Consider the following 45,772-nt stretch of genomic DNA (forward strand, 5'->3'; position numbering starts at 1 on the left):
GCGGCCTGCTTCTTTCTTATGGCAGGTTTCCCTGTGGCCTTTACCCTTGCGGGCGTTGCCATAGCCTTTGCCCTGATTGGCTATGCCACAGGTGTTTTTGATCTCTCTTTCTTCGGGGCTTTGCCATCACGTATTTATGGTAATGCCATGACCAATGAGATCCTCATTGCCGTCCCGCTCTTTGTCTTTATGGGTGTGATGCTCGAAAAGTCCAAGGTTGCCGAGGAACTGCTCGATACCATGGGGCAGCTCTTTGGCTCTGTCCGCGGTGGCCTGGGGATTTCCGTGACCATCGTCGGGGCCTTGCTTGCGGCCTCAACCGGGATTGTCGGCGCCACGGTTGTTACTATGGGACTGCTGTCCCTGCCGACCATGTTGCGCCGAGGCTATGACCCTTCCCTCGCTTGTGGATCTATCTGTGCGGCGGGAACCCTCGGTCAAATCATTCCACCCTCAATCGTTCTGGTTATCCTTGGGGATCAAATTTCCAATGCCTATTCCGATGCCCAGCGGGCAATCGGTAACTGGTCTCCTGATCCTGTGTCGGTTGGGGATCTCTTTGCGGGTGCTTTGATCCCCGGCTTGATGCTGGTGGGCATGTACATCGCCTATCAGATGATCGTGGCCATTATCCGCCCGGACAGCTCTCCGCCAATTCCACGGGATGAAAACCATATTGAGCCCGGGGCTTTCCTGAACAAGATCCTTCATGCATTGGTGCCACCGGTGGCGTTGATCGTCTCGGTTCTGGGATCAATCCTCAGCGGGATTGCAACTCCTACGGAAGCAGCGGCTGTGGGTGCCATTGGTTCCCTCTTGCTGGCGGGGATGCGTACACAGGAACTCGGGCTATTAGAACATGCTGACCGGACCTCTCCATTTGACTTTATGGATTTTGGCAGCCGTCGTCCGACCATTATCGCAACACTTTGCCTGATCTTTATGCTGGTGCTGATTTCTTTCTTTGACCTGCGGGTTTCCAGAAATGAAATCCCGACAACAGATATGATTGCCATTATTGCTGCGGGCATTGCTTCTATCGGTCTCTTTTGGGGGATTTTGGTATCTCTTGGTCGGGTTTGGCGTACCAACATTCTGCGTCCGATCATGCGCTCGACCATGGAAATTTCTTCGATGGTCTTTGTGATCCTGATCGGGGCCTCCGTTTTCTCTCTGGTCTTCCGTGGGTTGGGGGGGGATGACATGGTGCATGAGTTCCTCAGCCACATGCCGGGGGGAACCTATGGCGCGCTTGTGATTGTCATGCTGGTGATGTTTGTCCTCGGTTTCTTTCTCGACTTTATCGAGATCACCTTTGTGGTGGTTCCCATTGTTGCCCCGATCCTGCTGATGAGTGATATCAGCCCGGTGTGGCTTGGCGTGATGATGGCCATGAACCTGCAGACCTCCTTCCTGACACCACCTTTTGGCTTTGCCCTCTTTTATCTCAGAGGTGTGGCACCAAAGGAAGTCACGACCATGCAGATCTACAAGGGCGTTATTCCCTTTGTGATCATTCAGATTATTGCCCTGCTTATTCTGGCTCTCTTTCCAGAACTGGCAACATGGTTACCGAAAGTCATCTTTGGCTAACACAACAGCCTAAAGACAAAACAAAAAAAGCCGCTGAGGATTAACTTCAGCGGCTTTTTTTAATTTGCATAAAGCGATAAAGTTTCATTTATATATAAAAACTATAAAACGTAATGGCTTAGATGCTTTGCGATACCTTGCTGCAATTGGCGATCAATTTCCGTCATTAGGTCTTCGGTGAGTTTGTACCAAACTCTTTCTCTTTCTCGAAGCTTGATATTTTCCGCAACAGTAACAGAACGTTCAGCCCTTGCAGTAACAGAAGCTTCGTTAAACCCCTGATCATTCAAGATCTGTAGCTCAACCTCAAGCACACCAGAGTAACGTTCAGACTGATCGTAAGTAAATAACCCAGTAAGGCCTTTTTGCTGCTCCAGCTTACTTTCAGTCACAGCGGCGTTTTTAATAACAAAATTCAAGACGTTGTTATTGCCCTGCGGATATAACCGATCCCTTGCCCAGCGTTCAGACGCCTGTGCAGGAGAAATATCAAACAAATGCTCAACGTTCGGTGATTTGGCTGGACTGACATAGGACTGATCAACAACAACATCCCGCACCAGAAGGTTATAGGGTGGTAGATGTGTATAGGTTAGCTCGGCATACTCATAAGTAGAGGGCGCTGTCTTACACCCGGCCAAAGCTGTGCCACCAAGAACTAAACCACTTAGAACAAATGACCGTCGACTTAACATTCTATAATCTCACCTTTGAATAACCCTGACCACTTTTCGTGTATCCCCTATAGAAGAGATTCACGATATCAAATACCCTTGGTAAAGATATAATATGGCATGACAAAGGCCTTGCCCCTTAAAAGCTTAGCCTTGCCCTACTTCTTTTTGAATCTCAGCAATTGCGGCATCATCAAAAACGTAGGAACGACCACAAAATTCACATTTTGCATCAATGACACCATCAACTTTATATGAATCAACTTCTTCAGCAGAAACTGTTTTAATCACATTGGCTAATTTTTCCCGTGAACAGCGACAACCTTCTTTTAACGGACGTTGGTCGTATACGCGTACCTGTTCTTCATGAAACAAGCGATAGAGCAAATCTGTCACGGCAAGATCACGGTCCAGTAGCTCATCTTCCGTACAACTGGACATCAAGATCATAGACCGTTGCCAGTCTTCTTTAATCTCGTCCTCATCCTTATCCGTTTGTTGATTAATACCACCGTCACCAGGCACGTATTGCAATATCATGCCGCCGGCATGCCAATGCCCTTCTGTCTGGGCAACATTAACCAGAACACCCGTATTAATCTGGTCAGATTGTTTAAAGTACCCTTGAATACACTCGGACAGGTTATTGCCTTCCAGCTCGACAATTCCCTGATAACGTTCCATGTGCTCGCCTTGATCTACAGTAAAGGCAATATAGCCTTTACCTGTCAAATCAGTGAGCGAGAGTGCCGAATGGTCCTCGGTTTTATCCAACAACTCTTTGAGAGCAACTTCATCAATGCCGGCACAACCACGCAAAATTCCTTCGGATGTCATATCACTGACAAGCATTTTGACAGGGCCGTCGCTTTTGCTTTGCAAGGTAAAGCACCCGGAAAACTTCATTAAAGAAGAAAGGACACTCGTCAGGGCCAAAACCTCCCCCAACAACTCATTCACAATTTGTGGATAGTTGTGACGTTTGAGGATCTCATCAATAGCTGGTCCCATTCGGACGATACGCCCTCTGATCCCTGTTGATTCAAGCAAGAAGGGCTGAATCACATCATCCCTTAAAAACTCTTGCGCAACATTTTCCCCAACGGTGTCATTCATCTTTCTTCTCCAACGCCTTTAAAGGTTGCTCATACACCAATAAAGGATACCTTTTTGGGCGTGTAATCTATTTTCTGCTTCGTCAAATACAACGGATTGCGGGCCGTCAATAACTTCTGCAACCACTTCTTCGCCGCGATGCGCGGGCAAACAGTGCATAAACAGCGCGTCGCTTTTGGCCATTGCCATAACGCGCTCATCTACTTGATAAGGCTTCAAGAGATTATGGCGGTTCGCCGCATCCTTATCGCCCATGGATACCCATGTGTCAGCGACAATACAATCACTATCCTGCACAGCCTCATCCATTGATCGGGTAACTGAAATTTTTCCCCCCTGAGACTTTGCCCAATCAAGAGCTTTCTGGTCAGGCGCTAGCTCAAATGGTGTCGCCAATTTCAACTCAAAGCCGAAGCGTGTCGCCGCATGTATCCATGATGTCGCGACATTATTGCCATCACCACACCAGGTTACCGTTTTGCCAGCAATGGCACCGCGATGTTCTTCGTAGGTCATAACATCCGCCATCAACTGGCACGGATGGGACTCATCTGTTAGGCCATTAATAACTGGAACTGTCGCATATTCAGCAAGCTCGTGAAGAATTTCTTCCGATGAAGTCCGGATCATAATTGCGTCCACAAAACGTGATAAAACACGCGCCGTATCAGCAATGGTTTCGCCGTGCCCCATTTGCGAACTGCTGGGGTCAAGTAAAACGGCATTACCACCGAGTTGATTGATACCGACTTCAAAAGAAACGCGTGTTCTCGTTGACGGTTTTTCAAAAATCATGGCAAGTGATTTACCTTCCAGAGGTCGACCGGAAATTACCCCAGATTTCAACCGCGCCCCATAGCCCAGTATTTCTCTTAGTTTTGTTGTTTCGAACTGATTTAAATCCAGAAAATGTTTTGTATGGGTCATTGTATTGTACCTTATAGACCCGGTGCCAATTATCAGGCCGCCAGGGTTAATCCTTTACAGACGTCTTCCAATATTGTGATTGCTTCATCAACGTGTGATCGCTCAATGACAAGCGGTGGCAGCAACCGGATAACATTATCCGCTGCGCCGACGCTCAAAAGGCCACCATCACGCATTGATGTGATCACGTCACTATTGGGAACCCGGCATTTCAGACCAAGCATGAGGCCTGCACCTCTTACTTCTTCAAAAATCGCAGGATTATTGGCTATCAAACTTTCCAACTTGGAACGAGTGTAGTCAGAAATCTCGATGACTTTTTCCATGAAGCCATTTTCCAACAACACATCAAGCACAGCATTACCAACGGCCATAGCCAAGGGATTACCGCCGTAAGTACTGCCGTGAGTACCCGGCACCATGCCAGCAGCAGCTTTATCGGTTGCCATAAAGGCACCCATTGGGAAGCCGCCGCCGATACCCTTTGCAGTAGCAAGAACATCTGGTTCAATCCCAGCCCACTCATGAGCAAAAAGCTTACCGGTACGACCGTTTCCACACTGCACCTCATCAAAGATCAAGAGCAAACCAAATTCATCACAAACCGTCCGCAGGCCTTTGAGGAAATCCATGGATGCCGCACGAATGCCGCCTTCCCCCTGGATTGGTTCAACCATAATAGCAGCTGTCTCATCATCGATAGCCGCGCGTAACTCGTTCAGGTTCTCAAAAGCAACGTGGTCAAAACCAGGTGTTTGAGGACCAAACCCATCCAGATGCTTTGAATTCCCTGCGGCAGACAAAGCAGTCATTGTCCGGCCATGGAATGCACTGTCACAGGTAATAATACGATATTTTTGTGGTTGCCCATTATGACTGTGGTACTTGCGGGCAAGTTTAATCGCGCCTTCCAGAGCTTCGGTTCCAGAATTGGTAAAGAAAACCTTATCGGCAAAAGAGTTTGCCACCAGCTTCTCTGCCAACTCTTCGCCGCCAGAGATCCGGTACAGGTTGGACACATGCCATAGTTTGCGCCCCTGCTCTTCCAATGCGGCAACAAGCTTTGGATGACTGTGCCCCAGAGAATTAACGGCAATACCACCAGCAAAATCAAGATATCGTCGGTTTTCAACAGTATATAAATAAGGACCTTCGCCCCGCTCGAATGCGAGGTCGATACGTGCGTAGGTGGGCATTACTGCGTCACTCATGGTATCTCTCTTTTATATCTGCTGAAAAAACAAAGCCCGGGGCGACAGTCAGTCACCCCGGAGCAATGTATTAACCCAATATCAATACCCGCTGTCAACTGGAACAAGAAGGATTCATAAGGTTTTTAGCAGAAAAACTACTTCACTGGCGTAATAGTAAAGCCTTTATCCTGCAGAAGCTTTAAAACGCCCTGCTGCCCGGGCAAATGGATTGCATCAATCACCGTCAAACTGTTGCCTTTGCGAAGTGCCTCCTCCATTCGGGAAACCATTTGGCGATTACGGTTAAAAACAAGACTTTCCATATACTTTGCCTGCGCTTCTGGCGAGAGAACAGATATCTCATCAAGAACTTCCTGGTAAAGAGCACCGGATGATTGAGAGAGAAAGTTGTTAATCCGGGTTTGATAAATGCCCTCTACTGTTTGAATTTCTGCGGGCAACGTATCCAGCAATGCGATTTGATCAGCTTCATTTAAGGCATCTGCAATTTGAAGCTGCTCTTCGATAGTTTGAAGCGGAACAATATCTATTCCCTGTTCATTAGCAATATCCTGAAACGTTTGATTAAGTGTTCTGATCCCTAATGAAATACGCGATGCTTCGGAAGGAGGAGATGAAAACACAACACGTGCAGCCCAAGGCTTGAGAACATTCATCTGCCTGGCCAGATATCCATATTCGTAACCGATAACCTTGATTTTTTCGAACGTTTCTGGCGACACCAGATCTCTTAATCGACGATTATCATTATAAAGCATTACACTAAATAGCTTTTGTTTAATGGCATCATCATCAAGGATATCCACCATGAGATAGTCAGCGTTTCTCAAGAGGGTATGCGCATAAGCCCCCGCATCAACGATCCGGCGATCACTACTATTTAACGTGCCATATATATAGCTTTCCTCTGCACCCTGCCCCTCTATTTTCCACAGCACCGCATCACCATTGATCAATGACTCTGCAAAACTGGTCTGAAGAGGCAATACAATAGCCAAGACAAAAAAAACACTGGCGAAAAAACGCACAAAAATCATATTTTCAACCAATCTTTGAAATTGGCTAATCTGCATCAAAGCCATCTTAATTCCTGAAGGAATGGAATTCATGAACCACGTTGGATATGGTTATTGTTACAGATATTTGTGCAAATTACATGTCTTGATTAGGGCAGTGTTTATTTTTTTCGCCTTCATCACAATCCATGCGTGAAACAGTATAGCCCCGCTTAACTAAAATATTTAATATGCCTTCTTCACCCGGAAGATGAAGCGCACCAACAGCAGTAAAAGAGTTGCCCTTAATCAACCCCTTGGTCATCCCGTTCACCATATTGAGATTTCTTTTATCCAACATGGCAACTTTCTCTATGTCATAGATTTCCTTGGGCTCATCTTTCAGCCGCTCTTCATGCTCGTTATACATTCTTTGCGTATCACGGCTAAGATATCTTTGGATCTGAAGTTCACGGCGTTCTTTAATGTTTTCAATAATATCCGTGTTAGCAAGGGCTCTCTTTATTGCTTCCAGATACATTTCTCTTGGTCGGTCCCAAAGCAATAAAGCTCTTTCTCTTGTTTTTTCCAGTGCCTGTACTTTTACATCATGGTCGAAAGCCATCATACCAAGCTGTGTATCCAAAACAGGTTCATCATCTTCTTCAAAAGGATCTTTGTCTTTACCTCGGTACCACGGCGCTCCATCCAAAATTTCATATACATACCAGAGCTCATAAGCTTTAAAATCTTCTTCCTCTATATCAATCAGTTTGACTGTTTCAACTGCCTTTTTAAAATCGTCCTCGGAAAGGTCCTGATCCAGCGTTCTGTCATCATCACGAAGACGCATGTTGACATATTCGCGATATTCACGGTGAGTATTCGCAATTTCTTTGTAGAGAATTTTCGCCTTCGTCAGATAAGGCTTAACCTCATCCTTCATTTTCAAAACACGTTTATCTGAAACGTGCATCGTTCCCAAAAGATAGCTCGGTTTACGCCCATCTTTTTCAATTCTCCAGAACAAGCCTTTGCCATAGAGAACTTGGTTCTCAGCCCAAGCCAGCGAAGCAGTTAGCAAAAAGCCAGAAAGCAAGACAAAGCGTAAAAACTTATAAAAAAAGAAAGACATTAAAAGCTCTCAAACAGATCCCACAATCATAGTTTGAGAACAACCTAACAATCACTTCCTTATAAAAAGTGAAAAATAGATCAAATGCGGTCTAAAATCCTGGATAAAAAAAGGACATCAAGCCTTGATCTTGTAACCACGCTTAAACAGTAGCCAGCCGCAGAGCATCATGATTAGAACTAAGCACACAAGCGTCATACCCTGCCAGATTAAATCTTCAACAGATCCATAGCCTGTGATGCCATAACGGAAACCACTAATGATCCAGAACATGGGATTAGCTTCGAAAAGCCACTGCCAGCTTTCCGGAATGCGATTGAGTGTAAAAAATGTTCCCGACAACAACCCGAGCGGAAGGACAAGGAAATTATCCACGAGAGAGAACTGATCCCACTTGTCAGACCAGAGACCAACGAGAACACCAATCATAGAAAACAAGAGTGCGGCAGAAATTGCAAAGAAAAGGGTCACGCCAAGGCTATAAAGCATAGGCCCCGTAAAGATTGTCATGGCACTCAGGAGTAAAAGCGCAACAAGAAGTGCATTCGCGATACCAGCCAGGCTATAGCCAAACAGAAGTTCAACTGGTGATAAGGGCGCCATAAGGACATCGGTTATAACCCCTTCCTGCTTGTCAATAATCAGCATGAAGCAGACATTTTGGAAAGCCGTTTGCGACAGCACAAAAACCGCAAGGCCCGGGGCAATAAACTGCAATGCAGAAAGTCCGGGTACCATTTCGCCATCCGGTCCCAAAGCCAGTGCAAATACAGTCATAAACAGCATAGTCGAGACCATTGGCCCCAAAAGGCTCTCGACCCAAAATCTCATAAACCGAATAACGCCACGACGGTAGAACAAAGTCCAGATGCGCAAAAATGCGATAATACGTACGCCTTCACCGGGCACAACTTTGTTGCTTTGGTCTGGTGCCGCATTGCTCATCTCATCAGGCCTTCAAACGATAACCGGTGGCAATCAAACGGTGTGTAACAAACCACAGGATGAGATTAACCACGGGAAGTAGAATAGCCCCAACCATAATATTTCCATCAGCATGGCCGATAAAGCCATAACGAAAGCCATCAATCATATAAAAGAATGGATTGAAATGTGCCACAGCAACCCAGGCATCAGGCAAACGATCAATCGAGTAAAAAGTACCAGAAAGGAAGGAAAGTGGCGTAATAACAAAGTTAGTCACGGCCGCTATATGATCATACTTTTGCGCCCAGATTCCCCCAAGCATTCCCAGAAGAGCCAACATCATACAGGCATTAACCGCAAACCACAGTGCTGATAAGGGGTGCGCCAATGAAATTGGCAGGAATAGCATCATGGCGAAAAATACCGTTAATCCAACCATCAAACCACGAGTAATCCCGCCAGCAACAATCCCCAGAGCCATTTCCCAAGGTGCCAAGGGTGGCATAAGAATATCAACGATATTGCCTTGAACCTTGGCAATGAGAATTGATGAAGATGTATTCGCAAAGGAATTTTGCGTCATGGTCATCATCATCAGACCGGGCGCAAGGAAAGTAATGTAATCAACACCACCCACCGTTCTACCAAGGCCACCAAGAGCCAACGCGAAGACAGCTAAAAACAACAAAGTTGTTATAACAGGGGCCATAAGCGTCTGGGTAAAAACGTTTAAAAAGCGTTTTACTTCACGACTGTAGAGTGTCCAAAGACCAAGGGTGTTCACACGACCTATGGTACGGGGAGCGATTTGGGTGAGTTTTTGATCGATCAAAGCCATGCGACACATTTACGCAACCATCCCGAAGGCTTCAAGGGGAAGATCCTGATTACTTCTTATTTCTGCCATTTTTATTTCCCCGACCTTATGAAATATACAAAAATAACACGGCCTAAGACTTCAAATCTTTCAACAAATTTTTGAGTTCTTGCTTTCTCTCCATAGGAATCAAACGCCAGTCACATCCCTTTATCGCCCCCTCCAAGGCGTAGAGATAGTTAACTGAAAGTCTGTGCTCATCGCAAAAACGAAAGTATAGTCGCCTGAACACTTCTTCTGCCCCCAGTTCAATCAAATGGCTAGACGATGTAATCCCAATATCTGCCAACTGAGCAACGGACTTAGGTCCCAGATTTTTTAAAGCAAGAAGATCTTCTTTTGGATCACGGCTCATTTTGACATAATTTATTCAACAAAAAAATTGGCCTCGGAACATCGCCGTGGCATGTATAAGAACATGATGGAACGGTCAGAAAAAAACAACCGCGAACAGCCCAAACCTAAAGTTCCGCGAAAAGCGACAGCAAAATATCTGGGCAACGTTGCCAGGTTTTATCTGGAACGCTACGCAACGACCGAGGCTGGCTTGCGTCGCTATCTTATGCGCAAAGTGAACCTTTCTGCGAAGGAGCATGGAACAGTCCCTCAGGAAGGGGCAGAGATCATTGAAGATCTGATCTCTAAGTTCCGCGACTTGAATTTTCTGAACGATGCCCGCTACGCCGAAGGCCGAAGCGGCAGTTTACACCGCAAAGGCATGTCACTGCGCGCCATTCGACAGGACCTGTCTCTCAAGGGTGTCCCTGAAGACCTCATCAACAACGCCATAGATCTTATTCGCGAAGAAAGCAGTAATCCTGATCTGGAAGCCGCGATCTCCTATGCCCGAAAACGTCGTCTCGGCCCTTACCGAACAGACGACAAACGTGAAGAATGCCGAGACAAGGATCTCGCCGCACTGGGCCGGAAAGGTTTCTCTTTTGCCATAGCAGAACGCGTCATTCTCGCCGATGATATCGAAGAACTGGAAGATGAAGCGAGACTGTAAATTAAACATAAAAAACGGATAATAATGTGACTTGATGAAAAACTATATATACACTCTAGTGTTTTTACTTTTAACCTTATTAATAATACTCTTTCTCCAGAACCCGATAGTAAGTTTGATTTGCTTCATAATCGGCGCTTTAGTCGCGTTTATTGATTTAGTGCAGTGTATTAGAAACAAAACCCCACTTATCAAATCAATATGGACCTTCATCAAAGACATTTGGAACGCCTTATATATACTAGGCTAAAAGATCGAGTCCCCCCTCAAACCTCAGTTAAGTGATTGACGTTCCATGTGGCTTTCTCGCCACAGCACACCACAATCTATGCGGAATAAACAAGGGGTCATCAGGAAATTCCCGGCGTAGCAAATCGCGATGCTCTTCATCAAAATCAACAACATCTTCAGGGGACAGCGAAGCAGAAACACCGGCTGAAGCCCTGATACGGCCACGCCAGTCTTCATGGCTATAGCGGACCAGTAGATCCTGGCTGAAAGTTTCAATGTTTTCAAAATCACCTGTTGCCAAATCTATCGTCCACTGTGGATAGATGCCCGTTCCTCCTGACATTTCCCACGCCGGATTGTGTTTGGAAATAAGACTTTCTGTTGCTGACACAACGTTTCCAGACAAAGGGAGCCAATCAAAATGACAAATAGCAAGATACCCCCCGGGCTTGAGTATCCGTTGACACTCTGCGGTGGCTTTCTCTGCCTCAAACCAGTGCCAACACTGCCCCGCAGTCACAACATCAAAACAACCGCTATCAAGACCTGTTGCTTCCGAACTGCCTTGTTGAAACGTAGCCCGAACGCCTTCGTTTTGTGCCATTAATCGCGCCTGTTCCAGAATGGCTTCAGCAGGGTCAATTCCGGTAACATTGACATCTCGCGCTGCAAATCCGCGGGCAAGAGTCCCTGTGCCGGTTCCCAGGTCAACAAGTGATTGTCCGGGAACACCTATCCCCCGTTCTTTCAACAAATCAAAAACAAGTGGTGGAAATCCGGCCCTGTGTTTTGCGTAATCTTGGGCGGTTTTACCAAAATCTATTCCGTCAGAATTTACTTTTCCGATTTCTCGCATTTTTTTCTTCTATAAATAATATTATTTGAAAACCCAAACTTACCAGGACGGCAAGTTTGATTGTATTGAGGCTCAATTACGTCATACTATTTTAAGCATAAGAGGGCCTTAACACCTGAAGCAGAAATTTATTCATTATTTCTATGTCAGAATAATGTGATCAAGAGATCATTGAAAACCTGCTTAAAACCTACAATCATTACTATAGGACAACAGAACCCTAAAACCAATGCGATTATATGATTAAGGGGAACAAATTAATGAACATAAAATCACTCACGATTGCACTATCCACAACAGGATTTCTCTTGAGCGCTTCCGGGCCAAGCCTTGCGGCAAGCAGCGGAGGAGATAACAGTTGGGGAAACAATTCGAATTCGGATCTAAAAACCGCAATCAAGTTAATCAAAGACAAAAAATATAGCGACGCTCAGCCTCTTTTACAAAAGACCATCAAAGCTGATCCTGATAACGCTGATGCTTATAACATGCTCGGCTATAGCCAACGGAAGCTCGGGAACAAAGATGTTGCGCTTAGTTATTACAACAAAGCACTTGATTTAAACCCGCGTCATCGTGGAGCCAACGAATACCTCGGACAGCTTTATCTGGAGCTAAACAAACCAGCCAAAGCAAAAGAGCGTCTGGAAGTTCTGGATAAAAGTTGCACCTTTGGGTGCGATGAATACACCTCACTCAAAGAAGCAATCGAAGCTTACGAAAAAGCTCAATAACCCTGTATTCAGACAGCTGGAAGATCCTTCGCACTTTCAAGCGACCAGATATCCATCCCGTCCTGCCGTCCTCTGACTTGAATATGTTGCCGGGGAAAATCATCCAGGTTTACCCCGGCGATATTTGCGAGCGGTTGAGACACAACAAGTTGTGATTTTAAATCTTTGGTCATCCCCTCTAAACGGCTGGCAGTATTCACCGCGTCTCCAATTGCTGTAATAGAGGTCGCCTGTCCCCACCCCAATTCCCCGACGATAACGGGGCCTGTGTGAACACCGATCCCGATACGAAGAGGCTCGGGTAATTCATGGGCAAGATGGGCATTAAGCTCATCCAGCTTTTCGGCCATTCGCCGTGCGGCCCGCAAAGCATTCTTGCATCCCGTTTCCACACCGCGATCAATACCAAACAGTGCCATAACACCGTCGCCGATAAATTTGTCCAGACGCCCGCCAGACTCTTCGACAGCGGTTCCCATCGCTTCAAAGTAGCGGTTCAGAATAAAGACAACATCATAGGGGAGCTTCTTTTCCGACAGGGTTGTAAAACCTCTGATATCGGCAAAAAGAATGGCAATCTCTCGTTCTTGCCCTTGCGAAATCGAACTGTGTTCCCGTCGCGCGGCCTTCAAACCGCTTTTTGCAGGTAACAAAGGCGTCATCTCAACATCTGCAATGGGATAGGTCTGGCACGCCAAACGCATATTATCCGATGCCCCGATCCGGGTAAGAACCTTACGTTCACCGGACTCGCTTTCTGGTAGATGACCCAACCCCTTGCCAACACGAACACGACAGGTAGAACAACGCCCCTTGCCACCGCAAACGGCTGCATGTGGCATGTTATTCAGATGGCTCACATCAAGTAAGCTGGTGCCCTTTATCGCACGAAACGATTTACCGTTGGGATATGTCACTTTAAAGGTTCCCTGCCACCGCTGAATGGCATAGCGAACCCAACGCCCGATAATTACAGTCGAAATCACCCCGGCAAAGACAAATTGAATAACCGTTTCAAGACGGTAGATATCTCGAGCTTCTTCTGCCGTTGGCAGGTTGTAACCACTAAAAAATGACTTTTGCCACTGGGGATCAGCAGCAAGCTTCATAACATCCAAACTTGCAACGTAGTAGCCCGCCATAGATAGAGCGGGAACAACAACAGCAAAGGAAAGAGCCAAAGATTTGTAATATGCATAAGCGGGCTTATATCGCAGCCAATAATGGATACCCACACAGCCATGCACCCACCCCAAGATCATCAATATAGCCTGTCGATACCCTGCATCTATATTATGAACAATCAGGGCATAGAGTACATACACATAGTTATCTTCTACGCCATAGATCTCATGCGCAAACCGCGTCCCTAAAATGTGCAAAATCAACAAAAAGGGAATAAGCAGGCCAGAGAGGAGTTGAGCCATCTCCCAGAACTTCATATGTAGATGCTGACGCTGATAAACACCCCATAAAGAAAGGGCCATGTGAGAGGACAGGGAAAGGTATAAAAGTAGAGTGCCAACAGGATTTCGCCACAAAGCCAAAAAGGCTTTACGTCCTTCATCCATTGCCTCAATAGAATGGAGACCAAGGATATGGTTCAACAAGTGCGTGAGAATATATACAAAAAGTACAAGCCCACCATAGAGACGGATTGTCCGAACCATGTAGTTTTACCCTTCTCTCTATTCCAACATTATTTTGTTGCACCTTGGATGGAGACAAGCTGCAACAAAAAACGTGCACTTTTCCTTAAATATCCGGGTTTATTGTCGTTCTAGTTATAAATTCTTGTCGCGAAAAGAACGAGTAATTAATTAATAGCTGAGTAGGATAATAGGGAATAGGAATGATATCCAGTGCAGGAAACCAATATCGTGACGTCAAGATTATCCCGGGAAGAAAGAACAGCCCGTCGTAAACAACGACGCGAAAAACTTCTTCAGGAACTTGATTCCTCTATCCCGTCACCCTGTACCTCTGTTTGCCAGATGGACGATCTGACTCAACTGTGTATTGGCTGTCATCGAACAATAGATGAGATCAGAGATTGGGTCATCATGACAGGGGATGAAAAACAAGATCTTCTGGAATCAATCAATCAACGACGCACTGGCATGGTCGCTTAATAAGACAACCTGACCGTCATTCAACTTTCTTTACTACTTCGCCTTCTTAAAACTTTACGCCATAAAATTGTTGGCAAGAACCATCAGATCTTCTGCTAGAATTCTGGGATCTGCCCGCAAAGCTTTATTCGTCACGCAATAGCCTTCAAAAAACGGCAAGCGCAGACGCATCATTTTATACTGGTATTAGTTCTTATCCCAATCCAGTAGGACCTGACTTACATATCAGATCCTATGACCTACTCTTTACATGGGCTATGGTTATCATATCTTTATTTCTCTGGGAATTTTGGTTTAACCATGAACAAATTAATTCACTCTAATTGCCCTAGATCAATTATTTTTCCTCAAATCATCGCCATAACCTGGACCAGTTAATACGCAAATACTGGTTTTCCAATGGTCAAGATTGTATCACGCCCTCAAAAATCCGAATTGCTTATGCCTGCCGGATCATTAGAGAAACTTAAAATAGCCGTATTATACGGTGCGGACGCCATTTATTTGGGCACACCGGATATGTCACTCAGGACAAAATCTTCCTTTACTCTGGAAGAAGTTGTCGAGGGTGTTCAATTTGCCCACGCACATGGAAAACGGGTTTACCTGACTCTCAATCTTTTCTCGCATAACAAGGATATCCCCAAGCTTCCGCTGTTTATTGAGACAATCAAGGCTATCAAACCGGATGGCTTTATCATCGCAGATCCCGGTGTTTTTCAATATGTCAAAGACAATGCGCCAGAGCTTGAACTTCATATTTCGACTCAAGCTAATGTCTGTTCCTGGATTTCGGTTGATTTCTGGCAAAAACAAGGGGCAAGTCTTTGCGTTCTTGCCCGCGAAGCCAACTATCAGGAACTGTGCGAAATACGTGAAAAATGTCCGGAAATAAAATTGGAAGCCTTTGTGCACGGCGCAATGTGCATGACATATTCCGGCAGGTGTTTGTTATCCAATTTCATGTCGGAACGTGGTGCCAATCAGGGTAATTGCGCCAACAGTTGCCGATGGCATTACAAAGTGCACATGAAACTCAAAGATGGAACAGTTAAAGAGCTCAATCTGTCAGAAGAGAATCTGGATCTTTTCGAGTTCATGATGGAAGAAGAATGCCGTCAGGGTGAGTTGATGCCCATCGAAGAGGATGAACGCGGGTCCTATATTCTCAACTCCAAAGATCTGTGCCTTATGCCAAAACTTGATGATTATCTCAGGATCGGAGTTGATTCACTCAAGGTAGAAGGCCGGAACAAAAGTGCTTACTACGTTGCCGTAACAGCGAGAGCCTATCGACAAGCCATTGATGACTGGTACCAAGACCCGGACAACTGGTCACCGGATAGCTATATGGAAGAACTTTCAACAGTTCCAAGTCGCGGGTATACCCTTGCGTTCCACAACGGTCGTCTTGAAAACCATGCCCACAACTACGAACATACAAAAACCTTTGCCGATTATGAATACGCCGGATACATCGAGAAAATTACGAATGAAGGACTTCATATCGCTGTCAAAAACCGTTTACAGGCCGGTGATGTTCTAGAGTTACTTCCCCCGGGTACTCTGGAGACAATTTTGATCCGTCTCTACGAGTTTATCGATGCGAAATCCAAACAGACCCATGACGTCATTAATGCAGGACAAAAACCTATCATTCTTATTCCCTGGTCTCTTTTTGATCAGGAAGATATCCCATCCCTACAACAAAAACTTTGCGAACAGACGGTCATCAGAAAAGAAAAATCCCTGACACAGGCAGAGTGGGATCGATTGAAGCTAGACGCAACAGCTCAAAGAATAGAGTTGGGTACAGGTAGCGATACTCTTTACCAAAAACAGCGTGACAAACTCCAAGCTTCGATCTTTGAGGAAAATGGTGAACGCATTCCCAAAACGCCGCGGATTGGCACCGAAGGCTGTTGTGGTCGCGGTTGCAACGGTTGCGCAATTTTTTGGCACGACCCGATCTATGAAAAGGCCAGAACTCTGTTAGCCCAGAAAAAACAGGGCGAAATGTTTGATCGCGATATGAAGGACGCTTAAATTCCCAGCAACAAAGCTTGTAAGCATCACACAGAACCAAAAGGGTCGGTCACATCGGGCTGCTTTGCTCTATACTATAATTGGTTAGTATAGTTAATACTCAGAACTTACCAAGGTTGTTATCCAGCCATTTTTTCAGAGCACCTGCCTTGTCTGTTTTACCCAATAGCTGATAAGCTTTCACCCAATATTCAACCTTGGACAACGGAAGCCCGTCGCGATAGAGATGTGCTTTTGAAGGAATCTCATATCGCTCCCCGTCTTTTTCAATGGCAAAGCCTCCAATGATCTCAACTTTGAAGCCACTCAAGGCGATCTGAATTAAATAACTTGAGTTAAAAGGTGCCTTAGGACCCAAAACCTGGAACTCAAGACCAAGAATAGCCTTTCGAACTGCGTCCAGTGAAGCATCTGTGAGAAGATCCCAATCTCCAACATCGTCCTGAAGTCCAAGAAAATAAAGTAATCCGCTACCACCAATAGAAAAGCTTATATTATTCTTCTCAAGACGTGAGATAACTTTGTAAAGGTGTCGTTCTTGACCATTCATAAGCATATTTCATATATTAATCTATACTGCCGCGACTTGGCTTCTCTATTCAGCCAACAACTTTGCTGATACTTCTTTTGTCAGTTTGGCAGCGACCATTGCTGTCATACCGACAAGATCGCGATGAGGATTTAATTCGACAATGTCGGCCCCGATCAAATCAGCATCAAGACGATGTAGTGCGTTAATCAAATCACGAACAGACATCCCACCGGGTTCATGATGTGAAACACCAGGAGCAAAGGCCGGATCAAGTACATCCAGATCAATTGACACATAAAGCGGGCCATCAAACTCAACCGAAATGTCCGGATGCCAATCTTTCATGGCGATAATCTCCACCCCGAACTTTTCAGCCTGTTCTTGTTGATGTTTGTTCAAAGTCCGAATACCAACCTGAACAAGACGCTTCACGCGACCGGTTTCCATCGCCCGGGCAAAAGGACATGCATGACTGTCTCTGTTTCCCTGCATTTCATCATAAAGATCGGAATGCGCATCAAAGTGCAAAATGTTGAGATCAGGGTAGCGTTTGCTATGTGCTCTTATTAAAGGACCTGATACTGAATGATCGCCACCAATACTTAACAGTTTTGCACCAGTCGCCATAATCTCTTCTGCTTGTTTTTCAATGAACGGGATGGCCGTAGAAGTATCGTGAAAATGTAAATCCCCAAGATCCTTGAGGCGGATATCATTCCCCAGATCATGACCATTTTCACTGGTAAGGTTTGCAGCGCCACAATGCAATGCTTCGCGCATTCTTTGTGGTCCCATCGCAGGCCCGGTCATAAAAGAGGAATTGTGATCAATAGGTAATCCCAGTAAAGCCAAATCACCCTGTTTGATGTCGTGAAGACCCATTATCAGCCCCTGAACTGAATATTGTACGATAGATGTTTACTTAGCTTTTGATCAAGATGTGAAGCATGCAGAGTAGGTATTGTTCCTGAATGCTGAAATTAACAATGAGCAAGAGTTAAGTAACATGATTATAAATGTGTTTTGAAGCCAGCTTATGCTGTTAAAGAAACAGGTCAAGTCCCAGAGGCATCAGAGTGATATCAGTGTTATACCGGAAGATATTGGGCAAATATTAATCGCGTCCATCAAAAGGGTCACGGACAAGAGTTTCTCTGTATTTCAAATAACAAAAAACCGTCGCACTTAAACCGGCCCCTAATATCCAAGGGCTTTGGACGAAGTATCCAGCTGTAATCAATCCAAGAGCCAAGGCCGCAAGAACACACACAGGAGCGTCGGCACGATCTCCACACAAATCTACCCAGAACTTACGCTGCTTTAGCAAAATCGTATTGAGATCTCCGGTGATAATTGATGCGCCGAGGAAAATTAAAAAACCAAAGCCAATCATACCTGCAACTGTAAACGCCTGTTTAAATAAATCTGACATTCATATCTCCCTAGATATGTTTCTGTGGGTATGTCTCCTTGGGAAAAATTACTGTCTTCAATCAAACTCTACGAAAATTACAGTTTACCTCAAAATAATCAATTTATGAAATTCGACACGAAAGTACCTTGCCGGAAACTTTTTACTTTTATGCAAAGGGATGTTTTGGCGTCATTAATATATCGGCCAAAAGGAGTATGCCAATAATGGCAATTACGATACCGCCAAGTAAAGAAACATAGCGCCCGAAGTACCCGACATGCACACCCATTTCATCCATAATCTTCATCAGGGGAAAGCGTATCCCGCGTGCACCAATCGCTAAAAGAGAAACGGTAATACCTGTCCCAAAAGACATCGCAAGTACCGCTGCCAGCCCCCCAGCCCAATGCCCGAGAACAAACGCAAGAATGAGAACAAGTAAAGCCCCCGTGCAAGGCCGGATGCCAACTGCGAGGATGATCGCAATTAAATCACGTCTGGTATGAGGAACATCACCTGATCTTGAATGTTCATGAGCATGGTCCTCATGAGTATGATGATCAGGAGCATGATGTTCACAACAAGTATGATGATGTTCTTGAACCTCACTATGATCATGACCACAACAGTCATGAGAGTTCCCCCTTACTCCTCGCCAAATAAGAACCAACCCCACAATGGCAACAGCACCATAACTTAATGGTTCCATAACATCTTCGATAGCCAGCGATGTACTACGAACACTTGTTTCCAAAAGAAAATAACAGGTTCCGACAATTAAAATCGCTGTCAGCCCCTGAACAAAGGAAGATGCCATTGATAGTAAAATTGCTGGTAAAACCTTGGTATCAGTTGTCAAAGTATAGCTGGCAATAACAGCCTTTCCATGCCCCGGACCAAGGGCGTGGAAAATCCCATACAAGAAACAAATCCAGATCAGGTAGAGAATTGAATCATAGCCAATACCATCACCAAGCCCTCTGACACCTTTCCCTAATAGGGCGGAAAAATTTCTTTGTTGTTGTCTAATTTCACTGAGAGTCAAATCAATAATCGATTGATTTTCTACAGAAAAAATGCTGATTATCCCGGCAATACCAGCAAAGAAAAGTACGACCAAAACAACAGCCAACATAGCACTTGATGATCGCCTGCTCTGGCCTGAAATTTTCAACATTTTATTTCAACCGTCTTGGCAAATATTGATCCTAGATCAGGATTTTCTGCAACCTCTTCATCGCTAAACACTAGGTCGGAAAGACTTGTAGTACTCTCTGCATAGTCGTCAGGATGTGTAACGCTATGAGTACAACCGCTTTGCGTAGATGGTAGATAAGAAACTGTTTTATCATCAATAAAATCAATAGCGATGAAATATGATGGATCATACATCTGAACCTTCACAGAAGTTCCCGCCTTGATCGGGTCCGCAAGCTCAAGCCTGAATCTTAACAAAAGACGATCATTCAAAACGGTGCCATCTGTCATGATTTCTTTTTTGTATTGCAGAACAGACGCGTCTTCCCTCTTAACCTTCAGGAAATAATCCCACTCCTGAAGGTTTCCGACGGCTTCTTTGGCAAAGGTTAGTAACTCGGGCTTCTCGACTTTACCGCTCTGATCCTCATCCAGATCAGATAATACAGAGGCTGTGTAGAGATCATCAAAAATCCATACAGGTTCCAAAGCAGAGACTTCACCCGCATCATTTCGGTGGATAATAAGCGCTGCATCAACCCAGACATGGGGGTGTGATTGCGCATAAGCAGGGTATAACAAAACAAGTAAAAACATTGTACGGGTTGCACACCTCCAACCCTGCTTTATCAGGCGTACACCCACTCGTTTACAAGAAATCACTCTGATCTGTTCCTTTACAATATAATCGTCACTTTTAAATTACATTAAATTATGACAGCAAAACGACAATAGTTATATTATAACATTTCAAAGATACAAGCGATCAGGCTCACAGTATAAATTGCCAGACACGACAAAACGCCAGACAATCTATTCCATAGCTTTGGCACGCATCTCAAGCGCTGCAAGTTCGGATGCCTTTGCATAGCTGTTGGCTTCTTTTCTATACGCCACAAAACTATCAAAGATCTCTTTTGCCAGTGAGCTTGTTTTGCTGATTTCAGTAAGTGTTTCTTCGGACGCTTTATAGAGCGCCTTCATCACATCATCCGGGAAACGACGCAATTCAACACCCTCTTTTGCCAATAAGGGTTCGAAAGACTTCACATTGCCATAAGTAAAGTCAGCATAGCTTTCATTTGCTGATGCCATAACCGCACGCTTAACAATCTCTTTCAAGTCATCAGGCAAAGCATCATAAGCAGCTTTGTTCACGGTCGCTTCCAGCGCGGGGCCAATTTCATGGAAGGCAGGCATGTAGTAATAGTTCGCAACTTTATAAAGACCAAAGGCAATATCGTTCCAGGGGCCAATCCATTCCGCAGCATCGACAGTACCGGACTTCATAGCCGCAAAAATTTCACCTGGTGGCATCAGAACAACATTTACACCCAACTTCCGCATGGCCTCGCCACCCAGACCTGCGATCCGCATTTTGACGCCTTGCAGATCTTCCAGACTATTGATTTCTTTACGAAACCACCCTCCGGCTTGCGGACCGGAAGATCCGGCGTAAAAAGGCAAAACGCCAAAGGGTTCATAAGCCCGTTGCCAAAGGTCCTGACCACCGCCGAAATAAAGCCACCCCATGTATTCGGCAACACTCAAGCCAAAAGGAACACCCGTAAAAAAATGAAAGGCCTTGTCTTTCCCCTGCCAATAATAAGGGGTTGCATGCCCCATCTGGGCGACACCATTTGATACCGCATCAAAAACTTCAAAGGGGGGCACCAGCTCGCCGCCGGCATATATATCAACACGCAGATGACCACCGGACATTGTTGTAATCATCTCGGCCAACCGCTGGGCATTCATCCCCACACCGGGCGAATTGCGTGGCCAACTCATTGCCATTTTCCAGGTTATCGTGTCTTGAGCTTTCACAATTGCAGGGGCAGCAAGAGTCGCTGCGCCGGCTGTAACCAAGGCCCCAAAAGCTTGCCTTCGGTCCAGAACCCTAGACTGCTGATCTTGATTCTCACGAATCCCGGTTGTGATCTTTTTGTCGGTCATAGCGGCCCCCACAGTTTATACGAGAAACCACTTTACCTTCTCCCCTGTCAGACGCAATGCCAGAGAAGATCATCACACAAAAATAACTTCGAACCAGCCTTTGGCCAATTTTGGAGTGAAGATACTCAAGTCAGCGATGAAACAGAGGATTTTTCAGGTTCCAGGAAAAAAACTGTCAAAGTCGCAACAACGAGCATCATGGTCGATGCAAGTAAGCAAGCTTCAAGACCTGCATATTGAAAAATCAGCCCGGAAAGCAGTGTTCCCACTAAACGACCAATCGCATTAGCCATGTAATAGAAGCCAACATTCAGTGCAACTTTGTCTGAATCAGAACAAGCGACAATAAGATAGGAATGCAAAGAAGAATTAACAGCGAAAACAAAACCAAAAACGAGAAGCCCAACCAGAAGAAAGGCGCCAGAAAAAGATAAATCCTGCCATAAAACGACGGCGATCACGGCAGGCAGTATTGCCAAAGCACCCCCCCAGAAGCGCGCAGCCCCAATTCCTGAATGTGGGTCTTTTACTTTTTGTGTGAGCTTTGGTACCAGTGCCTGAACAGTGCCATAACCAATCACCCATAGCGCCATAAAGGCCCCGACTTCATCAAAAGACCAGCCAAGAGTGGAATAGAGAAAAACAGGCAACCCAACCACAAACCACACATCTCTTGCTGCGAAGAGAAAGATTCTCGCAAACGAAAGAACATTTATCGCTCTTGATTTTGAAAAGAGTTCCTTGGTACGGATTTTTTGCTTTGCTTTTCCCAGGTCAACCTTAACCACCAGCGCCGTAGTTCCCAGAACAACTACTAATGACAAAGCCATCAAAAGTAGAGAATTTTCAAACCCGACCCATTCCAACAAAACACCGCCGAGCAAAAAACCAAGGCCTTTGAGAGCATTCTTAGAGCCAGTTAAAATTGCAACCCATCGGAACAGCGTTCCTTTGTCTTCGCCATCATCCTTAACCACAAGCTTTACTGCAGACTTGGAACTCATCTTGGTCAGATCTTTGGCAACACCAGACAGAGCCTGTGCCCCCATGACATAGATGATCGAAAAATCAATCGACCAGTCTGCACGCAACTGAGAGAGTAATCCCAGAGCGACAATTTGAGTGGCAAGGCCTAAAAAAAGTGTCAATCGAAGGCCAAAACGCGCCGCAATCCAGCCTCCAACAAAGTTGGTCACAATGCCCATAGCTTCGTAAAGCAAGAACAGATAAGCCAAATCAAGTGGCGTAAAACCCAGACGGTGGAAGTGTAACAACACCAACATGCGCAAGGCACCATCTGTCAGGGTAAACCCCCAGTAGGCCGCGGTTACAGCACCATAACTCCGTAAATCAGACATTGAATTTACCTGTCAGTTCCTGCGACAAATGCTCAGATCTCTGACGGACCTGACGCGTGCCCTTTTACATCAATGAAGATCACGGCTGACCATAGACAGCAAATCTGCCATACGATTAACGTATCCCCATTCATTATCATACCAAGCATAGATTTTTAGATGACGCTTATCCACAACCATCGTGCTTGGTCCATCAATGATTACAGAACGAGGATCATTGACAAAATCAGTAGAGACAAGTGGCCGGCTTTCAAACCCGAGGATATCCTTTAACTCTCCGTCTGCAGCGGCCTGAAAGAGCTGATTAACCTCCTCTACTGTTGTATCCTGCGCCAATTCAAAGACACAGTCTGTCAAAGAAGCATTCAGAAGGGGAACTCTTACCGCATGGCCGTTCAACTTCCCTTTTAGCTCCGGGTAGATCATTGTAATCGCGGTCGCAGATCCCGTCGTTGTCGGGATCAAAGAATTAAGACCTGATCGTGCCCGTCTCAAGTCTTTATGCGGGGCGTCCACCATGACCTGTGTGTTGGTAACATCATGTATCGTTGTTATGGACCCACGTTCAATACCCAGCGCTTCATGGATTACCTTGATCACAGGGGCAATGCAGTTCGTCGTACAGGATGCCGCCGTCAAAATATGATCTTTGGCCGGGTCATAAAGCGCTTCATTGACCCCATAGACCAGATTGGGCACTCCTTCGGACTTAACAGGCGCAGCCACCAGAATCTTCTTGACCCCTTCATCAAGGTAGGGCGTCAAAACTTCTTTGCTTTTGAACTTTCCCGAACATTCAAGCACCACATCCACACCGCGATCAGCCCACCCGACATGCGAAATATTTTTCTCTTCGGAAAAGCTGATCGCCTGCCCTTCGACAATGATGTTATCTCCGTCAACATCAATGGATTTATCCCAATGGCCATGGACAGTATCAAATTCCAACAAATGTGCAGCACACTCGACACCGCCACTGATTTCATTGATATGGACAATATCGATACCTTCCATGTCCCACGCAGCCCGCAGCACAAGTTTTCCCATACGGCCAAAGCCATTGATACCCACACGTACTGCCACTTTTTTGATCCTTCTATGCTTGAGAATTTCATTCAACATTGCCCTGAGAAGCCTCTCATACCTTTAAGCAACGTCAGTGCAATAAAAACATTATTTCGAATATATTGGAAATAATAAATAACGCACATGAATTTTTCATGACGCCCATCATGAACAACAAAAAAACCTCTATTAGCAGAATGAAAGCATCATAAATAAATCTTGTTGGTGTCTCTCACTTGCTTCTGACATCATCTCGGTAATGAGCTTAAACAAACAAGCCACAAGTACGTCAGCAGATATCTGGAAATCTAACATGCCCTCTCCCAGTACTCTTAATTCCCGGTACGATATCCTTTTTGAGCCGATTAAAATCGGTCCCGTTACAATGAAGAACAGATTTTATCAGGTTCCTCATTGTAATGGATTGGGTTATGCTCGCCCGCAAAGCCTTGCTGCGATGCGTGGCATCAAAGCCGAGGGTGGTTGGGGAGTTGTCTGTACAGAAGAGGTCGAAATTCATCCTTCTTCAGAAATATCACCTTATATCGAAAGGCGGCTCTGGGATAAATTCGACATCCCCGCCCACCAACTGATGACATCAGCTGTCCACGAACATGGCGCACTTGCGGGTATCGAGCTTGTTCACAATGGTTTCCATGCCCCGAACAGAACATCGCGACTGCCCCCTATGGCCCCTTCCGCCATGCCTGTCGATGCCTATGATCCGGTTCATGCCCGTGCGATGGATTTAACCGACATTAAAAATTTCCGAAGGTGGTATCGTCAGGCTGCACTGAATGCACGCGACGCGGGCTATGACATTATCTATGTCTATGCGGGCCACTGTATGACAACCCTTATGCATTTTATGTTGGATCGTTATAACCACCGAAGTGATAGCTATGGCGGCTCCTTGAAAAACCGAGTTCGCCTTACTCGTGAGGTAATTTCGGAAGTGAAAGAGGCTGTTGGTGACCAATGTGCCATAGCTTTCCGTTTTGCCGTTGATGAACTTATGGGCAAACATGGCATGACATCAGAGGGTGAAGCACAGGAAGTCGTCGGGCTCCTCGCCGAGCTACCGGATCTTTGGGATGTGAACATCAGTGGTTGGTCACATGATTCGTCAACCGCACGTTTCGAACCAATCGAAGGTTATCAGGAGAAATATACATCTTTTGTGAAGTCCCTGACCACAAAACCGGTTGTCGGCGTGGGGCGTTTCACGTCACCAGATGACATGGTTTCTCAACTCAAACGTGGCGTTCTTGACCTCATTGGGGCTGCACGGCCATCAATCGCCGATCCTTTCTTGCCAAACAAAATAGCCCAGGGGCGTATCGATGCGATACGGGAATGCATAGGGTGCAATATCTGCGTCAGTGGTGATAACCTTAGCGTCCCTATTCGCTGCACACAAAACCCGACAATGGGCGAAGAATGGCGTCGTAAATGGCATCCTGAAAAAATCGAGCCAAAGGCATCGGACAGTTCTGTACTTGTTGTCGGTGCAGGCCCCTCAGGGCTTGAAGCAGCCCTACAACTCGCCAACAGAGGTTATCAGGTCACCTTGGCAGAAGCGGGACAAGACCTTGGCGGGCGGGCAACAAAAGAAAGTCAGCTTCCCGGTCTATCCAGCTATGCCCGCGTCCGGGATTATCGTGTCAACCTTATCTCTCAAATGGCCAGCGTTGAAATTTACAAAGACAGTCCCCTAGATCGAGATGCCATACTGGACTTTGGCTTTCCTCATGTCTTACTCGCCACAGGCTCCCAATGGCGCCGCAATGGCACCGGACGAAATCATCAACAACCTATTCCGGGATTGAACACTCTCCCAAGCTTTACCCCTGATGATATAATGAGAGGAGAAATCCCAGCAGGACACATCATCATCTTTGATGATGATCACTATTACATGGGCGGCGTGCTCGCTGAAAAACTTATCAACGACGGGCATAAAGTAACCTTGGTTACGCCAGCAACGAAGGTATCCGCATGGAGTGAATACACGCTTGAACAAGAAAAGATACAGGCAAAGCTTATCAATATTGGCGTAGAACTCATCACAAATCAGGCAGTGTCAAATGTTGTTGAGAATCAGATAGAGCTATCCTGTACTTACACAGGCAAAACCACAAAAATCATTGGTGATTGTTTGCTACTTGTAACAGCCAGGGATGCCAATGACACTTTATTTCATCAGCTAAGGCGTAATCCTGACAGGCTGGATCAAGCCGGAATTAAAACCTTGGAAGTCATTGGAGATGCCTATTCCCCGGGTTCTTTGGCATCGGCAGTTTACTACGGTCATCTAGCCGCGAGATGCCTGGAGGGCGAAAGTTGGGACGCGGCTCTATTTGATGGGGAAAGACCCGGTTTGATTTCCTGACTCAACTATCAAGCGCACATCCTCATATCTGAATGACTCGGATTATAACTCGGCACTTCAATTGATTTAACGACATAGCTTGCGGAATTCACTGTAAAAATCTCGTTGATTTTGCCTGCAAGGATATAAGCACGTTGCTGTGACAGTCCCTCGACAATAATGGAAATGATCTGTGTACCGTCCAAGTTGGCATCGGCTTTCACATTGCATGGTGTCACCCCAATCAAGGCAAAGTACTCTAATACCCGCAATAGTGTGTTGGGCTCACTCATTGCGACAATATCAAACTCGACCCGCCTATTTTCACTTGTGTTTCGCGTTGTTGTATTTGGTGTTGTTTTTGGCACAAAAATTCATCCCACTTACGATCATTCAGTATTTTGCTCAAAGCCAAGATCTCTATCTTTGCTCTGATACAGCCAGTATCTCAAAAGAACGCAGGTATTTCTTCCCCAATACCTCTTTGAAATGCTACCATTGGAAACAATATCCCTTTTAGGCAAACATTATCGGGAAAAATGACCACAAAATTAGACCACCTCGACATAGCTATCCTTGAACAGTTACAAAAAGACGTTACCATTCCAGTAACCGAGCTTGCTGAAAAATTGGGATCATCAAAATCAGTCTGCTGGCGTCGCATCCAACGCTTGATTGATGAAGGCGTAATCAAGGATCGCGTTGCCATCATAGATCAGAAAAAAATTGGTCTCGGTGTCACCGTTTTTGCCCAAGTTAAAATGCATCATCATGTAAAAGATGCCTTGCCAGACTTTGTAAAGGCAGTACAAAAATTTCCACAGGTTATCGAATGCCATACCCTGATGGGCAGCGTTGATTTCTTGCTAAAGGTCATCGTTAAGGATATTGAAGATTACGAGCGTTTCTTTTGGCAAGATTTATCACAAATCGAAGGCGTTCAGGAAATCAGTTCTTCAACAGCCCTGACCCGTTTTGTCGATACAACCAGCCTTCCTCTTGATCACCTTTATCTTGAAGGTAACAAAGCCGATTGATCCTAACGACTTATGAAGCCAGCTCTAATGAGTAACCACATCTTCTCCATCCAGCGCCACTTCCAATGCTATTGCAACAGTATCAAAAAAGCCTTGCCGCAGCTTCAAAACCCTTTAAAGCTTTCAAAGGGGGCCGTTTTTAAATCTACCTGTCCAGTCATCACGACCTCATCAGGCGTTTGCCACATAGCACACAAGTAACTGGAGTATTTTTTAAACCAGTTGGCTTAAAAACATCAATTGCGATTTTTCTTTGATAGGCTCATTGTTGATGAAACCAAAATAAAAACGCATCGATCAGTGCAGTCTATTGAGGCCAAAATGAAAATTACCGAGTTAAAAACATTTGTTGTCGGCAATCCTCCTCCTCATTTTGGTGGCAAGTATTGGATTTTCACGAAGCTTACAACTGATACAGGTATAGAGGGTATCGGCGAAGTCTATTCCGTCCCCTTCCATCCCAAAGTGGTAGAGGCCATGATTGACGACATGTTTTCGCGTCATGTCGAAGGCATGGACCCTTTCAAAATCGAAACACTCTGGCGTCGTGTTTATTCCGGCGGCTTCACACAGAGAACCGATATTTCAACAATGGGTATCCTAAGTGGCCTCGAAACGGCCCTTTGGGATATTATTGGCAAAGCTTTGGACAAGCCTGTGTATGAACTTCTTGGTGGGCAGGTCCATGAGAAATTAAGATCCTATACCTACCTTTACCCACAAGACGGCGACACAAAAGATGTCTATATGGATGCCGATCTGGCGGCGGAACGCGCCGCGGATTACGTAAAACAAGGCTTTACCGCCGTTAAGTTTGACCCTGCGGGACCTTATACAGCCTTTGACCCGCGGCAACTTTCTCTGGAAGAGTTGGATCGTTCTGAAGAATTTGCCCGGAAAATTCGAGAAGCTGTCGGGAATAGATGTGATCTCCTGTTCGGCACGCATGGTCAAATGACCGCAGCCGGGGCAATCAGATTGGCAAAGCGTCTGGAACCTTATGATCCTCTTTGGTTTGAAGAACCAACGCCACCAGACAATCAGGAAGAGATGGCCAAGGTCGCACGAGGCACGTCCATTCCTGTGGCGACAGGTGAACGTCTGGCAACAAAATATGAATTCCAACGCGTGCTACAAAGCGGTGCAGCCTCTATCCTCCAGTTTGCGCTGGGACGGGTTGGGGGTATTCTCGAAGCCAAGAAGATTTCAGCTATGGCTGAAGCAAGCTACGCACAAATCGCCCCGCATCTCTATTGTGGCCCTATTGAAGGTGCAGCCAATGTGCAGATCGGGGCCTGTAGCCCCAATTTCCTTATTCAGGAAAGCATACAACAGTGGCAGGGCTTCCATTCAGAAATTTTGAAAAAACCCATGGTTTGGGAAGATGGCTATATCATCCCGTCTAAAGAATCAGGGATCGGTGTTGAATTGAACGAAAAGGTTGCTGAAGCAAACCTATACACTGGCAAGGCCTTGCATCTGGAAATGCATCCAGACCCTGTCTGAGTCCAAAGCCCAGCTTTAAACACGAAACAAAACAAGTATCAGCCCTGATTTTTATGAGAGCTGAACATTAAGGGAGCGCGTATCATGAAAATTGGTTTTATCGGCTTGGGTAGCCTTGGCGAACCACTGGCTATGAACCTTGTCACAGCTGGTTGTGATGTCACTGTAACTGACCTCAATAAAGAAGCGGCAAATCGTTTGCTGGATGCTGGGGCCAAATGGTCCGATAATGTTGCAGGAACCTGCAGGGATGCCGAGATCGTTATTACAGCCCTTCCCTCCCCCGCGGCATCCCGAGCTGTCGTGGAAGGTGATAACGGCGTTTTTGAGAACCTAATGCCCGGGGCAACCTGGATAGAAATGAGCACCACAGATTTCGAAGACCTGCAACGCTTGACCGATCTAGCACAAAAAAAGGGCATTGATGCCTTGGAATGTCCTGTAACAGGTGGGGTTCACAGAGCACATTCAGGTCTCATCACAATTCTGGTCGGTGGCGAAGAAGCCATTTACGACAAGGTGAAGCCCGTTTTGGAAATCATGGGAGGTGAAATCCTCTATATGGGTCCCACAGGTCACGCCACCGTTGTGAAGGTCGTGACAAACATGCTCGCTTTCATCAACCTCGTTGCCGCAAGTGAAGGCATGATGCTTGCCCGCAAACATGGTGTCGATATGGATGCCATCTGGAAAGGCATTCGCCACAGCTCGGGCAATTCCTTTGCACACGAAACTGAATCAAAACTCATCCTTAGCGGCAGTTACAAAGTCAATTTCCCTATTGATCTCGTCTTGAAGGACCTGGGTCTTGCTCAGGGCATTGCTGAGAAAACAGGTGTCCCGCTGGAGCTCGGGAGCGTTACCCAGCAAATCTATCGTCGGGCAAAAGGATTATTTGGAGGGAATGCCCAGTCCCCGGAAGTCGCCAGAATGATCGAACAGGCATGTGGCATAGATATGCGTGCAGAGGGTTATCCTGTCGAGTTGACCGAAGAAAATGCCGGGTAATCTAGAGGTGATCTCACGGGATGATTTATAAGTTGATAATCAAATGACGTTAGATGATTTAAAGCTTCTATCCAAAGATAGATGAACATTAGACTCAAGAACAACCATGGGCCTCATGATCAGCAAAAATCAACAACAAGGCGTCCTCAAAAAAATTAATCACCGCATAGCTAAAGATGACTGTGACGCAGCAATAATTCCTTTTGAAATCAGGCATCAAAAAACTACTAGATCATTGAAAAGCGACTAGACAATAATACTCACAGCATCTCTTACATATGACTCTATTTTTTAAATTAGATCGAATTAGGCTTCGCATATTCAAAATATTTTCCATTATCAAAAGGCATGACTTCCATGGAATCAGGATTCCAGAGGCTACGGGGCTCACTAACAAGGTCGCCGAGGTAATAGTGAATAGCGCGGGATGTAATCTCACCGTAGTTCGTGATGCAATGAATGGCATCCTTTTCGAGATGACCAACACAAGGGGCATCAAAATCAATACGATCTATTTGACGTAGATTGCCTCCAGACTCTTGCTCAAAAATAAGACTCGTCTCACACCCTTCATAAAATCCAATAACAACGGGCATTCCATGTGAGTGAGGCGGATAAAGAACTCCTGGCGTCAATTTGATCGAATAAATAGTCAGCTCATCTGATAAATAAAGGAGAGTCTCATCCTCCTCCGCTTCAGGCAAAATTTGTTTAAGCCATTCTTTCTGACTGATTGTTTTTTCCATCAATCTTGTAAGGCTTACTATTGGTTGCGCTGAACGCGCTGCTTCCAGACTTGCAGCAATAAGATCATTTAAACTTTGCATTAAACTTACCTTTCTTTAAGAGATTAATTTTAGAGCTTTGATCCATTTCTCATTAAGATAAATTATTTTCAATTTGAGATGCTCAATAAAAGTACTTTTCTTATATTACATACAAATATTATTTAAATCATAATGTTGTCAACACTTGACTGAGCATCTCAGATGTGTTTTTAATTTTAAAATTGGAGATTTAAAATGACAAAGCTTAAAAGCGATTTGCTATACAACCACATTCATACTGAGATTATGTTGTGCAGCTTAGTTCCCGGTTCAATTCTCACCGAACGTGAATTAGGAGAGCGTTACGATAGCCGTAAAGCCACGATACGGAATGCAATGGCACGTCTGATACAAGAAGGGTTCGCAAAAAATCTGCCAAGACGCGGATATCTTATTACACCCATTACAATGCGTGATGTTTCAGAAATTTGTGATGCTCGAATCGTGATTGAGCCAGATCTGACACGGGCCGCCACCGAACGTTTGACGCCGGGGACGATGCAAAACATCGCTGCCGCAATTAGAGAAACCGAAAAGCCGGAAACTCTAAAGAGCCGCCCTTCTTATCAAGCAGCCAACCGAGCATTTCATCTCACGATCGCTCAAGCTAGCGGCAACAAACGCTTAGTTGCCATACTGGATCGATTACTTGTAGAGCACGAACGTATTCGACACTTTGCTGGAGGCCCCCCTCAACTAGCGCCGGACTTTGCGAAGGAACATCGAGACTTATTTGATGCGATGTGTACAGGAGATGCAAAGGGTGCCGCGAACATGATGCGAGAACAACTCATCAATGGCAAAAAAATCGCGCAACAAGAAGCATTTGGAAATTCTGCGATCATGGATAGAGAGTTTAAACCACAATCCGATGGCAACCCTCAAAAAATGTCAAATCTCTTCTCAATGTAGCAAAATTTCCGGAGAAAAAAATGGGTGAATATTTACAGGCCGCTACAAAAAAATACCTACTTAGATACGGCGGAGATGCTTTTCCCAATGTGTTTACCCATGCAAAGGGCAGTAAGATTCGCGATACATCCGGTCGCGAGATAATTGATTTCACTTCAGGGCAAATGTGCGCAACAATTGGGCACAATCATCCCGAAATCATTAAAGCCATTAATCAGGCAGGAGAACGAGCATACCACATGTTCAGCGGCATGATTCCGGATGTTGTTGCTAAACTTGCGCAAGAATTGGCACAAAACTGGATGCCAAATAATCTTAATCGTTCCCTATTCCTAAGTACGGGATCAGAAAGCACAGAAGCAGCCCTAAGACTCGCTAAGATTTATACCGGCGGTTACGAGGTGATAGCATTAGGAGGATCCTGGCATGGTGTAACTGGAGCTGCAGCTAGTGTATCTTATGCCAGTGATCGGCATGGTTACGGGCCCACTGTGCCTGGAACATTCATATTACCAGAACCTAACAGCTATCGCCCCTATATTGAAGCAGGCAGTGAAGAAGCTGAGGCTGACGCAGCTTTAGACCTTGGCCTTAAAATGTTTGACATGCAAAGCCGAGGAGCTCCTGCGGCAATTATTGTTGAACCTGTAATTAGTGCAGGTGGCGTCTTGGTACCGCCCAAAAGTTTTTTCAAAAGATTACGTAAGGAGGCCGACAAACGCGGTATGCTTTTAATATTTGACGAGGCACAGACTGCTTTTGGGCGCATTGGAGCACGAACAGCTGCAGAATATTTTGATGCTACCCCAGATATCCTGTGTGCGTCCAAGACCTTAGGCGGGGGCCTGCCACTTGCAGCAACAATAACAAATGATGAAATCGAACAGACAGCCCATGAACGAGGTTTCACGTTTTACACTAGCCATGTTTCAGATCCATTACCCGCAACTGTCGGCCTTGCTGTACTGGAAACACTTCAGCGAGAGCAACTGTTGCAGGCCGCCCAAACCAAGGGAACTTTCCTTCGCGAACTTTTAATTGGACTACAACAGAAATATGACGTGATAGGCGATGTTCGCGGCCTAGGCATGTTGATGGGAGTTGAACTGGTAAAAGATCGCACGAGTAAACAACCCAATCATGAATTAGGTGCGTTGACCACCAAACGCTGTTTCGAGTTAGGATTATCAATGAATATCCGTCGACGCGCGGAACGTGGATCAGTTTGGAGAATTGCTCCTCCCCTAACTATAAGCGAAAACGAACTTGAGCAAGGTGTCAGCATCATGGATCAAGCAATTGGCGAAAGTCTCAACGCTCTCGCTCGACCATGAATCTGAATAGTTAGAGTATAACCTGGTTCAAATCATGCTCAATCAAAACAGCAATAAAACACCGGTCACACTGACTGGTCACACTGAACAGAAAGGAAAACTTCATGTTGAATCAGACTGTTGGAACATCTGAATACGAATTAATAATCACAGAAAAAAAAAGCACGGAGATGGTTGGCATCATCACATTGAACCACCCTCCGCATAATCGCGTTACAATGCAAATGATGAATGAAACAATGGATGCAGTCGCCAAATTTGACAACGACCCAGACATACGACTGATCATGATCAAGGGTGCCGGAGAAGATTTTGGTCGTGGAGGCGACGTTGAAGAAATCCTTAGCTGTGAAGGTTGGGAAGCGAACCAATTCTTCATGACTGTTGTTAAGACGGCCAAATCATTACGTGAGGCAGCAAAACCAATCATGGCTGTAGTTCACGGCTGGACCACTGCGGCAAGCATGGTAACTGCGATGAACTGCGATTTAGTAATTGCCGCAGACAACACCATTATGGGTGCAACAGCGATCGATTTCGGTTTATTTTGTCCTTGGGGGCCAATATCTATCATGCCGCGTATCGTCGGCACCAAACGATCATTCGAAGTTGGCGTAACCGGCGAGTTAGTACCCGCCGATCATTTGCTGGCACACGGCGTAATAAACCGAATGGTCCCACTCGAAAACCTAGAGGATGCAGCCATGAAATTTGCGGCTGAGATCACTTGTAAATCACCGACAGCAGTGATGTTACACAAAAAGACATTCTATGCGGCTCAAGACATGGAATACAACAAAGCGCTCGACTTCGGCGCCGCCGCAATGGTGCAATACCATCATACGCCTGAGGCGCAGGAGGGCATGAAAGCATTTATTGAACAACGAGCACCAGACTGGGAAATTACTGGCTATACCGGAGATTGGAGTGTCCGTCGAAAATCAGATGCATCGTCCATCTAGTTACCGTTCCACCTAACCAACACTACCTAACGGATTAATGTTAATTAGTTGAGCCTACGGGAAAAATAAAATGACAAACCAATCGCTCTTTGATTTATCTGGCATGAACGCGTTGATCTCTGGCGGCAGTGGCGGAATTGGTATGGCTATTGCCCGTCAATTCCTGCATCACGGGGCAAACGTTTTAATTGGTGGACATTCACAATTTGAAACAGAAAAGGCTCATGAAATCCTACTCTCAGAATTTCCACATGATCAAGATGACCAACTTCGTGTCCACAGTTTTGTGGGGGATATCAGTCATCAAGAAAATGCTGCCAATTTTGTAAGGACTGCAAGTCACGTTTTTGAGCAATTGGATGCCGTGGTTTGCAATGCTGGTATTGAATTCATTCAGCCAGCACTTGAGTACTCCTCGATGCAATGGGATCACATATTAAATGTCAATCTAAAAGGTGCGTTTTTTGTTGCTCAATCCGCTACTCAAATGTGGCAAAAAACAGAACAACAAAGAGGAACCATCACCTTTACATCATCTATTGCAGGCTCCGTCGGCATTGAGAACTTAGCCCCTTATGCCTCAAGCAAAGGTGGCATCAACCAGCTGACAAAAACACTTGCAATCGAGTGGGCTCATCTTGGAATTCGAGTGAACGCAATTGCACCTGGCTACGCCGAGAACATCATGCAAGGCTTAGAAACTCATGTCACCCCCGAGCAGAACGTGCAGATTGAACGCTTGATAGCAATGGGCCGACGCGGATCTGTGGATGAAATCGCAGCACCATTCGTGTTTCTAGCTTCTTCTGCGGCCAGCTATATAACTGGCGCAGTTTTAGCTGTTGATGGTGGGTACACTGCGCAATAGGTAGAGGTAGCCTCTGAGCTAAAAAATACCAGCTTCCAGCCCGGCCGCCATCAACATACCAAGTTCTGCGCACTGATCTTCAAAATCTGGTTTATAATCACCTCGACAGATCAAGGCATCTTCCTGCACAGGATTCCAGCGTAAGCCCGTTACAATCGTCTCAATAGCACGCTTGGTGCCAGTTCCATCGTGCCCGGCCCTGATATAAATGCCATAAGGCAATCCTTGCTTAACTTCCAGGCAGGGATAATAGATACGGTCAAAGAAATCCTTCAATGCACCGCTCATATAGCCAAGATTTTCTGTCGTCCCCAATATGATCCCATCGGCCAGCAAAACATCTTCTGCATCCGCCTCAAAAGGCGTTCGCACCACGACATCTATTCCCGTAATATCGGGACTCTTCGTACCTTTTAGCACTGCGTTACGCAGCATCATGGTATTGGGTGAAGGTATGTGTGCAACGATCAGAAGACTTTTATTCATAAAGCAAAATCTTAAATAGGGATGACTACACTTATTATTCCAAGAACTGTAGGATATCACTAATGGCCTTATTTTCAGATTAATTTCGAAAGCTCACACAAATATGTTCCAGCAAAATTCATCCGGCGAGAATAAAGTTGTTTTAATAACTGGTGCGACCAGCGGTATTGGTCTGGCAACCGTCGAAAAGCTTAAAGACGAAGGATATTGCCCCGTTTTAACCGGACGTAATTCAGACAAAGTAAAATCATACGCTGAAAAACTCAACATACCCGGTTATCAACTGAATGTAGCAAGCGAAGAAGAATGCGAACGGATTGTTGAAGCCGTCGAGCAAGACGTCGGGCAAATCTGGGGGTTAATTAACAACGCCGGTATTTGGCTGGAAGGCTCTTTTGAGGCCTATAGCACGGCTGATATCCGCGCTGTTATGGAAACCAATACGCTCGGCACGATGTTCATGACACATGCTGTATTACCCAAGATGCTCAGTCGAAAAGCAGGTGCCATTATCAATGTTGTTTCCACTGGCGCACTCTATTGTCGTAAATCAATTTCCGTTTATGCCGGAAGCAAGTGGGCCATAAGAGGCTTCACGGGCTGTATAGAAGTTGAATGCGCCCCAAAAGGTGTTCGCGTTATGGGATTTTATCCAGGCAAGGTTGATACCAATATGTACTCATCTGCGGGGATAGAAAGAGATCTAGAGGTTGCCATGACACCCACCGACGCCGCCAGCATGATCGAACGCATGCTCACAGACGACAAAATTTTATGGGGGCACGTATCTGGTCGCAGCATTCATGACTATCTGTAAATCCAATATCTCTCCATAACACAAAAGGCCTCGAAAAGGATTTCGAGGCCTTTTGTTTGTGTGACGATTTTAGCGGATTAGATAATCGCAGTACGCACCTTAGCAGAAACCATTTCACTAAGAATCACAGCAGCAAAGATAACCAGCAGAATTAAAGAAACCTGCGGCCAAGCAAGAACGTTGAGGGAAGACTGCATCTGAAGTCCAATTCCCCCGGCACCGACCAGTCCAAGAACCGTTGATTCGCGGATGTTAATATCCCAGCGGAAAACGGAAATCCCAGCAAAGGATGGCATAATCTGAGGCACAATCGCATAGGCCATAACCTGCCACCTGCTCGCACCAGTTGCTGTTATTGCCTCAACCTGTTTTTCATCAATTTCTTCAATTGCTTCATACAAGAGCTTGGCGCAAAACCCGATGGATCGTAACGCAATGGCAATGGTTCCGGCGAAAATACCGGGGCCAATGATCGCCACCAACAACAAGGCCCAGATCAAAGAGTTGATCGAACGCGAAGAGACAATAATCAAGAGCGCAGGCCAACGGCAAAGAATGTGATGCGGCGTCGTGTTACGCGCTGCCATAAAGGCAACAGGCACTGCAATAATCAAGGACAGAACAGTCCCTATCGTTGCAATGTTGATGGTATCCCAAAGTGGTTTCCACAAATCATTGATGTAGGACCACTTGGGGGGTATTGCCCGTCCGCCGATATCTCCGGCAATACGCGGCGCATCAAAAACAAAAAACCAGGTTGTTGCCTCTGAAATGGTTTGCCAGCAATACATAATTACGGCAACAGCAACAAAATACACAAACCACCGTGTTAACTGAGTATTTCGATCTCGAACAGTCCAGATTTTTTGACCATTTTTATTGATAGATACAGCCATTATTGTAACCTCGCCCGAATAATGCCCGAGAGATATTCAAGCAGCATAACAATCGCAATAATCATGATAATAATTGCAGCAGCCGTATCAAATTCGTAACGATCAAACGCAGTGTTCAAAGTCGCACCAATCCCCCCGGCTCCGACTAGGCCAAGAATCGCAGATTCACGGAAATTGATGTCCAGCCTGTACATGGACAATCCGATCAAGCGAGGCATGACCTGTGGCTGAATACCATAGGTAACCCACTGCCACCAGCTTGCCCCGGTCGCCTTGATTGCCTCAGCCTGTGAACGATCAGTATCTTCGATATCTTCCGCAAGCAACTTGGCTAGAAAACCAATTGTCGCAAAAGACAAGGTCACAAAACCTGCAAAGGGTCCAAACCCAAAGATCGCGACCAGTAGAATGGCGACAATGATTTCATGCAACGCACGGGAAATAGCTATGATTCCCCGACAGACGAGATAAACTGGTAATGGTGCTATGTTTCGCGCCGCGCCAAGTCCTATAGGAATAGAAATCAGGATGCCACAAGCCGTAGACGTAATGGTCATAATGGCAGATTCAGCCATCCCATCAATAATATCTGATTTTCTGCTTAAGAAATCCGGGTGTGAGAATGCAAGAATGAATTGCCAACCACGGTCCAGCCCTTCGTAGACACGTGCCCAATTCACATCAAACGAACCAAAAGCCAACACCAAATAAATCAAGCAACCGGAAATCAATCCCCACCGCACAAGTGGGTTCTTGATCATCGGTGGCTTACGCCATTTGCGCGAAGCAGTTATAGAAGCGCTCATGCAACAGCCCCCTGTTCTGCCTCACCATCCTCGTCTTCATCCACCGTTTCTATTGTGGCTTCCCAGTCTTCTTCACCGTAGATTTCAGTCAGAATCTCTGGCTTAAGTTGATCGGGAGGGCCATCATAGACAACTTCCCCAAACCTCAGACCAATAACCCGTTGGACAAACATTTGCGCCAACGCAACATCGTGAATGTTAATGATTGCAGCCAAATTACGTTCTGCACAGAGCTCACAGATCAATCGCATAATCTGGCGAGATGTTTTCGGATCGAGAGAAGCCGTCGGCTCGTCCACCAGTAGTAACTCCGGATCCTGAATCAATGCGCGGGCGATCCCAACACGCTGCCGCTGACCACCAGACAGTTCATCCGCGCGTTTGTCTGCCATGTGATCAAGACCAACACGTTCCAGCAAACGAAAAGCTTCATCAACATCGCTTTGCGGATACTTACGGAAAAAAGAACGCCAAAAGCCAACGTACCCCAAGCGCCCGGACAGAACGTTTTCCATAACAGTCAAACGCTCGACCAAGGCGTATTCCTGAAAGATCATCCCCATACGACGTCTTGCCTGACGCAAGGCCCCAGAACCAAGCTTTGTCAGTTCTTTACCATTAAGCGTAACACTGCCCGATGTTGGCTCAACCAAGCGGTTGATGCAGCGAATAAGCGTACTTTTCCCTGCACCCGATGGCCCGATTAACGCGACAACCTGCCCTTTGGGAATCTCAAGCTCGACCCCTTTGAGAGCCATGTCACCCGTTGCATACTGCTTGGTAAGTTTATTCAGGTGTAACATGCTATATACCTGTCATATCAATAACACACCCGACACCTTGAAAGATGCCGGGTTGTTGTAAAAAACTCAAATATTCTTGTTACTTACAGGCGTAAGATACATTGTTAGCCGCATCAATTTTACGGATAACATCCCAGAATTTTTTATAGGTCATTGGTATGAACTGGCTTTCTTTGGATTTCTCAAACTCTCTTTCCAAAGATGACCCTGCCCATTCAAAACTAAAGAACGCATCTTTAATTTTGTCTTGAAGTTCCGGTTTCAAGTTATAGGCAACCCCGTAGCCTGTTGTCGGGAATGTCTGTGATTTATAAATCGTCTTAACCTGATCTTCCTTAATCACATCCCGTGAGATCATACGGAACTTCACAGAGTTTGCGATAGAAGCCGCGATATAATCCTTATTGGCAACACCAAGAATAGAATTATCGTGTTTTCCAGAGAAAGTCGCTTCGAAATCGCGATCTTTTTCCATATCAAAGTCAGCTTTCAGGATCGCTGATGGCGCTTTAAATCCAGAGTTTGATGTGGGTGACGTAAAGGCCAACGCTTTGCCTTTTAAATCCTGAACTTTTTCAACGCCGCTGCCCGGATAGGTAATGATTTCCATTTCATAGCCAAAGCTGCCGTCTTCCCGTGCCATAATCGTAAAAGGACTGAAACCGGCACAATTCACAGCAAGAGGGTTGGACCCGGTGTTAAAGCCTGCGATATGAAGGCGTCCCGACCGCATTGCTTCGATTTGGGCAGCATTTGATTGAACTGGGAAAAAGACAACATCTTTCCCGGTTTTTTCTTCCAGATAAGCAAGAAAATCAGACCATGCTTCTTTATAAACAGCAGGGTCTTCAACAGGTGTATATGCAAAAATCAATGTGTCCGGATCCAGCTGCTTCGATGGATCTGTCGGTGTATCGGCAATCATATCGCCATCAACATCACAAAAACGCGTATCCAGATCCCCACGGGCACAATCCTGAGCCGTCGCAGTTGATAGATTTAGTGAAAAACAGGCTAGCACACTGGCGCAGCCAAAAAGAATGTCCCGAAATTTCATCAATACCTCCCTTAGTATTGTATCGCCCATTGGTTCTATTTTGTAAGAACATGTGCAACATCAGAACATGCTCTTGTGTGATGACATCTATAAGATGAGTTTATTTTTTGTTTTTTCTCACCTGACTAGTTTCAATTGAAGCATAGTATGATTTCATTTGAAACATTGTTTTGAGGTTTATGGCACTAATTTTTTATGCAAACTTAAACATGGCCTGCCCAATCAACCATCAAAATATCTGAGTTTTGCATAACCACCACAACTAAAGCATCACTGAAGAAGGAAAAACTCTTTAAAAAACCATATCACAAAAATGAACGACAATGAGTCAAGATATCCCCCTTTTCCGATTTCATGTTTTTCATCCACCCTAAAATCGCTTTGAATATTTAATGCTCAGTACACACCTCTCTTAACATACCATAGCACTCAAAGAACCTGTAAAACAATTTTAAGTTGCATATACATATTCCAACCCAAGTGTAAATACCCTCTCCTACACGAAAATTCAAAAGATGTTTGATATTTTGAACAAGCCAAAAAACTGACCACATCACATAAGCGCCACACAAATCAAATAAAGCTCTAGCAGCAAAAATAAACAATAAATATCAACAAAATAAATGAGATGATTCTTCTAAAAACATGTATTTTCTCTGCTTTTCCAAAAATTTTAATTAAAAAAATAAAACAAAAACAAGCACACAATAGAGAATTACCTATTGTGTTTAATGGCTTATTAATGAATCCCCACCACACTCATAGAATGCATTGAGTACAGGTATGCATATTTCCATAAGTACGGTTTGAAATTGTTTCCTTGGTTCTCAGGAGGTATTTCTCGGTCATGAAGTTGGAAGTATCCGGCCAAACAGCAACAGTAGACCTGGCACCAGGCCTTGATATATTTGTTGCCGAAGAGTTGCTTGCACTATTCGTTGAAGCCGACAACAAAGGCTTTGATTTAAATATCAATGCAGGAGGCGTGGAAAAAGCCTCTACCGCATGCCTACAGATCATACATTCAGCTGCTGTCAGTTGTATCGAATCAGATCGTACATTCCAAATTACCGATGCTTCTGATGCGCTTGTTACTTCCTTTAAAGATCTGGGCCTTTATTCAAAAATTACCATGCGGAGCTAAAAGGATATGGGATTAAAAGTTCTAGCTGTAGATGATTCAAAAACCATGAGAGACATGGTTTCCTTTACCCTTAAGGGCGCAGGACACAATGTTCTTGAAGCTGCCGACGGTTGTGAAGCCCTGCAGGTACTCGGCGGAGATCGCGTTGATCTCGTCATTACAGATGTAAACATGCCTAACATGGATGGCTTGACGCTGTGTAGAGAAATTCGCGCCAACCCGACCCACCGCCTGACGCCTATTCTTGTTCTTACAACGGAAGCAGACGGAGACAAGAAAAATGAAGGGCGAGGTGCCGGTGCAACAGGCTGGATCGTAAAGCCGTTCAACCCTGAAAAACTGTTACAAGTCGTCAACAAAGTTTGTCCTTAAGCTCGGGATTGTCTCAAGCTCGCGTAAACTAAACAGGATCCTTAAATAAGTACGGTAAAGGAAGCTGCCATTTAATCGCCGATCTACGATATTTTCATAAAAAGGGGGAAATGTGAGTACCAATGATTTTGACCTAGATCAGTTTAAAGCCACCTATTTTGAAGAGTGTGCAGAACTGCTCATAGATGCAGAAACACGGCTTGCCGACCTACAACACAACCCTGAAAATGTTGATGCAGAAGATCTCAACGCAATCTTCCGTGTTGTCCATTCAGTAAAGGGTGGAGCCGGTGCCTTCAGTTTCGATCAGCTCGTTGGTTTTGCGCATATATACGAGGCTCTGCTAGATCGTATGCGTCAGGGGCAAATTCAGATTACAGAAGAAATCGTCAGTCTGTTATTAACTGCCAATGATATCCTGACAAATCTTATACAAGCAGCACAAGACGGGATAAGTGTTCCCGAAGAAGATTTTGTTGATGTCAAAAACAAATTGAACCTTCTTGCGTTTGGTGAAGATGATTCTTCACCCGTAGAGGATACCGAAACCACGGCAACATCCGATCCAGATAAAGGTTTAAAAAAATACCTCATTTCTTTCATTCCCAAGCCTGAACTTTTGCAGCACGCAAACGAACCACTTTTACTCGTGCGGGAAATGAAAGGCTTAGGAGATTTAACAACAACAGTTAATACAGACCGTCTTCCAAATATTCAAAAACTTGTCTCTGATGAAGCTTATTTTTCCTGGAACTTTGAACTCGTTTCAGAATGCAGCCTGAACGACGTAGAAGAAGTTTTTGAGTTTGTCACAGAGGATTGTGAATTGGAAATCACAATTGCCTCCCCTGATGACACTTCAGATCAAGCTGACACACAAGAAGTATCCGAGACATCTCCCCCTCAAACAAGCGCACCAGAAAAATCGCTTGAAACAACAAAAGAACAGGCTGTTGCCGCCATGCAGGCGCCAACAATTCCCTCTCCGCCCCCCCCAGCAGCACCGGGTCAAGCACCAGCCGCAGCTGCAAGCCCAGCTGCCCCACGTGTTTCGTCCATTCGTGTTGATCTGGACCGTGTTGACCGTCTCGTCAATATGGTAGGAGAACTTGTAATAACGCAGGCAATGTTACGTCAGCAAGTTGATAACTTGCCCCCCGAACTCGCAGCCTTCATGGCCAAAGGTTTTGAAGATCTGGGGATGCACACCCGCGAAATTCAGGAATCTGTCATGGCTGTTCGTATGCAGCCTGTAAAATCTGTGTTTGCCCGTATTCCCCGATTGGTACGCGAACTCGCCGCCAAGCTGGGTAAAAAAGTTGAGCTGGAAACATCCGGTGAACATACAGAAGTCGATAAAACCGTTATTGAACAGCTTTCCGATCCCCTTATTCATATGATCAGAAATTCCTTGGATCATGGCATAGAGGAAACCCCGGAAGATCGCATAAAAGTCGGAAAGCCAGAACTTGCTATCGTCAATCTATCTGCTGAACACCGATCTGGGCGCATCCATATCATCGTTACCGATGATGGCCGGGGTATCAATCGCGAACGCGTTAAAAGCAAAGCGATTGAAAAAGGCATTATAAGTGCTGATGAACATCTGTCAGATGAAGCCATTGATGATTTGATCTTTAGCCCAGGATTTTCTACGGCAGAAGAAGTCACCGATGTTTCAGGCCGTGGCGTCGGCATGGATGTTGTTCGTCGCAATATCAGCAATCTTGGTGGTCGTATTTCCGTTCAGTCCAGACCAGGGAAGGGCACAAAGTTTGTAATGTCCCTGCCCCTTACTCTCGCTGTTCTGGATGGAATGGTCGTTGCCGTAGGCAAAGAAAAGTTCATCATCTCCCTGACATCAATCATAGAAAGTTTACGCCCAGCGAAAACAGAACTGCACAAGCTTTCGAACGGTGCTGATGTGGTTTCATTGCGTGGCGAATATATCAGACTGGTCAGATTGCACAGACTCTTCAACATACCAAATGCTCAGAAAGATCCATCCAAGGCCCTTGTGGTTGTTGTGGAAATCGAAGGCGGAAAGCAAGTTGGCATTTTGGTCGATGAACTCCTAGGTCAACAACAAGTTGTTATTAAAAGCCTCGAAGAAAATTACGACCCGGTCGACGGTATTTCTGCCGCAACAATCCTCGGTAACGGTATGGTTGCCCTTATTCTTGATGTGGATGGCCTTGATGCGATGGCACGACAGGTAAACCATAGATCAGATCGAAACGATCTTGAAAATGAAAATACAGACACGACCCTACTCTCTGAAAACTCTAAATCACTAATTCAAACTGCTGATATATCAGAAGAGAAGGTCGACATACCGCTGTCGAAGGAAACTCAAAATCTTGAAGTGATGGAGCAAAACTAATGCAAAATAACAGCCTCGTTGCCCAAGAAAATAAAGCTGTCACATCCACAACAGATGCTGATGGAACAGAGCTTGCCTTGCCAGAAGATTCAGGACAGGAACAATTCATCACCTTTACCGTCGGGGAACAGGAATATGGCGTGGATATCATGTCCGTTCGCGAGATCAAGGGTTGGACAGAAACGACACTTTTACCCAACACCCCGGACTATATGCGCGGCGTCTTAAATCTTCGGGGCGTTATTGTCCCCATTTTTGATCTCAGATGCCGCTTCGGACTTGGAGAAACAGAAGCAACAAATCTGCATGTCATTGTTATCATTGCTGTAAAAGATCGCATGGTCGGTATTCTCGTTGATACAGTTTCTGACATTCTAACGATATCTAACTCTGATATCAGGGACGTTCCCAAGATGGAAACATTGATAGAGGAAGAATATTTGTCCGGGTTAGTAACGATTGAGGGACGGATGGTCGCTTTGCTTAATCAGGAACGCCTTTTTGACACTCAAGCCATTGAAACTGGCATCTCGGCAAGCCTGACCGAAGAAACCTGAACCAAAAAAGTTTGTAACAACAAGGTTGTGCAACCTCAAAAACACAACCAATGAAAGAATTTGTTACCAAGTCAAAAGCTTTGAGTAAAAGCACAGAAGTGTAGACGGAGAGATACAAATGGTTACTTTTTTGAACAATCTTCCAGTGAAGTTTAAATTTGGTATCGCCCTTTTGATACCGGTTTTAGGCCTCCTGTTTTTCTCCATCTATACGGTACTGGACAAAAACGCGACGGTTCAGTCCATGGAAAGAATCAGGCATATTGCTGAATCTTCTCTGGATATTGGTACTTACGTTCACAATCTGCAAATAGAACGTGGTACATCTTCAAGTTATATAAGCTCCAAAGGTTCTCGCGACATCAAAAGCCGACTGGATGAACGTCGACGCCTGACAAATGAATCACAACAAGCCATTACCGAGAAGCTCGAAATTTTACTCGCAGAATCAACCAGCGATGTTTTTTCCAACAAAATAAACAAGGCTAAATCCAGATTAACAGAGTTAGAAAAATATCGTTCCGAAGTAACAAATCTGAAGCTAACAGTTGCTGAAATGGCAAGTTTTTATTCCAGGACGATTGTTGATCTTATCAATATTGTCGCAGAAATGCCTCTGCTTAGTGATAACGGTGCTATATCAAATGAAATCACCGCTTTAATTGCACTAATGCAAGCAAAGGAAAATGCAGGTGTTGAGCGAGCTGCGGGTACAGCCGGATTTACATCAGGTTCTTTTGACACAGCCAGATACAATCAAATGATCAGCCTATCCAGTAAACAGGACAGCTATTTCTGGATTTATCAAAACTACGCAACACCAAAACTAAAATCACTCTACACAGATATGATCAACAGCACCTCCTCCAAGCGTCTGGAGGAAATGCGCAAAGTTATCGCAAGTTACCCGGATAGCTTTGATCTCGCAGGTATCAGCGGGCAGGATTTCTTTAACACAACATCTGATCGTCTGGAAATCATCAGAGAAATAGAAGTCATAGCAGAAGAATTGCTTATCGAAGACATTGAGCATGTTGAGCATGAAGCTTTCACAACAGAACTTATATTTTTATGCATTACAGTTGTAGTACTCATCATCGCGATAAGTTTGGGAGCGACCATTACTGTGGGTGTAAGCCGCGCGCTCACTCAACTGGTGACACTGGTGACCGATAACGACGCAGAAGTAAATATCAATCCAGGTCGTAAGGATGAAATTGGTGTTCTGGGCGATTCCTTGCTTGCTTTTGTTGAGGAGGCAAAAGAGAACGAACGCATTGCCATTACAAACACCAGAATCAAGTCGGCTCTTGATAGCAGTTCAGCGAACGTAATGGTTGCCGACAATAACTTTGACATCATCTACATGAACGATGCTGTTCTCGAGATGATGCGCGAAGGTGAAGCAGATATCCGAAAGGATCTTCCCGGCTTTGATACAAATAAGCTCCTTGGTGACAGTATTGACCGTTTTCACAAAAACCCTGCACACCAGCGCTCAATGCTTGGCGCTCTGACAACGACTTATCAGGGCAGAATTGAAGTGGGTGGAAGAAGCTATGATCTTGTTGCCAACCCCATCACTAATGAAAGCCAGGAACGATTGGGCACAGTCGTCGAATGGGCTGATGTCACAGC

45 protein-coding genes are annotated in these 45,772 nt (G+C 45.3%); 19 read left to right on the forward strand and 26 right to left on the reverse strand.

Annotated features, from left to right (window positions below; all coding sequences use genetic code 11):
• Positions 1-1,593, forward strand: a 1,593-nt coding sequence (locus D9A03_RS14590; protein ID WP_120497966.1) for a TRAP transporter large permease subunit, incomplete at its 5' end; no start/stop codon positions are given.
• Positions 1,594-1,694: 101 nt separating this feature from the next.
• On the opposite strand, the gene D9A03_RS14595 is transcribed toward D9A03_RS14590, so the two are convergent.
• From D9A03_RS14595 to D9A03_RS14635, 9 genes are all read right to left on the reverse strand, one after another.
• The gene (locus tag D9A03_RS14595) at positions 1,695-2,288 is read right to left on the reverse strand and encodes a hypothetical protein (RefSeq protein WP_120497967.1); all 594 of its coding nucleotides are present in this window, start codon (positions 2,286-2,288) and stop codon (positions 1,695-1,697) included.
• A gap of 126 nt (positions 2,289-2,414) precedes the next feature.
• Positions 2,415-3,383, reverse strand: a complete 969-nt coding sequence (locus D9A03_RS14600) for an Hsp33 family molecular chaperone HslO (protein ID WP_120497968.1) — start codon at positions 3,381-3,383, stop codon at positions 2,415-2,417.
• A gap of 18 nt (positions 3,384-3,401) precedes the next feature.
• The gene (argF, locus tag D9A03_RS14605) at positions 3,402-4,310 is read right to left on the reverse strand and encodes an ornithine carbamoyltransferase (RefSeq protein ID WP_120497969.1); all 909 of its coding nucleotides are present in this window, start codon (positions 4,308-4,310) and stop codon (positions 3,402-3,404) included.
• 32 nt (positions 4,311-4,342) lie between these two features.
• Positions 4,343-5,521 (reverse strand): aspartate aminotransferase family protein, encoded by a 1,179-nt coding sequence (locus tag D9A03_RS14610; RefSeq protein WP_120497970.1) that lies wholly within the window; start codon positions 5,519-5,521, stop codon positions 4,343-4,345.
• A gap of 137 nt (positions 5,522-5,658) precedes the next feature.
• A complete protein-coding gene (locus D9A03_RS14615; protein ID WP_162938178.1) occupies positions 5,659-6,606 on the reverse strand; it encodes a TraB/GumN family protein in 948 nt (315 codons plus the stop codon).
• A 70-nt stretch (positions 6,607-6,676) separates the two neighbouring features.
• Entirely contained in the window at positions 6,677-7,654 is a 978-nt protein-coding gene (locus tag D9A03_RS14620) for a TraB/GumN family protein (protein WP_120497972.1), read from the reverse strand.
• 117 nt (positions 7,655-7,771) lie between these two features.
• Positions 7,772-8,599, reverse strand: coding sequence for an ABC transporter permease (locus D9A03_RS14625; protein WP_120497973.1), 828 nt, complete (start codon positions 8,597-8,599; stop codon positions 7,772-7,774).
• 4 nt (positions 8,600-8,603) lie between these two features.
• On the reverse strand, positions 8,604-9,428 hold the full coding sequence (locus tag D9A03_RS14630; RefSeq protein ID WP_120497974.1) for an ABC transporter permease: 825 nt from the start codon (positions 9,426-9,428) through the stop codon (positions 8,604-8,606).
• A gap of 103 nt (positions 9,429-9,531) precedes the next feature.
• Positions 9,532-9,813 (reverse strand): TfoX/Sxy family DNA transformation protein, encoded by a 282-nt coding sequence (locus tag D9A03_RS14635; RefSeq protein WP_120497975.1) that lies wholly within the window; start codon positions 9,811-9,813, stop codon positions 9,532-9,534.
• Positions 9,814-9,864: 51 nt separating this feature from the next.
• Here D9A03_RS14635 and D9A03_RS14640 point away from each other — a divergent pair, with 51 nt between their 5' ends.
• Entirely contained in the window at positions 9,865-10,467 is a 603-nt protein-coding gene (locus D9A03_RS14640; RefSeq protein ID WP_216825500.1) for a regulatory protein RecX, read from the forward strand.
• A 277-nt stretch (positions 10,468-10,744) separates the two neighbouring features.
• On the opposite strand, the gene D9A03_RS14650 is transcribed toward D9A03_RS14640, so the two are convergent.
• Complete coding sequence (locus D9A03_RS14650; RefSeq protein WP_120497977.1) at positions 10,745-11,554, reverse strand: class I SAM-dependent methyltransferase; 810 nt, start codon at positions 11,552-11,554, stop codon at positions 10,745-10,747.
• Between the two features lie 260 nt (positions 11,555-11,814).
• On the opposite strand from D9A03_RS14650, the gene D9A03_RS14655 reads away from it, so the two are divergent.
• Complete coding sequence (locus D9A03_RS14655) at positions 11,815-12,288, forward strand: M48 family metallopeptidase (protein ID WP_162938179.1); 474 nt, start codon at positions 11,815-11,817, stop codon at positions 12,286-12,288.
• A gap of 8 nt (positions 12,289-12,296) precedes the next feature.
• On the opposite strand, the gene D9A03_RS14660 is transcribed toward D9A03_RS14655, so the two are convergent.
• Entirely contained in the window at positions 12,297-13,958 is a 1,662-nt protein-coding gene (locus D9A03_RS14660; protein WP_120497979.1) for an adenylate/guanylate cyclase domain-containing protein, read from the reverse strand.
• Positions 13,959-14,168: 210 nt separating this feature from the next.
• On the opposite strand from D9A03_RS14660, the gene D9A03_RS20110 reads away from it, so the two are divergent.
• Positions 14,169-14,420, forward strand: coding sequence for a DUF1289 domain-containing protein (locus tag D9A03_RS20110; protein ID WP_120498009.1), 252 nt, complete (start codon positions 14,169-14,171; stop codon positions 14,418-14,420).
• 399 nt (positions 14,421-14,819) lie between these two features.
• Positions 14,820-16,466, forward strand: coding sequence for a U32 family peptidase (locus tag D9A03_RS14670; protein WP_174233658.1), 1,647 nt, complete (start codon positions 14,820-14,822; stop codon positions 16,464-16,466).
• 100 nt (positions 16,467-16,566) lie between these two features.
• Here the strand turns inward: D9A03_RS14670 and D9A03_RS14675 are convergent, their stop codons facing one another.
• The 8 genes from D9A03_RS14675 to D9A03_RS14710 all read right to left on the reverse strand — a co-directional run bounded on the left by D9A03_RS14675 (position 16,567) and on the right by D9A03_RS14710 (position 24,006).
• Complete coding sequence (locus D9A03_RS14675; RefSeq protein ID WP_120497980.1) at positions 16,567-17,016, reverse strand: hypothetical protein; 450 nt, start codon at positions 17,014-17,016, stop codon at positions 16,567-16,569.
• A 45-nt stretch (positions 17,017-17,061) separates the two neighbouring features.
• A complete protein-coding gene (gene speB / locus D9A03_RS14680; RefSeq protein ID WP_120497981.1) occupies positions 17,062-17,880 on the reverse strand; it encodes an agmatinase in 819 nt (272 codons plus the stop codon).
• A 232-nt stretch (positions 17,881-18,112) separates the two neighbouring features.
• Positions 18,113-18,430 carry a hypothetical protein gene (locus D9A03_RS14685; RefSeq protein ID WP_120497982.1) on the reverse strand — a complete coding sequence of 106 codons (318 nt, stop codon included), beginning with the start codon at positions 18,428-18,430 and terminating at the stop codon, positions 18,113-18,115.
• 148 nt (positions 18,431-18,578) lie between these two features.
• Positions 18,579-19,589: a nickel/cobalt transporter gene (locus D9A03_RS14690; RefSeq protein WP_120497983.1), complete on the reverse strand. Its 1,011-nt coding sequence runs from the start codon at positions 19,587-19,589 to the stop codon at positions 18,579-18,581.
• A complete protein-coding gene (locus D9A03_RS14695; RefSeq protein WP_120497984.1) occupies positions 19,583-20,206 on the reverse strand; it encodes a DUF1007 family protein in 624 nt (207 codons plus the stop codon). Before D9A03_RS14695 ends, D9A03_RS14690 begins: the two co-directional genes overlap by 7 nt.
• A 216-nt stretch (positions 20,207-20,422) precedes the next feature.
• Complete coding sequence (locus D9A03_RS14700) at positions 20,423-21,565, reverse strand: TRAP transporter substrate-binding protein (protein WP_120497985.1); 1,143 nt, start codon at positions 21,563-21,565, stop codon at positions 20,423-20,425.
• 125 nt (positions 21,566-21,690) lie between these two features.
• Positions 21,691-22,923, reverse strand: coding sequence for an organoarsenical effux MFS transporter ArsJ (gene arsJ, locus D9A03_RS14705; RefSeq protein ID WP_120497986.1), 1,233 nt, complete (start codon positions 22,921-22,923; stop codon positions 21,691-21,693).
• A 69-nt stretch (positions 22,924-22,992) separates the two neighbouring features.
• On the reverse strand, positions 22,993-24,006 hold the full coding sequence (locus D9A03_RS14710; RefSeq protein ID WP_162938180.1) for an ArsJ-associated glyceraldehyde-3-phosphate dehydrogenase: 1,014 nt from the start codon (positions 24,004-24,006) through the stop codon (positions 22,993-22,995).
• Positions 24,007-24,301: 295 nt separating this feature from the next.
• Here D9A03_RS14710 and D9A03_RS14715 point away from each other — a divergent pair, with 295 nt between their 5' ends.
• A complete protein-coding gene (locus tag D9A03_RS14715) occupies positions 24,302-26,380 on the forward strand; it encodes an FAD-dependent oxidoreductase (protein WP_120497988.1) in 2,079 nt (692 codons plus the stop codon).
• Positions 26,381-26,388: 8 nt separating this feature from the next.
• On the opposite strand, the gene D9A03_RS14720 is transcribed toward D9A03_RS14715, so the two are convergent.
• Entirely contained in the window at positions 26,389-26,727 is a 339-nt protein-coding gene (locus D9A03_RS14720; protein WP_120497989.1) for a hypothetical protein, read from the reverse strand.
• Positions 26,728-26,898: 171 nt separating this feature from the next.
• On the opposite strand from D9A03_RS14720, the gene D9A03_RS14725 reads away from it, so the two are divergent.
• From D9A03_RS14725 to D9A03_RS14735, 3 genes are all read left to right on the forward strand, one after another.
• On the forward strand, positions 26,899-27,396 hold the full coding sequence (locus D9A03_RS14725; protein WP_120497990.1) for an Lrp/AsnC family transcriptional regulator: 498 nt from the start codon (positions 26,899-26,901) through the stop codon (positions 27,394-27,396).
• Between the two features lie 321 nt (positions 27,397-27,717).
• Positions 27,718-28,902, forward strand: a complete 1,185-nt coding sequence (locus tag D9A03_RS14730; RefSeq protein WP_120498011.1) for a mandelate racemase/muconate lactonizing enzyme family protein — start codon at positions 27,718-27,720, stop codon at positions 28,900-28,902.
• Between the two features lie 84 nt (positions 28,903-28,986).
• Positions 28,987-29,910 carry an NAD(P)-dependent oxidoreductase gene (locus D9A03_RS14735; protein ID WP_120497991.1) on the forward strand — a complete coding sequence of 308 codons (924 nt, stop codon included), beginning with the start codon at positions 28,987-28,989 and terminating at the stop codon, positions 29,908-29,910.
• 296 nt (positions 29,911-30,206) lie between these two features.
• Here the strand turns inward: D9A03_RS14735 and D9A03_RS14740 are convergent, their stop codons facing one another.
• Entirely contained in the window at positions 30,207-30,737 is a 531-nt protein-coding gene (locus D9A03_RS14740; RefSeq protein ID WP_120497992.1) for a hypothetical protein, read from the reverse strand.
• Positions 30,738-30,932: 195 nt separating this feature from the next.
• Between D9A03_RS14740 and D9A03_RS14745 the strand changes: the two genes are divergently transcribed.
• The 4 genes from D9A03_RS14745 to D9A03_RS14760 all read left to right on the forward strand — a co-directional run bounded on the left by D9A03_RS14745 (position 30,933) and on the right by D9A03_RS14760 (position 34,813).
• Positions 30,933-31,649, forward strand: coding sequence for a GntR family transcriptional regulator (locus tag D9A03_RS14745; RefSeq protein ID WP_120497993.1), 717 nt, complete (start codon positions 30,933-30,935; stop codon positions 31,647-31,649).
• A 20-nt stretch (positions 31,650-31,669) separates the two neighbouring features.
• A complete protein-coding gene (locus D9A03_RS14750) occupies positions 31,670-32,983 on the forward strand; it encodes an aspartate aminotransferase family protein (RefSeq protein ID WP_120497994.1) in 1,314 nt (437 codons plus the stop codon).
• A 104-nt stretch (positions 32,984-33,087) separates the two neighbouring features.
• Positions 33,088-33,945: an enoyl-CoA hydratase/isomerase family protein gene (locus tag D9A03_RS14755; protein WP_120497995.1), complete on the forward strand. Its 858-nt coding sequence runs from the start codon at positions 33,088-33,090 to the stop codon at positions 33,943-33,945.
• A 70-nt stretch (positions 33,946-34,015) separates the two neighbouring features.
• Positions 34,016-34,813, forward strand: coding sequence for an SDR family NAD(P)-dependent oxidoreductase (locus D9A03_RS14760; protein WP_120497996.1), 798 nt, complete (start codon positions 34,016-34,018; stop codon positions 34,811-34,813).
• A gap of 18 nt (positions 34,814-34,831) precedes the next feature.
• On the opposite strand, the gene D9A03_RS14765 is transcribed toward D9A03_RS14760, so the two are convergent.
• Positions 34,832-35,299, reverse strand: a complete 468-nt coding sequence (locus tag D9A03_RS14765) for a flavodoxin family protein (protein WP_120497997.1) — start codon at positions 35,297-35,299, stop codon at positions 34,832-34,834.
• A 103-nt stretch (positions 35,300-35,402) separates the two neighbouring features.
• On the opposite strand from D9A03_RS14765, the gene D9A03_RS14770 reads away from it, so the two are divergent.
• Positions 35,403-36,116: an SDR family oxidoreductase gene (locus D9A03_RS14770; protein ID WP_120497998.1), complete on the forward strand. Its 714-nt coding sequence runs from the start codon at positions 35,403-35,405 to the stop codon at positions 36,114-36,116.
• A gap of 77 nt (positions 36,117-36,193) precedes the next feature.
• On the opposite strand, the gene phnE (D9A03_RS14775) is transcribed toward D9A03_RS14770, so the two are convergent.
• The 4 genes from phnE (D9A03_RS14775) to phnD form a co-directional block, all read right to left on the reverse strand.
• Positions 36,194-37,012: a phosphonate ABC transporter, permease protein PhnE gene (gene phnE / locus D9A03_RS14775; RefSeq protein ID WP_120497999.1), complete on the reverse strand. Its 819-nt coding sequence runs from the start codon at positions 37,010-37,012 to the stop codon at positions 36,194-36,196.
• Positions 37,012-37,818 (reverse strand): phosphonate ABC transporter, permease protein PhnE, encoded by an 807-nt coding sequence (gene phnE, locus D9A03_RS14780; protein WP_120498000.1) that lies wholly within the window; start codon positions 37,816-37,818, stop codon positions 37,012-37,014. The genes phnE (D9A03_RS14775) and phnE (D9A03_RS14780) overlap by 1 nt, the downstream gene beginning before the upstream one ends.
• Positions 37,815-38,621, reverse strand: coding sequence for a phosphonate ABC transporter ATP-binding protein (gene phnC, locus D9A03_RS14785; RefSeq protein ID WP_120498001.1), 807 nt, complete (start codon positions 38,619-38,621; stop codon positions 37,815-37,817). Before phnC ends, phnE (D9A03_RS14780) begins: the two co-directional genes overlap by 4 nt.
• A gap of 79 nt (positions 38,622-38,700) precedes the next feature.
• Positions 38,701-39,678: a phosphate/phosphite/phosphonate ABC transporter substrate-binding protein gene (gene phnD, locus D9A03_RS14790; RefSeq protein WP_120498002.1), complete on the reverse strand. Its 978-nt coding sequence runs from the start codon at positions 39,676-39,678 to the stop codon at positions 38,701-38,703.
• 847 nt (positions 39,679-40,525) lie between these two features.
• On the opposite strand from phnD, the gene D9A03_RS14795 reads away from it, so the two are divergent.
• The 5 genes from D9A03_RS14795 to D9A03_RS14815 all read left to right on the forward strand — a co-directional run.
• The gene (locus tag D9A03_RS14795; protein ID WP_120498003.1) at positions 40,526-40,822 is read left to right on the forward strand and encodes an STAS domain-containing protein; all 297 of its coding nucleotides are present in this window, start codon (positions 40,526-40,528) and stop codon (positions 40,820-40,822) included.
• A 6-nt stretch (positions 40,823-40,828) separates the two neighbouring features.
• A complete protein-coding gene (locus D9A03_RS14800; RefSeq protein WP_120498004.1) occupies positions 40,829-41,194 on the forward strand; it encodes a response regulator in 366 nt (121 codons plus the stop codon).
• 112 nt (positions 41,195-41,306) lie between these two features.
• On the forward strand, positions 41,307-43,577 hold the full coding sequence (locus D9A03_RS14805; protein WP_120498005.1) for a chemotaxis protein CheA: 2,271 nt from the start codon (positions 41,307-41,309) through the stop codon (positions 43,575-43,577).
• Positions 43,577-44,134 (forward strand): chemotaxis protein CheW, encoded by a 558-nt coding sequence (locus D9A03_RS14810; RefSeq protein WP_120498006.1) that lies wholly within the window; start codon positions 43,577-43,579, stop codon positions 44,132-44,134. Before D9A03_RS14805 ends, D9A03_RS14810 begins: the two co-directional genes overlap by 1 nt.
• Positions 44,135-44,252: 118 nt before the next feature.
• Positions 44,253-45,772: nitrate- and nitrite sensing domain-containing protein (locus D9A03_RS14815; RefSeq protein ID WP_120498007.1), on the forward strand; the 1,520-nt coding region annotated here is incomplete at its 3' end.

Source organism: Kiloniella sp. EL199 (genome assembly GCF_900313065.1).
Taxonomy (GTDB): Bacteria; Pseudomonadota; Alphaproteobacteria; order Kiloniellales; family Kiloniellaceae; genus Kiloniella.

Bases quoted from the DNA above. Each gene is read 5' to 3' on its own strand.
- D9A03_RS14655 (WP_162938179.1), top strand. From the start codon at position 11,815: ATGAACATAAAATCACTCACGATTGCACTATCCACAACAGGATTTCTC.
- D9A03_RS14595 (WP_120497967.1), bottom strand. From the start codon at position 2,288: ATGTTAAGTCGACGGTCATTTGTTCTAAGTGGTTTAGTTCTTGGTGGC.
- D9A03_RS14725 (WP_120497990.1), top strand. From the start codon at position 26,899: ATGACCACAAAATTAGACCACCTCGACATAGCTATCCTTGAACAGTTA.
- D9A03_RS14745 (WP_120497993.1), top strand. From the start codon at position 30,933: ATGACAAAGCTTAAAAGCGATTTGCTATACAACCACATTCATACTGAG.
- D9A03_RS14735 (WP_120497991.1), top strand. From the start codon at position 28,987: ATGAAAATTGGTTTTATCGGCTTGGGTAGCCTTGGCGAACCACTGGCT.
- speB (WP_120497981.1), bottom strand. From the start codon at position 17,880: ATGGGTCTTCACGACATCAAACAGGGTGATTTGGCTTTACTGGGATTA.
- D9A03_RS14650 (WP_120497977.1), bottom strand. From the start codon at position 11,554: ATGCGAGAAATCGGAAAAGTAAATTCTGACGGAATAGATTTTGGTAAA.
- phnD (WP_120498002.1), bottom strand. From the start codon at position 39,678: ATGAAATTTCGGGACATTCTTTTTGGCTGCGCCAGTGTGCTAGCCTGT.
- D9A03_RS14630 (WP_120497974.1), bottom strand. From the start codon at position 9,428: ATGTGTCGCATGGCTTTGATCGATCAAAAACTCACCCAAATCGCTCCC.
- D9A03_RS14625 (WP_120497973.1), bottom strand. From the start codon at position 8,599: ATGAGCAATGCGGCACCAGACCAAAGCAACAAAGTTGTGCCCGGTGAA.
- D9A03_RS14795 (WP_120498003.1), top strand. From the start codon at position 40,526: ATGAAGTTGGAAGTATCCGGCCAAACAGCAACAGTAGACCTGGCACCA.
- D9A03_RS14760 (WP_120497996.1), top strand. From the start codon at position 34,016: ATGACAAACCAATCGCTCTTTGATTTATCTGGCATGAACGCGTTGATC.
- phnC (WP_120498001.1), bottom strand. From the start codon at position 38,621: ATGTTACACCTGAATAAACTTACCAAGCAGTATGCAACGGGTGACATG.
- D9A03_RS14765 (WP_120497997.1), bottom strand. From the start codon at position 35,299: ATGAATAAAAGTCTTCTGATCGTTGCACACATACCTTCACCCAATACC.
- D9A03_RS14600 (WP_120497968.1), bottom strand. From the start codon at position 3,383: ATGAATGACACCGTTGGGGAAAATGTTGCGCAAGAGTTTTTAAGGGAT.
- argF (WP_120497969.1), bottom strand. From the start codon at position 4,310: ATGACCCATACAAAACATTTTCTGGATTTAAATCAGTTCGAAACAACA.
- D9A03_RS14690 (WP_120497983.1), bottom strand. From the start codon at position 19,589: ATGTTGAAAATTTCAGGCCAGAGCAGGCGATCATCAAGTGCTATGTTG.
- D9A03_RS14750 (WP_120497994.1), top strand. From the start codon at position 31,670: ATGGGTGAATATTTACAGGCCGCTACAAAAAAATACCTACTTAGATAC.
- D9A03_RS14755 (WP_120497995.1), top strand. From the start codon at position 33,088: ATGTTGAATCAGACTGTTGGAACATCTGAATACGAATTAATAATCACA.
- D9A03_RS14685 (WP_120497982.1), bottom strand. From the start codon at position 18,430: ATGTCAGATTTATTTAAACAGGCGTTTACAGTTGCAGGTATGATTGGC.
- phnE (WP_120498000.1), bottom strand. From the start codon at position 37,818: ATGAGCGCTTCTATAACTGCTTCGCGCAAATGGCGTAAGCCACCGATG.
- D9A03_RS14700 (WP_120497985.1), bottom strand. From the start codon at position 21,565: ATGACCGACAAAAAGATCACAACCGGGATTCGTGAGAATCAAGATCAG.
- D9A03_RS14730 (WP_120498011.1), top strand. From the start codon at position 27,718: ATGAAAATTACCGAGTTAAAAACATTTGTTGTCGGCAATCCTCCTCCT.
- D9A03_RS14800 (WP_120498004.1), top strand. From the start codon at position 40,829: ATGGGATTAAAAGTTCTAGCTGTAGATGATTCAAAAACCATGAGAGAC.
- D9A03_RS14635 (WP_120497975.1), bottom strand. From the start codon at position 9,813: ATGAGCCGTGATCCAAAAGAAGATCTTCTTGCTTTAAAAAATCTGGGA.
- D9A03_RS14610 (WP_120497970.1), bottom strand. From the start codon at position 5,521: ATGAGTGACGCAGTAATGCCCACCTACGCACGTATCGACCTCGCATTC.
- arsJ (WP_120497986.1), bottom strand. From the start codon at position 22,923: ATGTCTGATTTACGGAGTTATGGTGCTGTAACCGCGGCCTACTGGGGG.
- D9A03_RS14695 (WP_120497984.1), bottom strand. From the start codon at position 20,206: ATGTTTTTACTTGTTTTGTTATACCCTGCTTATGCGCAATCACACCCC.
- D9A03_RS14770 (WP_120497998.1), top strand. From the start codon at position 35,403: ATGTTCCAGCAAAATTCATCCGGCGAGAATAAAGTTGTTTTAATAACT.
- D9A03_RS14670 (WP_174233658.1), top strand. From the start codon at position 14,820: ATGGTCAAGATTGTATCACGCCCTCAAAAATCCGAATTGCTTATGCCT.
- D9A03_RS14715 (WP_120497988.1), top strand. From the start codon at position 24,302: ATGCCCTCTCCCAGTACTCTTAATTCCCGGTACGATATCCTTTTTGAG.
- D9A03_RS14810 (WP_120498006.1), top strand. From the start codon at position 43,577: ATGCAAAATAACAGCCTCGTTGCCCAAGAAAATAAAGCTGTCACATCC.
- D9A03_RS14620 (WP_120497972.1), bottom strand. From the start codon at position 7,654: ATGTCTTTCTTTTTTTATAAGTTTTTACGCTTTGTCTTGCTTTCTGGC.
- phnE (WP_120497999.1), bottom strand. From the start codon at position 37,012: ATGGCTGTATCTATCAATAAAAATGGTCAAAAAATCTGGACTGTTCGA.
- D9A03_RS14615 (WP_162938178.1), bottom strand. From the start codon at position 6,606: ATGGCTTTGATGCAGATTAGCCAATTTCAAAGATTGGTTGAAAATATG.
- D9A03_RS14660 (WP_120497979.1), bottom strand. From the start codon at position 13,958: ATGGTTCGGACAATCCGTCTCTATGGTGGGCTTGTACTTTTTGTATAT.
- D9A03_RS14675 (WP_120497980.1), bottom strand. From the start codon at position 17,016: ATGAATGGTCAAGAACGACACCTTTACAAAGTTATCTCACGTCTTGAG.
- D9A03_RS14740 (WP_120497992.1), bottom strand. From the start codon at position 30,737: ATGCAAAGTTTAAATGATCTTATTGCTGCAAGTCTGGAAGCAGCGCGT.
- D9A03_RS14640 (WP_216825500.1), top strand. From the start codon at position 9,865: ATGTATAAGAACATGATGGAACGGTCAGAAAAAAACAACCGCGAACAG.